Origin of the sequence: Yonghaparkia sp. Soil809, assembly GCF_001429705.1 — a bacterium.
In the GTDB taxonomy this organism is placed as follows: domain Bacteria; phylum Actinomycetota; class Actinomycetes; order Actinomycetales; family Microbacteriaceae; genus Microcella.
Genome location: NZ_LMSV01000002.1, coordinates 385 through 57,566, shown reverse-complemented (window position 1 = coordinate 57,566; position 57,182 = coordinate 385). Strand labels below are relative to the sequence as shown.

Below are 57,182 nucleotides of genomic sequence, written 5' to 3'. Positions count from 1 at the left end.
TCAGAGGCGCCTCCTCCACCGAGCGCAGGAGTCGCGATTCATCGCCCTCCACCGCATCGGCCGAGCGCCAGAACGCGAGGTTCCAGACGCGCACGAGCGCGTAGAGGGTGAGGAGGGAGACGAGGGCTCCGGCGCCGATGAGCGCGTAGGCCAGGGCATCCCCCTGCTGGGCGGCGGCCTGGAACAGGCCGAGCTTGCCGAGGAAGCCGGAGAAGGGCGGGATGCCGCCCAGATTGAGGGCGGGGATGAAGAACAGCGCCGCGACCAGCGGGGCGCTCGCCAGCAGTCCTCCGATGCGCGTGATCGAGGTGCTGCCCGCCTCGCGCTCGATGAGGCCCGCGGCGAGGAAGAGCGTCGTCTGCACGACGATGTGATGGACGATGTAGAAGATCGCCGCCGCCGTGCCCTCGACGGTGCCCAGGGCGACGCCGAGGATCATGTAGCCGATGTGGCTGACGAGCGTGAACGAGAGGATCCGCTTGATGTCGGCCTGCGCGACCGCTCCGAGCGCCCCGACGACCATCGTGAGCAGCGCGAGCACCATGAGAGCGGGGTTGAGCTCGGGGCCGGGGAAGATGACGGTCTCGACGCGGATGATCGCGTACACGCCGATCTTGGTGAGGAGGCCCGCGAAGGCCGCCGTGACCGGTGCGGGCGCCGTCGGATAGGAGTCCGGCAGCCAGAACGACAGCGGGAAGACGGCGGCCTTGATGCCGAAGGCGACGAGCAGCATGACGTGCAGGAGGATCTGGACGTCGACCGGGATCTCGCCGATGCGCTGCGCGATCTGCGCGATCGTCACGGTTCCGAGCGCGCCGTAGATCATCGCGATCGACGCGAGGAAGAGCAGCGAGGAGAGCAGGCTCACCACCACGTACGTGACGCCGGCCCGGATCCGCGACTCGGTGCCGCCGAGGGTGATGAGCACGTAGCTGGAGACGAGCAGGATCTCGAAGCCCACGTAGAGGTTGAACAGGTCGCCGGCGATGAAGGCGATCATGACGCCCGTGGTCAGGATCAGGTAGGTGGGGTTGTAGATCGAGACGGGGGTCTCCTCGTCGCCGTCGGCGAGACCCTGCCCGACCGAGAAGACGAGGACCGCGAGGAGCACGATCGCGGAGACGACGATCATCAGCGCGGCGAGTCGGTCGACGACCAGCACGATGCCGAAGGGCGCCTGCCAGCCTCCGACCTCCATGACGAGCGGCTCGACCTGGTCGACGTGGATGAGCAGGACGATGCCGATGACGAGCTCGATGACGAGCGCGCCGATCGCGATGACCCGCTGCGGTTGCGGGCGGCGACCGGCGACCAGCGTGAGGGCCGCTCCGAGCAGGGGCACGAGGACGACGAGCGGGACGAGGGCGGTCATCGCGACTCCTCGCCCTCGAGCGGGAAGTCGGTGGTCGACGACTCCGGCAGGGTCTCCTCCGCCGCGATGAGCACGGCGCCGCCGCGCAGGGCGAGGTCGTCGGCGTCGTCGCTGACGTCGTCGGCGTTGGCCAGGCGCCAGGAGCGATAGATGAGCGCGAGCAGGAAGGAGGAGACGGCGAAGGTGATCACGATCGCGGTGAGGATGAGGGCCTGAGGCAGCGGATCGGTGTACTCGGACGCCTCGATCGACTCGTCGAAGATCGGAGCGACGCCCGCCTCGCCGACCATGATGAGGATCAGCAGGTTGGTCGCGTTGCCCGCGAGCAGGAATCCGAGGAGCACGCGGGTGAGGCTCCGCTCGAGCAGCAGATACACGGCGCACGCGTACATCGCGGACATGACGATCACGAGGACGAGCGAGACGGTCATGCGCGGCCCTCCGACTGCGGGCCCGCGGCGGCCGGGGGGCTGACTGCCGCAGGAGCGGAGCCCGCGGCGGCGATGGCGCGCTCGACCGGGTCGGCCTGCCGGTCGACCTCCGCGCCGAGGCTGCGGAGGACGTCGAGCACGAGCCCGACGACGACGAGGTAGACGCCGACGTCGAAGATCGTCGAGGTGACGAACTCGACATGGCCGAGGACGGGGAGCTCGGTCTCGACGAACGCGGAGGTCAGGGCATCCGCCCCCAGCATCAGCGGCATCGCTGCCGTACTGGCCGCGAGGAGCATGCCCGTGCCGAGCACCGCGCCCGCGCCGACGGGCGCCGCGGCGCCGAGCTCGTAGCGACCTCCGGCGAGGTAGCGCCCGACGAGCGCGAGGCCGGCGACGAGCCCTCCCGCGAAGCCGCCGCCGGGCAGGTTGTGCCCGGCGAAGAGCAGGTAGATCGAGACGACGACCGTGGCGTGGAAGGTCAGGCGCACGACGACCTCGAGCAGGATCGAGCGGTTGCGGGGGTCGAGCGAGGGCCCGGCGAGGATCCACGCGTTGCGCAGCTCGCCCGGGCGGCCCTGCTCGCGCACGCGGTCGAGCCGCTGCTCGACGCGCCGACGCACGAGGCCGCGCGCCGGGCGCGGCAGGGCGTCGTCGCGGCCGCGGATGAACAGCAGGCTCGCCACGCCCGTCGCCGCCGCGATGACCACGGCGAGCTCGCCGAGGGTGTCCCACGCGCGGAGGTCGACGAGAGCCACGTTGACGGTGTTTCGGCCGTGTCCGATCTCGTAGGCGAGCTCGGGCCAGGCGAGCGAGATGGGCGCCTCGGTGCGCGCACCCGCGGCGACGAGGGCGATGACCCCCATCGTCGCGCCGACGGCGACGGCGATGAGGGCGCGAAGGCCCTTCCGGGTGCTGCCGTGCCGGTCGCCGAGCTGGGCCGGCAGACGCCGCAGGACGAGGACGAACGCGATGAGGGTCACGAGCTCGACGAGGATCTGCGTGATCGCGAGGTCGGGCGCGCCCATGATCGAGAAGAGCGCCGACATGCCGAAGCCGGTGACGCCGACGACGAGGACGGCGGTGAAGCGCTTCTGCGCGCGCGTCGCCGCGACCGCGGAGGCGACCATGATGACGGCGATCGCGACCTGGGCGGGGGTGTCCCACAGGCGCACCTCGCCGGGCCCGCTCGAGCCGATGAGCAGGGTGGCGCCCGTGCCGGCGACGAACACGACGAGGATGACGCCGAGGTAGAACGGCAGCGAGCCGCGCTGGGTGAGGCTCGTCACGCGCACGGCGAGGCGGTCGACGCCGCCCACGACGTCCCAGTAGAGCTCCGACGCGCTGACCGGGCTGTGCACGCGCGCGTGCAGTCGGGCGATCGGCTCGCGCGCCAGGAAGATCGCGACGCCGGCGAGGATCGCGAGGAGGGAGAGCCCGAGCTCGAGCGTCGGCCCGTGCCAGAGCGCGAGGTGGTAGACCTCCCCCGATCCGCTCGGGGCGCTCGGGGCGACCCCGGCCGGGAGCCCATCGGCGGAGGGGGCGACCCCGGCGTCGGCGAGCGCGGCGAGCGGGCCGAGCGCGAGCCCGGCGACCGCGAGCACGGCGGGCGCGAGGAGGAACCCCGGACCGACGTGATCGAGATCCTCCACGTCGTCGACGCCGCCCTTCGTCGCGAAGGCGCCCCAGAAGAAACGGATGCTGTAGGCCGCCGTGAGCGCGGACCCGGCGACGACGCCCGCGACCGCGATCGCGGCGAGGTCCGCGCCGCCGAGCGCGTCGACGAGCAGCGCGTGCAGGACCGCCTCCTTCGCGACGAAGCCGAACAGCGGCGGAAGGCCCGCCATCGAGGCGAGGGCGAGGGCCGCGATCGCGGCGAGCACGGGGGCGCGCCGCCCGAGCCCGGAGAGCGCGCGCAGATCGCGGGTGCCGGCGCCGTGGTCGATGATGCCGACGACGAGGAAGAGCGTCGACTTGAACAGCGCGTGGGCGACGAGCAGGGCGAGCGCGGCGAGCGCGGCGTCGCGCGTGCCCCACCCGGTGATCACGACGAGAAGGCCGAGCTGGCTGACCGTGCCGTAGGCGAGCAGGAGCTTGAGGTCGGTCTGCCGGAGGGCGACCCAGCCGCCGAGGATCATGGTGGCGAGCCCGAGCACGACGAGGATCTCGCGCCACGAGGGGGTCTCGGCGAAGGCCGGCGCGAAGCGCGCGATGAGGTAGACGCCCGCCTTCACCATCGCGGCGGCGTGAAGGTAGGCGCTCACGGGCGTCGGGGCGGCCATCGCGCCGGGCAGCCAGAAGTGGAAGGGCAGGATCGCCGACTTCGACAGCGCGCCGACGAGGACGAGGATGATCGCCGTCGTCGTGAGCGCCCCCTCGGGCGCCGTCGCGATGATGACGGGGATGCTCGCGCTGCCGGCCTGCTGGGCGAGCAGGACCAGGCCCACGAGCATGACGAGCCCGCCGAGCGTCGTCGTGATGAGCGCCTGCAGGGCCGCGCCGCGGCTCGCCCTGCGGCCCTGGTAGTGGCCGATCAGGAGGTAGGAGAGCACGCTCGTGAGCTCCCAGAAGACGAAGAGCAGGAAGACGTCCTCCGACAGCACGAGCCCGTACATGGCGCCGGCGAACGCGGTGAGCGTCGCCGCGAAGCGACCGATGCCCTCGCTGTCGCTGCGGAAGTACGCCGCGCAGTAGAGCAGCACGAGCGCGCCCACGCCCGTGACGACGAGCGTCATGACCCACGACAGCGGGTCCATGACGAGATCGAGGGTCAGCTGCAGCTGCGGGACCCACGCGGCGCGCTCGACGAGCGGGCCCCCCGAGAGGATGCCCGGGCCGACGACGAGCGCATGGCCGAAGGCCCCCAGCGGGACGAGGGCCGCCACGAGGAACACGCGGTTCGTGAGCGCTCGCGTGAGCGGGGCGAGCAGGAGGGCCGCGATTCCGAACAGCGCGAGGAGGACGAGCATGGGTCCTCCCTCGAGTGTCGGTGCGGCACGGGCGGGAGAGGGCTGGCGTCGGTTCCGGCGCTCTCGCCCCCCAGTTTACCGAGCGTCGCCTGAGAAGCTCTCACGCGATCGGAGGAGGTGCGCGAGCGCGACCGCCAGCTGCTCCGGGTCGGCCACGCGCGCCCGGGCGCTGGACGCGGCCTCGCCCACCTTGATCCCGAGGTCCCGCGGGCCGAGCACGGCGAGGGCGTCCTCGTCGGTCACGTCATCCCCCGCGAAGAGCACCGCGTCGGGCTCGAAGCGCTCGACGAGCGCGCGGAGGCCGTCGCCCTTGGTCGCGTCCCGCACGGCGAACTCGACCACGTCGCGGCCGTCGCGGACGGTGAGGGCGTCGTCGACGGCGGCCGCCTCGGCATGCACCGCCTCGACGAGGGCGCCCACGGCGTCGGGGTCGTCGACGCGGCGGGAGTGCACGGCGAGGCCGGCGGGCTTCGGCTCGATCCAGGCCCCCGGCACGGCGGCGACGAGGGGCTCGAGCCGCGATCGGAGCGCGGCCACGCGGGCGGCATCGGCGTCGTCGACGGCGGGGCGGGCATCCGCCGCCGCGAAGCGCACCTCGAGGCCGTGCGAGCCGACGAGCGGCTGGTCGTCGGGCGCCTCGGCGACGCGCGTGAGGCTCTCGAGCGACCGACCCGAGACCAGGGCGACGATCGTGCCGGGGAGCGCGCCCAGCGCGTCGAGGGCGGTGCGGGCGGCGGGGAGGGCACGGGAGTCGTCAGGGTCGTCGACGAGCGGTGCGAGCGTGCCGTCGAAGTCGAGCGCGATGAGGAGCGTCGGGGCCTCGGCGACGCGCTCGAGGGCGCTGATGAGGTCCGGATCGAGGTTCTGATCGAGGTCGCGACCGGCCGCCGAGCCGGCTACTGCGCTGCGGTCGCCCATCGCTCAGCGGTGCCCGACGTGGCGGAGCGTGTCGAGGAAGGTCTGCGACCAGCGGGCGACGTCGTTCTCGCGCACGCGGCGGCGCAGCGCCCGCATGCGGGTCGAGCGCTCGCGCTTGGGCATCTCGATCGCCTGCAGCATGGCCTCCTTGATGCCCTCGATGTCGTGGGGGTTCACCAGGAGGGCGTTGCGCAGCTCGTCGGCCGCGCCGGCGAACTCGCTGAGGATGAGCACGCCGTCCTCGTCGTGCCGGCAGGCGACGTACTCCTTCGCGACGAGGTTCATGCCGTCGCGCAGGGCCGTGACGAGCATGACGTCGGCGGCGAGGTAGAGCGCCACCATCTCCTCGCGCGGGTACCCGTGGTGGAGGTATGCGATCGCCGGGTGGCTGATGGTGGAGAAGTCGCCGTTGAGCCGGCCGACGGTGAGCTCGATCTCGTCGCGCAGCTGCATGTACGCCTCCACGCGCTCACGGCTCGGGCTCGCGACCTGCACGAGCGTGACGTCCTCCGTGCTGACGGAGCGGTCGCGCAGCAGCTCGCCGAACGCCTTGAGCCGGTGGCCGATGCCCTTGGTGTAGTCGAGGCGGTCGACGCCGAGCATGATCGTCGTCGGGTTCCCGAGGTCCTGGCGGATCTGCCGGGCCCGCTCGATGACCTCGGGGCGCCGCGCGATCTCCTCGAAGCTCTCGACGTCGATCGAGATCGGGAAGGCCTTCGCGATGACCGACCGGTGGCCGCCCGCGCCGTCGGGCACGCGGATCTCGGGGCTGCGGGTGCCGTAGCCGAACAGGCGGCGAACGGCGCTGAAGAAGTTGGCCGCGTCTGAGGAGCGCTGGAAGCCGATGACGTCGGCGCCGAGGAGGCCCTCGGCGATCGCGCGACGCCACGGCAGCTGCGAGTAGATGCCGTACGGCGGGAAGGGGATGTGGTTGAAGAAGCCGATCGTGAGATCGGGGCGCATCGCCCGCAGCAGCGCGGGCACGAGCTGCAGCTGGTAGTCCTGCACCCAGACGGTCGCGTTCGGTGCGGCGACCTCGGCGCTCGCGCGGGCGAAGCGCTCGTTGACCTCCTTGTAGGTCTCCCACCACTCGCGGTGATAGGCGGGCGGGGAGATCACGTCGTGGTAGAGCGGCCAGAGCGTGTCGTTGCTGAAGCCCTCGTAGTAGCGCTCGACCTCGCCGGAGGTGAGCGCGACCGGCACGAGATGCATGTCGTCGGCCTCGAACGGCTCTACCTCGACGTCGGGCTTGCCCGGCCAGCCCACCCAGGCGCCGTCGGCCGCGCGCATGACGGGCTCGAGGGCGGTCACGAGGCCCCCGGGAGAGCGCTGCCAGCTCGTCGTCCCGTCCGCCTCGATCACCCGGTCGACGGGGAGTCGGTTGGAGACGACGACGAAGTCGAAGCGGCCCTCTCGCTGGCTCATGTCACTCGCTTTCCGCACGCTCGTTCCGTATCGATCACGACCCCGGCGCTCGCGCGCCCGGCCGGCTCGCTACGGTATCAGCCGAATATCACCGTTCTCTCAGAATTGCGTCGACCCGACCGCCGGGATCGGGGCGGCGAGGGCCCGGCGATGGAGCTCCTCGCTCGCGGCGACGAGATCGCGCTGCCGGCGCTCGTCCGCGATGAACGGCGCGATCTCGAAGCGGCCGCGCCTGCCCGCCCATCCGGCCGTCTCGGAGCTCCAGCTCGCGTCGGTGAGCAGGGAGACGAGCTGCTCGGCGACCGCTTGCGGCTCGCGCTTCGGGAAGAGTCCTACGAGAGTGCGGAACCACCAGGGCTGAGCGCGCAGGATGCCCGTGCGCACGTTGCCGGGCCCGTACCCCATGGCCGCGACCCCGTACCGCGCGGAAGCCGCGGCGACGAGGAGGTCGTTCGCGGTCTGCGCCGCTGCGTGCCCGCGGAAACCGGTGCGAGCGGTCACCGCGTCGAGGTCGTCGAACTCCACCCGTGCGAATCCCGGCGTCGTGGGGCTCGTCGCAGCGAGCGAGAGGAGCCTCGTGCCCGGACCGATGAGCCCGCGCGTCGCGGCGCGCTCGAGGAGGACGAAGCGCGCGAGGTAGCTCACCGCGAAATCGAGCTCGACGCCCTCGGCGGTGTGCTCGACGTGCGAGAGGAAGACGCCGACGCCCTGCACGAGGATGTCGATGCGATCGATGTCGTCGGCGAGAGCGTCCACCGCCTGCTCGACCGACCGCATGAGCGAGAAGTCGACCGTGCGCGCCGTCAGCGAGCCGGAGCTCGACGCGGCATCCGACCGGTCGATGAGAGCACGGGCCTTCTCGGCCGAGCGGCCGATGACGATGACGTGCGCGCCGCGATCACGGAGCTGGAGGGCGAGCGCGGCGCCCACGCCGTCGGTGCCTCCCGTGATGAGAGCGGTCGTGCCGTCGAGGCGGGGGCCGAGGGCCGGCAGGAGGTTACGAGCGGGTGCGGTCATGGGGCTCTCTCTTCTCGATTCGGGGCAGGCGAGGCGCTCGACCCAATGTATGCGGTGCACACATCGGGCTATGTATATCATGTAAACATGATGCGGGAGCCCGGCAGGTATCACCATGGGGATCTCGCCCGAGCCCTCGCCGACACCGGCCTCGCGATCGCACGGGCCGAGGGAGCGGCCGGGCTGAGCGTTCGTGGCATCGCGAAGCAGCTCGGCGTCTCGCCCATGGCCGCCTATCGCCATTACCCTTCCGCCGATGCGCTTCTGGCCGTCGTCTCCCAGCGCGCCAGGGAGGAGTTCGCGCAGCAGATCGCCGACCGCCCCGATGTCGCGGAGGGCGCGCCCCTCGACCGACTGCGCGCGCTCGGTGCCGCGTACGTCGAGATCGCACTCGATGACCCCGAGCTCTTCTCCGCCGCCTTCCTCCCCGTCTCGATCGCGCCACCCCGGCCCGACTCCCCCTCGGGCTGGGAGCTGTACCGCGCCGTGCTGCCCGCGACGGATGCCGCGACGCTGCAGGCGCAGTTCACCTTCGCCTGGTCCACCGTTCACGGTCTCGCGGTACTGCTCGGCTCCGGCCGGTACTCCGACGACGAGCGCTCCGCCCGCCTCGCGTCGACCCTCGACCTCATCGAGTCAGCGATCGTGCACGGCCCGGGAGGCCGAGCGTTCGACGACCGGCCCTAGGCTGGCCGCGTGATCCGCGTCGGCATGGGCACCACGAGCGTGCTCCCACGGCGGCTCGAGCCCGCGTTCCGTCTGTCGCGCGAGGCCGGGTTCGACGGCCTCGAGATCATGATCACGAGCGACCCGGCCACGCAGAGCGCCCGGGCGATCGGCGCGCTGTCGTCGCGGTACGGGATGCCCGTGCTGAGCATCCACGCCCCCGTCCTGCTCTTCAGCACCCTCGTCTTCGGGCGCGACCCGCGCACGAAGCTGCAGCGCGCCGCCGCCCTCGCCGCCGAGCTGGGAGCGGCCACGGTCGTCGCCCACCCGCCCTGGCGCTGGCAGGGCCGGTGGGCCGCCGCGTTCGAGGACGCCGTCGCCGAGACCGCCACCGCGACGGGGGTGACCGTCGCGGTCGAGAACATGTTCCCCGTCGCGGCGGGCGGCCGCACGCGCGACGCGTTCGCGCCGCACTGGAACCCGGGCGAGCTCGCCGTCGACCGCCTCGTGCTCGACGTCTCGCACGCGAGCATGGCACGCGTCTCGGCGCTCGATCTCGCGCGCGCGTGGGGCGACCGGCTTCATCATGTGCACCTGTGCGACGCCGCCGCGCCCGACGCCGGGGGGCTGCTCGTCGACGCGCACCTCGTCCCGGGCCGCGGCGGACAGCCGGTCGCGGCGCTGCTGCGCCACCTCGCGGCGAGCGGGTTCGCGGGCGATGTCGTCGCCGAGCTCAACACGCGGCACTGCGGCCGCGACGACGCCGCGCGCCTGGCCGAGCTGCGCGAGACGGTCGCGTTCGCGCGCGCGCACCTCGCCTGAGCCGCGCCCGACGGACCGACGCGCCTGCCGGGGGCCGACGCGCCTGCCGCCTACGCCAGGAACCCGCGCAGCAGCGACGCCGTGCCCTCGAGGTGCTCGGTCATCGCGGCCGCGGCGCCGTCCGCGTCGCCCGACAGCACGGCCCACACGATGCGCTCGTGCTGCTCGTTGGAGTGCGCGATGTTGGGCGGCAGCAGCGGGATCCGATCGAGCAGGGTGTTGACCCGCATCCGGTTGTCGGCGAGCAGCGACACGAGCGTGGGGCTCCCGGCGAGCTCGCCGAGGGTGAGGTGCAGCCGCGAGTCGAGCCGGCGGTACTCCGCGCCCTCCGCGGCGGCGACCTCGCGCATGCGGGTCGCCAGATCGTCGCGCTGCGCCGCCGTCAGAGGCGTGGATGCCGCTGCCCTCGCCGCGCCGACCTCGAGCACGTCGCGCACGAGCAGGGCATCCCGCACCTCGTCGGCAGACACGCGCTCCCCCGGCCCGTCCTCGGGGTGCGGGAGCGGCTCGCGCACGAACGTACCGCCGTAGCGGCCCCGCCGCGACTCGACGTAGCCGGCCTCGGCGAGCGCCCGGATCGCCTCGCGCACGGTGTCGCGACTGACCTCGAGCCGCGCGGCGAGCTCGCGCTCGGGAGCGAGGGCCTCCCCCGGCGGCACGACCCCCAGCCGGATGAGCTGCAGGAGGCGGGCGAGGGTCTCCTCGAAGGCGTTGCCGCCCCGCACCGGTCGGCTGAAGGCCTCGAGCGCGAGCCCTTCGGGCGGCGGGGCGGGGTCGGTCATGATCGGCGGGCGCTACAGCGGGGTGACGTACGCGGCGCTGATGCCGCCGTCGACGAGGAAGGTCGAGCCGGTGATGAACGACGCGTCGTCGCTCGCGAGGAACGCGACGGCGGCGGCGAGCTCCTCCGCCTCGGCGAAGCGGCCCTTGGGGATGTGCACGAGGCGGCGCTGCGCCCGCTCCGGGTCCTTCGCGAAGAGCTCCTGCAGCAGGGGCGTGTTGACGGGGCCCGGGCACAGGGCGTTGACGCGGATGCCCTGGCGGGCGAACTGCACGCCGAGCTCGCGCGTCATGGCGAGCACGCCGCCCTTCGATGCGGTGTACGAGATCTGACTGGTGGCGCTGCCCATGACGGCGACGAACGACGCGGTGTTGATGATCGAGCCCGACTGCTGGGCGACCATGTGGCGCAGCGCGGCTCGCGAGCAGAGGTAGACGCTCTTGAGATTGACGTCCTGCACCCTGTCCCATGCCGGCAGCTCGGTCGTCTCGATCGAGTCGTCGTCGGGCGGCGAGATTCCCGCGTTGTTGAAGGCGATGTCGAGCGAGCCGTAGGTCGCGACCGCCGTGTCGAAGAGTGCGTTGACCTGGGCCTCGTCGGTCACGTCGACCTGCACGAAGAGCCCGTCGACCTCGGCCGCGGCGGCCTCGCCGGCCTCCGGGTTCATGTCGCCGATGACGACGCGCGCGCCCTCCGCGGCGAAGCGCCTCGCGGTCGCGAAGCCGATGCCGCTCGCGCCGCCCGTGATGACGGCGACCTTCCCGGCGAGTCGCTGGGTGAGGTCGATCGGGGTGATGGTCATGGTGCGGGCTCCGTTCCTAGCCGTGGGAGAAGAAGACGTTCTTGGTCTCGGTGAAGGCGAGCGGAGCATCCGGACCGAGCTCGCGCCCGAGCCCCGACTGCTTGAACCCGCCGAAGGGGGTCGCGTACCGCACGGAGGAGTGCGAGTTGACGCTCAGCGCGCCGCTCTCGACCCCGCGGGCGACGCGGATGCCGCGGCCGAGGTCGCGCGTCCAGATCGAGCCCGACAGACCGAAGATCGAGTCGTTCGCGAGCGCGATCGCATCGGCCTCGTCGTCGAAGGGCAGCACCGAGACGACGGGGCCGAAGATCTCCTCCGTCGCGACGCGGTCGGTGCGGTCCGGCAGCAGCACGGTCGGGGCCATCCAGTAGCCGGGGCCCCCGGGCGCGGTGCCCGTGAACGCGACGGGCGCGCTGCCGTCGAGGAAGGCCGCGACGTTCTCGAAGTGGCTCTTCGACACGAGCGGCCCCATCTCGGTCGCCTCGTCGGTGGGGTCGCCGACGCGGAAGCCTCGTACGGCGGGCTCCAGCAGCGCGAGGAACCGGTCGAGCACGCTGCGCTGCACGAGCAGGCGCGAGCGCGCGCAGCAGTCTTGCCCCGCGTTGTCGAAGACCGACCCGGGGGCGCCGGATGCCGCTGCCTCGAGGTCGGCGTCGGCGAAGACGATGTTCGCGCTCTTGCCGCCGAGCTCGAGCGTCACGGGCTTGACCTGCGCCGCGCATCCGGCCATGACGTGCTTGCCGACCTCGGTGGATCCGGTGAAGACGACCTTGCGCACGGCCGGGTGGGTGACGAAGCGGTCGCCGACGACCGAGCCGCGGCCGGGCAGCACTTGGAAGAGGTGCTCGGGCAGGCCCGACTCGAGGGCGAGCTCGCCGAGGCGGATCGCCGTCAGGGGCGTCCAGTCGGCGGGCTTCAGCAGCACCGCGTTGCCGGCGGCGAGCGCGGGCGCGAAGCCCCAGCCGGCGATCGGCATGGGGAAGTTCCAGGGCACGATGACGCCGACGACGCCGAGCGGCTCGTGGAAGGTGACGTCGAGCCCGCCGGCGACGGGGATCTGCTGGCCGATGAGCCGCTCCGGCGCGCCGCTGTAGTAGTCGAGCACGTCGCGCACGTTGCCCGCCTCCCAGCGGGCGGCGCCGATCGGGTGGCCGGAGTTGCGCACCTCGAGCTGCGCGAGCTCCTCGACGTGGGCGTCGACGGTCGCGGCGAAGCGGCGCAGGGCGCGGGCGCGGTCGACGGGCGCGAGCGCGGCCCACGCGCGCTGGGCGACGACAGCGCGCGCGACGGCCGCATCGACCTCCTCGAGCGTCGTGTGCCGGACCGTGCCGATGACGGACTCGTCGGCCGGGTTGATGAGGGTCGTCTCGCTCACGCGTGCACCCGGCGGCTCTCGGCGTAGTCGACGGCCGCGTCGACGAGGCCCGCGAACAGGCGAAGATCCTCCGGCGACATCTCGGGGTGCCACTGCACCGCGACGCCGAAGCTCATGCCGTCGACGTCGACCGCCTGGATGATGCCGTCGTCGCCGCGCGCGCTCACCGTCAGCCCCTCGCCGACCTCGTCGAGCGCCTGGTGGTGGTAGCTCTGCGCCGTCACCTGCTCGCCGACGAGCTCGGCCAGGCGCGTGCCGGGCACCGTGATCGCCGGGTTCGGGGTGAAGACACCGCCGCCGGCGTTGTACCGCTCGCTGCCGATGACCTCCGGCAGGTGCTGGATCAGCGTGCCCCCGCGCAGCACGTTGAGCACCTGCATCCCGCGGCAGATGCCGAAGAAGGGGATGTCGCGGGCGATCGCGCGCTCCAGGAGCGCGAACTCGAAGTCGTCGCGATCGGTGCGCGGCGCATCGTTCGTCGGGTGCGGGGTCTGCCCGTACCGGCTCGACTCGACGTCCTTGCCACCCGTGATGATGAGGCCGTCGAGTCCGTCGAGGATGCTGTCGGCGACGGATTCGTCGACCGGCTGGGGAGGCAGCAGGACGACGGTTCCGCCGGCGCGCGTGACCGCCTCGAAGTAGGCCTTGGGCAGGAACGCGGCGGGGACATCCCACACGCCCGTCTGCGCCTGCTCGAGGTAGGTCGTCAGCCCGATGACGGGTCGGCGGTGCCGGTCAGAATCGTTCGAAGCCACGGAATCGCTCCCAGTCGGTGACGGCCGCGTCGTGGGCCTTCTGCTCGACGCGCGCCATGTTGAGGTAGTGGTCCACGACATCCTGCCCGAACGCCGCATGAGCGATCTCCGAGCCGGCGAAGAGCTCGGCGGCCTCGCGCAGGGTCGACGGCACGCGCGGCTTGTCGGAGCCGTAGGCGTTGCCGGCGAAGGCCTCCTCGAGGGTGAGCTCGTTCTCGATGCCGTGGATGCCCGCGGCGATGATCGCGGCGGTCGCGAGGTACTGGTTGACGTCGCCGCCCGGCACGCGGTTCTCGACGCGCAGGCTCTGCCCGTGGCCGACGACGCGCAGCGCGCACGTGCGGTTGTCGAAGCCCCACGCGATCGCGGTCGGCGCGAAGCTGCCCTCGACGTAGCGCTTGTACGAGTTGATCGCGGGCGCGAAGAACAGGGTGAGCTCGCGCATCGCGGCGAGCTGGCCCGCGAGCCAGTGCTCCATGAGCGGCGAGAAGCCGTGCTCGCGGTCGCCGGCCATGACGGGCGTGCCATCGGCGCCGCGCACGCTGAGGTGGATGTGGCAGCTGTTGCCCTCGCGCTCGTTGAACTTCGCCATGAACGTCAGCGACTTGCCGTGGCGGTCGGCGATCTCCTTCGCCCCGTTCTTGTAGATCGAGTGGTTGTCGCACGTCGCGAGAGCGTGGGCGTAGCGGAAGGCGATCTCCTGCTGGCCGAGGTTGCACTCGCCCTTGACGCCCTCGCAGTACATGCCCGCGCCGTCCATGCTCAGGCGGATGTCGCGCAGCAGCGGCTCCATGCGCGTGGAGGCCATGAGCGCGTAATCGATGTTGTAGTCGCTCGCCGGGGTGAGGTCGCGGTAGCCCTTGCGCCAGGCGTCGCGGTAGCCGTCGTCGAAGACGATGAACTCGAGCTCGGTGCCGACGTAGGGCACGAGCCCGTGCTCGGCGAGGCGGTCGATCTGGCGGCGGAGGATCGCGCGCGGGCTCGGCGCGACGGGGGTGCCGTCGAGGAACAGCAGGTCGGCGAGCACCATCGCGGTGCCGGGCAGCCACGGGATGAGCCGGAGCGTGTCCATGTCGGGCTGCATGACCATGTCGCCGTAGCCGCGCTCCCAGCTGGAGATCGCGTAGCCGTCGACGGTGTTCATCTCCACGTCGACGGCGAGCAGGTAGTTGCAGCACTCGGCGCCGTGCGCGCCGACCTCCTCGCTGAACAGCCGCGCCGAGACGCGCTTGCCGACCAGACGGCCCTGCATGTCGGTGAAGGCCACGATGACGGTGTCGATCTCCCCCGCGCGGATGCTCTTCTCGAGATCGTGGGCGCTCAGGTTCCCCGAGCGGACTCCGGAGGGTGCAGCGGACATGGCTCGTCTCCTTCGACTGGCACGGTTTCGACCATTAGTACCACACACCCCGCCCAAGCCTCGGCCGTTCTGCGGGCTTCTCGCGCGTCAATGGTGGACACAGGCCACCTTTAGCGGCATGCTTCCCCACTAAGCGCACCGTGGCGCCGTGCCATCGAACGCGCATGACTGCTCCACCCCCTGTCCACCCCGGACTCGATGTCCATCCCCCCAGGAGGAATGCATGGCGGAAACGACCAAGGCGACGGGCGGTGTCACGTACACCCGCGTCGACAAGGGCTACTTCGAGAAGCGCGGCCTGCGCCGAACAGCGGGAGTGTGGGGCCTCTGGGGCCTCGCCGTCGCGGCGGTCATCTCCGGCGACTTCTCCGGCTGGAACTTCGGCATCGACTTCGCGGGCTTCGGCGGCATGCTCATCGCCTTCGTCGTGCTCGTGGTCATGTACTACGGCCTGACCTTCTCGATCAGCGAGATGTCGGCGGCCATGCCCCACACCGGAGGCGCGTACTCCTTCGCCCGCTCGGCCATGGGGCCGTGGGGCGGCCTCATCACCGGGGCCGCGGAGACGATCGAGTACGTCGCGACGACCGCCGTCATCGTCTTCTTCTCGGCGCAGTACCTCGACGGCGTCACGAGCGGCCTGCTCGGCTTCTCGCTCGCCGAGGCCGACATGATGTGGATCTGGTGGATCGTGCTGTACGTCGCGTTCGTGGCGCTCAACGCGGCCGGCGCGCACATCTCGTTCCGCTTCGCCATCGTCGTCTCGATCATCGCCATCGGCATCATCGTCGTCTTCTCGGTGATGGCCCTCGCCTCCGGCCTGTTCTCGTTCGACAAGCTGTGGGACATGGCGCCGAACCCCGACGTGGCCGGCTCGTCGGTGTTCCTCCCCGAGGGCATCGTGCCGATCCTGTTCGCACTGCCGTTCGCCATGTGGTTCTTCCTCGGCATCGAGGAGCTGCCGCTCGCGGCGGAGGAGTCGCACACCCCGGAGAAGGACATCCCGCGCGCCGGCGTCCTCGCGCGCGGCACGCTCATCGTCACGGGCGTCCTGGTCCTCTTCCTCAACACCGGCGTCCTCGGGGCGGAGGCGACGGGCACCTCGCTCGAGCCCCTGCTCGACGGGTTCCGGGCGATCGTGGGCGACGAGCTCGCCGCCGTGCTCGCGATCTTCGCGCTCATCGGCCTGCTCGCGTCGCTGCAGGGCATCATGTTCGCCTACGGGCGCAACATGTACTCGCTCTCGCGGGCCGGGTACTACCCGAAGTTCCTGTCGCTCACCGGCAGGAACCAGACCCCGTGGGTCGCGCTCACGGTCGGCGCCGTCGTCGGCTTCATCGCGATCGTGGTACTCGACCTCCTCGCGCGCCTCGACCCGGAGGGCGTCGGCGCGGTCGCCGGCGCGATCATCCTCAACATCGCGGTGTGGGGCGCAGTCGTGGCGTACTTCCTGCAGATGGTGTCGTTCCTCATCCTCCGTCGGAAGTTCCCGAACGCCAACCGCCCGTACAAGAGCCCGTGGGGTCTGTTCGGCGCCTACAGCGCCGCCGCGATCGCCGCGCTCGTCTTCATCGGGCTCCTCGTGAACCCGGCGTTCCAGGCGGCGATCGTCGCGATCATCATCGTGTACGCGCTCATCCTCATCGGGTTCGCCGTGCACTACCGCACGCAGCTCGTGCTCTCCCCCGAGGAGGAGTACGCGATGAGCGGAGGGACGCACGAGTTGACGAAGGAGTGATCGACCCGCTCACCGCGGGGTGAGCGACCGGCACCGCGCGACGGGCCGCGGGGAGCGATCTCCGCGGCCCGTTCGCGTCGACTCCCGTTCCTCCGCGCGCCGTTGTCAGGCGGATGACGGGTCCGCGGGCGCACGTCGCCGACCCGCGGTGCGCACGTCGCCGACCGGCGGTGCGCACGTTCTCCGGAGATCCGGCGAGGGACGCTCGCCCGGGCGCGCCGCGATGTGCGGTCGTCCCGCAACTCCGGAGAACGTGCACGCCGGCCGACGCCCGGCGAGGCCTGCCGGGCCGGCGGGGCGGAGACCGGGTCCGGCCCGCAGGCCCGATGAGCCGCGCTACGCCCGCGCGAGGGCGCGCGGCGCGAACCCGGCGAGCGCCGCGCGACGCCGCGCGCGGCCGACCGAGAGCCGCGCGACGACGAGCGACAGCACGCCGACGACGAGCATCGCCCCCACGGCGGCCGCGATGCGCGCCGCGTCTCCGCCGGCGAGCAGCGCCTGCAGCCCGTCGACGGCGTACGAGAGCGGGAGCACCGCGCTGAGCGTCGGGAACGGCTCGGCGAGCGCGGCGACGGGGATGAGACCGCCGACGGCGACGAGCTGCACGCCGAGCAGGAGGATCGACACCACGAGCCCCGCACGCCCCAGCCCGAGCACGAGCGCCGCATGCAGCGCCGTGAGCGCGAGGGCGATGAGCGCCGTGAGCGCGAAGACTCCGGGCGCGAGGGCGAGGTCGACGCCGCCCGCCGTGACGAGCAGCACCGTGACGAGCGCCGCCTGCCCGACCGCGACGAGGGATGCCCGCCCGAGCACCCGGCGCAGGATCGCGCCGGCCGTCGCGGCCGTGCCGATCACGGCCGGAGCCGCGGGGCGCACGACGAGCATCGTCGCGAGCGCTCCGAGCCAGAGCCCGATCGGCGCGAGGGTCGCGGCGAGCACTCCCCCGATGTCGTCGACGGCGTTGGCGCGCGTCGACTCGACGGCGACGGGCGAGCTCGCGAGCTCGGCGTCTCCGGACTCGGGCACCTGCGCGGCGCCGTCGGCGAGGCCCGCGGCGAGCTCGTCGGCGCCCGCGGCGAGGGCGTCGGCTCCGGCGGCGAGCTCACCGGCTCCGGCGCTGGCCTCGGCGGCGCCCGACCCGAGGGCTCCGAGGCCGTCGGCGAGAGCATCCGCGCCCTGCACGAGGGAGGGGCCGCCGCCCGCGAGCGAGGCCGCACCCGTCGCGCTCTCGGCGATGCCGCCCTGGATGCCGTCGATCGCTCCCTGGAGCTGCGGCGCGACGGCGCTCGTCGTGCCGGCCGCGATCTGGGCCTGCGTGAGCGCGGCGATGTAGGCCTGCTTCTCGGCGTCGGTGAGGCTCGATCCCTGGATGGCGGGGACGAGTGCGGCGAGCTGCCCGGCGGCCGAGACCGCGGCGGCATCGGCCGAGGCGACGGCGGCGGAGAGCTGGTCGAGCCCATCGGCGCCCCGGTCGAGCTGGGCGAGTCCGCTCGAGAGGCTCGAGACCCCTCCCGTGTACTGGGCGAGTCCCGCGGCGAGGTCGCGCGCTCCCGCGGCGGAGGCGTCGGCACCCGAGCCGAGCGCGGCGATGCCGTCGCCGAGCGAGGCGACGCCCGCTCCGACCTCGCCGACGCCGTCGCCGACCTGCGCGGCGCCGTCGGAGGCGTCGCCGAGCGCCGAGCCGAGCTCGCCGAGGCCCGACTGCAGGCCCGCGAGGTACTGCGCGGTCACCGTGTCGCCGAACTGCTCAGCGAGGCTCGCGCCGACGGACTCCACGATCGTGCCGGCCAGGTAGCTGTGCGCGTCGTCGGTCTCGATCGCGAGCGGGGCGAGCTCCTGGTCGGGCGAGCCGACGGTGAGCAGCGAGCGCGAGAAGCCCTCGGGGATGGTCAGCACGGCGAGCACCTCGCCCGAGGCGAGGTCGGCCTCGGCCTGCTCGGCGCTCGTGGCGCGCCAGTCGAAGCCCGTCGCGTCGGGGCCGGTGAGCTCGGTGACGAGCTGACGCCCCGCGAAGACGGGCTGCTCCTCGCCGTCCGGGCCGGTCGTCGTGACGAGCTCGTCGCTGTTGACGACGGCGGCGGGGATGCGATCGAGCGCGTCGTCCGCGTCGCCGACGGCGGCGAGGGCGGCGCCCACGAGCCCCAGCGGAACGATGACGGCGGCGATGATGCCCGCCCAGCGGCGCGGGCCGCGCCGGCGGGCGCGGGGCGCGGCGGCGGCGGCGGTCGAGGTGCTCATCGGGGGGCCTCCGAGGTCGAGAGGGCGGTGTCGAGCAGGAGCGCGAGCTCGTCCGACGGATCCAGGTCGTGCGCGGTCTCCGGTGCGACGCCCCAGATGCGGACGACGTCGGGGCCGGCGAGCGCCTGCACCACCGCGTCGATCGCATCGACGTCGGCGGGGGCGAGCGCGCCGTCCGAGCCATCGAGCACGAGCACGGGCGTGCCGTCGATGGTCGCGACCGCGGCGAGCAGCAGCGCGCGGGCGGGGACGGGCAGGGCCGAGACGGGCTCGCCGGCCGTGATCGGCGACACGGTCGAGCCGTGGCGCTCGGCGAGGGTCGCGAGGCGGTCGAGCCAGCGGCCGGAGGAGCCGCCGGAGGAGCCGCCGCGGCGCGCGGCGCGCGGCGCGAGCGCGAGGCGCTCGGCGACGAGCTCGCCCGCGGTCGCGGTGGCCGCGAGGCGGTCGCCGCCGAGGTCGACGAGGCTCACGCGGCGCGAAGCGCGCCCGGCCTCCGACGGGAGGACGGCGCCGGCGACGAGGGCGCGACCGCCGAGCGCCGGAAGGTAGCCGGCGAGCGTCGCCGCCGCGATGCGGCGCGTGACGGGATCGGCGACGAGGGCGACGCGGTCGCCGGCGTGCGCGCGCAGCGAGAGCACGGCATCCGCGCCCTGGAGCTCGAGGCGGTCGGCGACGACGACCGCGTCGCCCTGCTCGGCGGCCCAGAGGGTGTGCTCGCGATGGTGGCGCAGCCTCTCGCCCTCGACGTCGAGGTCGGGCATCGCCCGCTCGAGCGCGCGCGGGAACCACCAGGCGCGGCGCCCGAGGAGGGTCATGATCGCCGGCCCGAGCGTCATGCGCACGACGAAGGCGTCGACCGCGATGCCGACGGCGAGGCCGAGCGCGATGGGCTTGATGAGGTTCGAGCCCTCGGGCACGAACGCCGCGAAGACGAAGAACATGATGAGCGCGGCGGCCGTCACGACGCGGGCGCCGTGCGCGAAGCCGTCCTCGATGGCGGCGCGCGCGTCGCCCGTTCGCACGTACTCCTCGCGCATCCCGGAGACGAGGAAGACCTCGTAGTCCATCGCGAGACCGAAGAGCACGGCCATGAGGATGATCGGCATGAAGCTCAGGATCGGCCCCGCCTCGGTGTGCAGGAGCTCGGCCCCCCAGCCCCACTGGAAGACCGCGACCGAGACGCCGAGCCCCGTGCCGACGGTCAGCAGGAAGCCGAGCGCCGCCTTCACGGGCACGAGCACCGAGCGGAACACCGCCATGAGCAGCAGGATCGACAGGCCCATGACGATCAGGACGAACGGCACGAGCGCGTTCGTCAGCCGGGTGGAGATGTCGATGCCGACCGCGGTCGTGCCGGTGACCGACAGGGGCGTGCCGAAGTCGGCCTCGATGCCGGCCGCGGCGTCGCGCAGCTCGGCGACGACGACCTTCGTCGCGGGGTCGTCGGGCGCGGTCTCGGGCGCGACGCGGAAGATCGCGAGCTCGAGCCCCGGCGAGGGGATGCCCGGGCTGACGCTCGCGACGCCGTCGACCCGCTCGAGCTCGGAGCGGATGCCCGCGAGGTCGTCGAGGATGTCGGTCGTCTGCGTGATGTCGGCGGTCACGAGCAGCGGGCCGGCGGTGCCGGGTCCGAAGGCGTCGGCGATGAGGTCGTAGGCCTCGCGCTGGGTCGAGCCCGCGGGCTCGTTGCCGCCGTCGGGCAGGTTGAGGTCGAGCGAGAAGGTCGGGATCGACAGCGTGCCGAGGACGGCGACGACGGCGACGGTCGTGAGCACAGGGCGCTTCATGACCCCGCGCACCCAGCGGCGCCCCATCGTGCGCGCGTGCTCGGCCTCGGGCTGGGCGCGGCGCCAGGCGCGCGAGCCGGTCCGCGGCACGAGCCGCGAGCCGGCGAGGCCGAGCAGCGCGGGGAGCAGGGTGACCGCGCCCGCGATCGCGACGAGCACGGCGAAGGCCGCGCCGACGCCCATGACGGAGAGGAACGGGATGCCGACGACGAGCAGGCCCAGCAGCGCGATGATGACGGTGAGCCCGGCGAAGACGACGGCGCTGCCGGCCGTCCCGACGGCGACGGCGGCCGACTCGGCCGGGTCCATGCCGCGGCCGAGCTGGGTGCGGTGGCGCGAGACGATGAACAGCGCGTAGTCGATGCCGACGGCGAGGCCGATCATGAGCGCCAGCAGGGGCGCCGAGCTCGACACGGGCATCGCCGCGGCGAGGGCGAGGATGCCGCCCATCACGATGCCGACGCCGATGAGGGCGGTGACCAGGGGCATCCCCGCCGCGGCGAGCGAGCCGAAGGTCACCACGAGCACGAGGCCGGCGACGAGGAGGCCGACGACCTCGCTCGCGGTGATGCCGACCGTCGTGTCCTGGAACACCTGACCGGCGAACTCGACGCGCGACGCGCGGTCGTCCCCCGTGGCGATGAGCGCGTCGAGCGTGGACTCCCCGACCTCCTCCGAGGTGCCCGCGAGCTGCACCTGCACGATCGCGACGCGCTCGTCGTCGCTCACCTGCCCGTCGGCGAACTCGTCGAACGGGCCGAGCACGGCCTCGACGCCGTCGACGCGGGCGAGGTCGGCCGCGAGGTCGTCGATCTCGGCGCGGATGCCCGCATCCGTCACCGAGGACCCTTCAGGAGCGACCACGACGGCCTGCGCGCTCGCCCCCGCGACGGCCGGGAACAGCTCGTGGAGCTGGTCGAGCGCCTCCTGCGACTCGGTGCCGGGGATGGAGAACGCCTCCTCCGTCTGCCCGCCGAGTGCGAGCCCGCCGCCGAGCGCGGCGGCGAGCAGGAGCACCCAGGAGACGAGGACGAGCCAGGCGCGGCGGTAGGCGACGCGCCCGATGCGGTAGAGCAGGGTCGACACGGGTGGGCTCCTAGCGGGCGGGGTCGGCGATGGGGAGGAGGAGCTCGCTGATGACGGCGAGGAGTCCGGCGCGGAGGATCTCCGGCTCCTCCTCGACCACGTCGAGCTGACGAGCGGCGGCGAGGCAGTACGCGGCGCCGCCGAGCGCGATGCCGTACCGCAGGCGCTCGACGGGCGAGCCCGCGGCCAGGTCGAAGAGGTCGGCGACGCGGCGCATCTGCACGAGCGCGCTCTGCATGACGGGGACGTCCTCGAGCGTGGCTCCCTGGTTGATCACGAGGTGGACGACCTGGCGGTGCTCGAGCAGGTAGTCGACGAAGCGCTCGACGAACGCCGCGCGATGCGCGAGGTCGAGGCCGCTGGCGGCCGTGGCGTCGATGAGCGCGGAGAGGTCGTCCAGGGCCGGGGCGAGGGCCGCTTCGAGCAGCTGCTCCTTCGAGTCGTAGTGGTAGAGGACGCTCGCCTTGGAGGCGCCGGCGAGGTCGGCGATGCGCTGCAGCGAGGTCGCGGCGTACCCGGCGCTCGCGAACTCGGCGAGCGCGATGAGGCGCAGATCTTCGGATCGGGACACCGCACGACCATACCTGACCGATCGGTCAGGTTGCTGGGCGGATCCTGAGCACCGGCCGCACCGGGTGGAGGCCACCCGGTAGCGTGGGCGACCGAGCCAATGGAGGTGCATTCGTGCGCAAGTACCTGTTCAACGGAGCCATCATCAGCGCCGCGGTGTCGGCCGTGAGCGTCATCAACGCCACCCGCAAGGGCCCCCACGACTGGCGCCTCGCGCTCATGTGGGCGAGCTGGGGCATCAGCGTCGCGATCGCCGTCGGCACGATCATCGAGGACCAGAAGACGCCGGGCGACCCGGCCTTCCAGCTCGTCGACAGCTAGGTCGTCGATCGGGCGCGCACCGCGAGCCGTCGACCCCAGCGGGGAAGGCGGAGCGCTCTGCGCCAGAGAGCCCACACGAGCATCCCCGCCGCGAACGACACCGCGGTCGCCGCGAGCGGGGCGTCGTCCTCCAGCAGCGGGTACAGCTCCCAGTGCACGAGGTAGACGAACAGCGACGCCGAGGCGACCGCGGTGACCATCGGCATCAGGATGCGCGGCAGACGCACCGCGCGCACCCAGACGAGCGCGAGCAGGCCCGCGATCACGGCGGCCTCGCGCTGCGCGTCGCCGAAGAAGCCGACGGTGCCGACGACGGCGACGACGGAGGAGACGACCCTCTGCGACCGGGACCCGGCACGCGCGACGAGCCAGCCGAGAGCGAGCAGCCAGAGCACCCCGGGTGGGGCGTACCGCTCGACCGCGCCCGACGTGATGCCGCCGGTCGCCACGACCCGCGCGGCGAGGGCGAGGCCGACGGCGCCGAGCGCGAGCGCGAACGGCCGCCGACGCTCGAGCCGGTCGAGCGCGGGCACGGCGACGAGCAGCGCGAGCAGGAGCGCTCCGGCGACGGCCGCCTCGATGAACCAGAACCGCCACTGCTCCGACCACGTCGCGCTCGCCCAGCCGGCGGGCTCGCCGAGCCAGGAGTTCACCAGCAGGGCGGTCGTCGGCTCGTACGCTCCCGTCGTGAGGCCTACGGCTCCGATCCACAGAGTCGCGGGAACGGCGATCATCGCGGTCGCGCGCAGGAGGCTGCGCACGCGCGCGGCGCGGTCGATGCCCGCGAGCTGGAACCGCGCGAGGTTGTAGCCGAGCACGGCGAGCAGCACGTGCGCACCGCCCTGCAGCCCGAGCAGGTTCGCGTGCGTGCCGACGATGAGGATGATCGCGAGCGCGCGCAGCGCGACGGGGGCCTCGAGCGTCGCGGTCGACCAGCGCGACGCGCGCGCGGGTGCGGCCGGGCCGCCGCCGCGATCGGCCTCGCGATGGGCGGCGCGGCGCTCGCCCGATGAGGCGGATGCCCGGCGCTCGCTCGCGATCGCGCCGAGCTCGACCGCCGTGAGCGACGGCCAGTCGCGCGGCAGCTCGCCGACGAGCCGCTCGAGCCGCACGACCGCCTCGACGTACGCGAGAGAGTCCCCCTCGAGCGCGACGAAGCTGTCCTCGACGGCGGCGTCCGGTCGGTCGAGGACGACCGCGTACAGACTCCGGACGGCCTCGGCGAGCGCCGCCGACCCGTCGGTCGCGGCCCGCTCGAGGGTCCTCACCGCGCCGACGGGCGCCGGCTCGGTGACGAGGGCGCTCTCGACGGCGCTCTCGACGGCGCGCTCGGCGATGGCCCGCAACGCCGCCCGGTCGGGCTTCCCGCTCGAGGTCACGGCGAGCTCCTGGACCATGGCGACGCGGAAGCTGCGGGTCGGCAGCCCGGTCGCCGAGGCGAGCAGCCCGGGCACGCACTCGAGCTCGTCGAACGACGGCGACCCGATGAGCACGGCGTCGTCGGCGTCGACGGCGTAGGCGGGGATTCCCTTCTCGGCGAGCAGCGACTCGATCCGGTCGAGGTCGACGCGCAGGCCGAAGAGCTTCACGAAGCGGCTCGAGCGGCCGACGATCTCGACGAGGCCGTCCGGGGCGAGCCGCGCGAGATCGCCCGTCCGCAGCTCGTCGAGCTCGGGCCCGCGAGCGAGGTCGGCCGCGGTCGAGGCGTAGCCCATCATGACGTTCGGTCCGGAGTAGACGAGCTCGCCGCATCCCTCGTCATCGGGCGCGTCGATGCGCAGCGCGCCGCCGGGGATCGCGATGCCGATCGCCTCGGGGCGCTCCTCGGCGAGCGCGGGAGGCAGGTACGCCATGCGCGCGGTCGCCTCGGTCGCGCCGTACATGACGACGAAGTCGACGCCGTGCGCGGCCGACGCGCGCGCCCAGCGCCGCACGCGCTCGGGTCCGAGCCTCCCGCCCGCCTGCGTGAGGCAGCGCAGCGCCGGCAGCTCGAGCGGGCGCGCTCCCGAGGCCTCGATGAGGTCGAACGAGTGCGGCACGCCCGCGATCGAGGTCACGCCGGCCGCCTCGACCTCGCTCCAGAAGGCGGGCTCGACGACCGAGCGGTCGGTGAGCAGCACGCTCGCGCCGGCGGCGAGGTGGCTCGTGATGATCGAGAGGCCGTAGCAGTAGTGCGGCGGCAGGGTCGTGGCGCCGCGGTCGGCGGGGGTGAGCGCGAGGTACTCGGCGATGCTGCGCGCGTTGCTCACGAGATTGCCGCGCGAGAGGCGCACGAGCTTCGGCGAGCCCGTCGAGCCCGAGGTGCTGAGAAGGAGCGCGAGGTCGGGGTGCAGCTCGTGGGCGCTCGCGTCGCGGCGATGCTCGAGGCGCGCCTCGCCGTCGACCGACGAGACGATCGTGTCGGGGTCGTACTCGGCGAGGATGCCCGCGCGCAGCGTCTCGGCGGCGCCCGCGTCGCTCTCGCCGTCGATCATGATGACCGGATGCCCGCCCGCGAGCGCGGCGAGCAGGCTCACGATCGTCTCCTCGTCCCGACGGGCCGCGAGCATGACGAGCCGGCGGTCGGCGCCGAGCAGCGCGGAGCGCTGTGCGACGCGGTCGCGGAGCTCCCCGTACGAGGTCGCCCCGCGCTCCCCCACGAGCGCGACCTGCTCGTCTCCCCCACCGAGGAACGGGTGCGCGACCGGGGTCGCCCGCGAGCGCGCGATCGAGGCGGGGAGAACGGAGGCCATGGCGCAGGTAAGGCTAGCCTAAGTGAGGCGGTCCCGCGAGAGCGGAGGGCCGGTGGGCCGCTCGACCGATCAGGAGCGCGCCGCGAAGGCCATGACGATGCCGAGCACGATGAGCGCCACTCCCCCCGCCGCGCGCACCGCGGCGATGCGGCTGCGATTGGAGGCGAACCACTCGCGCGCCGTGCCGGCCGCGATGCCGTAGAGCCCGTCGCTCACGATGCCGATGACGAGGAAGATCGCGCCGAGGAGCAGCATCTGCACCGCCGGCTCGGCACCGCCCGGCACGACGGCCTGCGGCAGCGCGGCCACGAAGAAGACGATCGTCTTCGGATTCGTGATGCCGACCACGACGCTCTCGCGCACGATCGTCGTCGTGCGCGGCGTCACGGGGTCGAGCTCCTGCTCGCCGAACTCGTTCCTGTGCCGGATCGACTGCACGCCCAGCCAGACGAGGACGAGTGCGCCGGCGATCTTCAGGATCGTGAACAGGAGCTCCGACTGCGCGATCACGACCCCGACGCCGAGCGCGACCGACACGATCTGGAGGCCGACGCCGAGCGCGCCGCCGAGGACGCTCAGGAGGGCCGCGCGCGTGCCGAGCGCGAGAGCGCGCCCGATGACGAACAGCACGCCGGGGCCGGGCACGACGATGATGACGATCGACGTCAGGAGGAACGCCGCGAACTCGGGACCGAACACCACGCTCCCGATGCTAGGGCCGCGCGATGGAGCCGCTGAGCACGAGAAAACCCCGGCAGCTGGCGAGAGCGAACCGGGGTTTCGTACACCCCCCGGGACTTGAACCCGGAACCCACTGATTAAGAGTCAGTTGCTCTGCCAATTGAGCTAGAGGTGCGCAGTTCGACGAGCGAACCGAGAGGCAACGATAGCAGAGATCGAAGGGGGCGTTCTACACGGCGGGCGTCCAGGCGACCCGGGGCGCGCATCCATACACTGACCAGGAAGCGACGGCGCCCGGAGGGCGACGCGCGCGCTGACCCCCTCACTCCCAAGGAGCCCCCATGACCGAGGCCCGCCTCGAGGCCGGCACGCCGGCCCCCGCCTTCACCCTGCCCGATAAGGACGGCAACCACGTCTCTCTCGCCGACTACGCCGGGAAGAAGGTCGTCCTGTACTTCTACCCGGCCGCCTCGACGCCCGGCTGCACGACGCAGGCGTGCGACTTCCGCGACAGCCTGAACTCGCTCGCCTCCGCCGGCTACCAGGTGCTCGGCGTCTCGAAGGATCACGGGGCGGCCCTGCAGAAGTTCGCCGAGGAGGAGAACCTCTCCTTCCCGCTGCTGAGCGACCCGGACCTCGCCGTGCACCAGGCGTACGGCGCGTACGGCGAGAAGTCGATGTACGGGAAGACCGTGACGGGCGTGATCCGCTCGACGTTCGTCATCGACGAGAACGGCGTCGTCACGCACCCGCTCTACAACGTCAAGGCGACCGGCCACGTCGCGAGCCTGCGCAAGAAGCTCGGCATCGACGCGTAGGCCTCCCCCTCATCGTCGACGGGCTCGGGTCGCTACGACTCGGGCCCGTCGTCATGACGCGCGAGGTGCTCGCTCACCGAGGGGGTGAGCAGCAGCACGATCGCGACGATCGCGGGAACGAGCAGCCACGTCGCGATGTCGGGGCGCGGAACGAGGCCCTGGATGCTGCCGACGCCCACGGCGACCTGGAGGAACTGCCACACGAGGGCGCCGCCGCGCGTCCACGATCGACCGCGCCAGGCGGCGATCGTGATGACCACGAGCCAGATGGCCGCGATGGCGCACGCGACGAGGAGCGCGACGGCCGTGGCGATCGAGGTCGCGGGAACGGTGACGAGCTCGACCAGGAGGACGAGCGAGACCCCGATCATGAGGGCCGCCTCCGCCCCCAGGATCACGACCAGAAGGATGACGAGAGGTGGCCGGCCGGTGTCCTGCACGCAAACCCCTCTCGCGGAAACCCTTGATTTCGATCGTGTTACGTGCGAGCCTAGTTGCGGTTGAAGTGCCGCCTACAACGCTGTGGGCCGTCCTGAAGATCCCTCTTCACTCCCCACTCAGAGACCTCGTTCGCACGAGGTCGCGGTGCGCCAATCAAAGCACTTCTCGGCACTTCTCTGGCGCCCGACCCCAACCCTAGGAGCACTGTCCCATGGACTGGCGTGACAAGGCAGCCTGCCTCACCGCTGACCCCGAGCTGTTCTTCCCGGTCGGCAACACCGGCCCCGCGGTCGACCAGATCGAGAAGGCGAAGACGGTGTGCGGTCGCTGCTCGGTGACGGAGACCTGCCTGCAGTACGCCCTCGAGACCAACCAGGACTCGGGCGTCTGGGGCGGACTCAGCGAGGATGAGCGCCGCGCGCTCAAGCGCCGCGCCGCTCGCGCCCGCCGCGCCTCGTAGCTCCCCTCGACCGCCCCGTCGTCGCTGCGAGCATCGCGCGGAGGCGGGGCGTTCCTCTGCCCTCCGTGCGGTGCTCGCGGGCGCCGACCGGGCGCTCCGGCCGCTAGGCGCGACGCTTGAGGTAGAGCAGCGGGACCTCGATCGTGACCTCGGTGCCCTCGCCCTCGAGCGTGTGCCAGTCGATCGTGCCGCCGAGCTCGCCCTGGATCAGCGTGCGCACGATCTGCGTGCCGAGCCCGGACCCGACCTTGCCCTCGGGCAGCCCTCCGCCGTTGTCGCGCACCTTCACCGCGAGGCTGTCGTCGGTGCGGCTCGCGACGATCTCCACCTCGCCGTCCGAGCGGCCGACCAGCCCGTGCTCGACCGCGTTGGTGACCAGCTCCGTCAGAGCGAGCGCGAGGGGCGTCGCGTACTCGCTCGGCAGCGTGCCGAAGCTGCCCGTCGACTTCGGACGGACCACCGTGTTGTGGCTCGAGGCGACCTCGGCGATGAGCATGAGCACGCGCGAGAACACGACGTCGAAGTCGACGTTCTGGTTGAGCCCCTCCGAGAGTGTGTCGTGCACGACCGCGATGGCGGCGACGCGGCGCATGGCCTGCGTCAGGGCATCCCTCGCCCCTTCGCTGTGGGTTCGGCGGGCCTGGATGCGCAGCAGCGAGGCGACCGTCTGCAGGTTGTTCTTCACGCGGTGGTGGATCTCGCGGATCGTCGCGTCCTTGGTGATGAGCTCGCGCTCCTGGTGCCGCACCTCGGTGACGTCGCGCACGAGCACGATCGCGCCGATCCGCACGCCGCCGAGCCGCAGCGGGATCGCCCGCAGGCTCACCGTCACGCCGCGCGCGTCGATGTCGGTGCGCCACGGCGCGCGGCCGGTGACGACGAGCGGCAGCGACTCGTCGACGACGAGCTTGCCGTGCAGCAGTCGCGTCGTGACGTCGGCGAGCGACTCGCCCTCGAGCTCGCCGGCGAAGCCCATGCGGTTGAAGGCGCTCAGTCCGTTGGGGCTCGCGAAGGTCACCGTGCCGTCGACGTCGAGACGGATCAGCCCGTCGGAGGCGCGCGGGGCACCGCGGCGGGGGCCGCTCGGCGCGGCCATGTCGGGGAAGTCGGCGCTCGCGATCATCTCGAACAGGTCGTTCGCGCACTCGTTGAAGGTCAGCTCCTGGCGGCTCGGCATGCGCGCCTCGCTCAGGTTGGTGTGGCGCGTCATCACCGCGATGGGATGCTCGCTCACCGCCTTGCCGCCCGGCGACAGCCGCCGCACGACGGGCACGGCCCGCACGCGCGTGGGCGTCTCCTCGTACCAGTCGGGCGCGCTGGAGTCGACGATACGGGCGGTCTCGAAGGCCTGGGTCACCTGGCGGCGCCACTCGGGCTTGATCTCCTGGCCGACGAAGTCGCGGTAGAACAGCGTCGCCGAGCTCGACGGGCGCGCGTGCGCGACGGCGACGAAGCCGCCCCCGGTGGTCGGAACCCACAGCACGATGTCCGCGAACGCGAGGTCGGCGAGCAGCTGGCCCTCCGCGATCAGCAGGTGGAGCCACTCGATGTCGGCGTCGCTCAGAGCCGCGTGCTCGTGGACGAGATCGGAGAGGGTCGACACCCCGAAAGGCTACCCCGTCCGCCGGAGCATCCCTCGACCGCGCGATGACGCCGCCCCGCGGCCGCGCGACGCGGCGGCGCCGTACCCGAGGCGGTCGGCGAGAGCGGCGGCTCCCTGCCGCAGAGCGGAGCGCGGCGCGACATCGAGCACGGTGCGGGCGCTCAGCAGCGCGGCGTCGGCGGCGCTCGGATCATCGGCGATGAGGATCGGGTCGGCGATGCCGCCGAAGCGATCGAGCGTCTGTCGCACCTGACCGCCCGGATCGATGCCGAGCACGCTCGCGCGGATCCGGTTGGCCACGACGTGGACGCGGTCGGTCGTCACGGTCTCCAGGAGGTCGGCGTGCGTGCGCAGCAGGCGCGCGAGACCGACCGGGTCGGCGGCGCCGACCGCCACCACCTCGTCCGCCGCGCGCAGGGCGGCGATCGTCGCGGCGTTGCGACGAGGCGCGAGCATGTCGCTCGAGACCTCCTCGTCGGTCTCGAGATTGAAGCCGGTGTCCACGACCACGACGTCGCTCCACCCGCGCGCGGCCTCGAGAGCCCGGGCGACCCGGTCGCGCGAGAGCTCGGGCCAGCGATGCGGGCGGCCGATGCCGGTGAGCACGCGGAAGGGTGCCGCCGTGCCGCCGTAGGTCAGCGCGATCCGGTCGAGCTCGCCCTCGGTGAGCGCGCCGGACCCCGCGAGGCGGCACGCGGCGGCGAAGCCCGGTGCCTCGTCGAGGAGCCCGAGCGCGGGGGCGACCGTGCCGCCGTAGGTGTCGGCGTCGACGAGGCAAACCCGCAGGCCCCGGGCGGCGAGCTCGGCGGCGAGTGCGATCGCGAGAGTCGTCCGGCCGGGGGCGCCCGCCGGGCCCCAGACCGCGACGATGCGCTGCGCGGGCGGGGTGGCGAGGGGAACGGCCCGCTCCGCCGCGGGCTTCTCGCTCGGTGCCGATGAGTCGGGTGGCGACAGGGTAGAGGCCGACGAGGAGGGTGCGGCGGGCGGGGTCGAGGCGTGCGCGCCGGCGGGCTCCGCCGCTGCGGGGGTCGCGTCGGCTCGCGTATCGCGGTCGCGGGACCACGGCCAGCGACGTGACGCGCCCGGCTGGCGCGGGGTCCGGCGGGGGCGCCCATCGGCCTCGGTCGGCGAGGCCGATGGGTCGATGCGGTGCGGCGGGAGGAGGGCGGGCGGCGGGGCCGAGCCCGTCGCAGGGGGCGCGGCGGGAGGCGGAGCATCCGTCGCCGCAGCGATCGGAGCGGCGGGTGCGGAGGACGGGGGCGCACCGGCGAAGCCGGGGTGGGCTCCGGCGGCGTCGGCGATGCCGCCATCGAGGGCGTCGAACGGAGGGGCGAGCACCCTCAGGTCGATCGGTAGGCCCGGGAGGACCCGGAGGATGTCGTGCACGCCGAGCAGCCGGGCCGTCGCCGAGACCGCGTCGTCGGCGCGCACGAGACAGGTGCGGACCCCGAGGAGGTCGCACGCCCCCACGACCTCGGTGGTGGCGACGGCGGGGTCGTCGGCGACGAGGACGACGTCGGGGACCACCTCCGCGAGCTGGGCGAGCAGCGACTCGCGGTCGTCGGCCCGCCACGCGATGCGGTGGCCGGCGCGCAGCAGCTCCAGCTCGACCGCATCGGAGAGCGAGCCGGGAAGCGCGAGCGCGACCCGCACGTCAGCGACCCACCGCGAGCGACACGGGGACGGCCGCGAGCGCGTCGCCGTTCGCCAGAGCGTCGAGGATGCGCGCGACGTCGCGACGAGGGACGAGCAGCTCCACGCGCGCGGCGTCCGCACCCGCCACCAGGCCCTCCTCGGCGACCTCCCGCACGAGCTGGGCCCCCGAGCTGATGACGACGGGGGCGCCGAACCGACCGGCCTCCTCCTGCGGCGACGCCCAGACATCGAGCTGATCGCCGGCGCGCACCGTCTCCCCGAGCGGGGTCGTGAGCGCCACGACGATCGTCGTGGTCGAGGGGCCGCGCTCGTCGCCGACCGCGGCCGAGGGCACCAGCTCCCCCTCCCCGATCGTGCGCGCGACGATGACGCCGGAGGCGGGGAGGGAGTCGACGGCCAGGTAGGCGGAGGAATCGGCGCCGAGAGAGACGCGGCGCACGTCCAGATCGTCGGCGGTGATGCGCTCGCCGGCGGTCAGCAGGCGCGGTGCGGCGTACACCTCGATGCCGTCGTCGTTGGCCGCGACGATGCCGACGACGCCCGCGATCGAGGCCGCGACGAGCGCGAGGCCGATGAGCAGACGCGGATCCGGGGCACGGCGTCGGGCGGGACGGTCGTCGCGATCGCGCTGGCTCATGGGGCTCCTCGGCAGGGGGCGGCGGGGGCGTCCCGACGTCGCGGAGCGCGGCAGGACGCGAACGATGATGAGCAATGCCCGCGGTCGCCGAGCGCAGTTATCCACACGCTCGTGCGTGCCAGGGGCGTGGTGCGAAGATCGGAGCATGGCCGACCCGACCTCCGACGCGATGGGGCGATTCCTCACCCTCACCGACGTCGCCGAGGTGCTCAGTCTCACCGCGGCGGAGGTCCTCGCCCTCGTCCGCTCGGGCGAGCTCCCGGCCATCCGACTCGGGTCGATCGGCCAGTGGCGCGTCGAGCACGCCGTGCTCGAGTCGTTCATCGCCGACAAGTACGACGAGAGCCGCCGCCTCGCGCTCTGGCACGAGGCCGAGTACGCCGACGTGGCCGAGATCTTCCCCGATCAGAGGCGCAGCACGAGCACCTGATCGAGCGCGATCACGCGGATGTGATCGACGGCGCTCTCGCGGCGCGGGGTGTCGAGCTCGTGCACGGCCACGTCCAGGTGATCGCGGCCCACGCGGTCGATCGTCCCGGTGACGCGCGTGGTGCTCGTCTCCACCGTGAGCGGGGTGCGACGTCGGCAGAGGTCGCGGAGCAGGAATGCGATGCCGAGCCGGGCGGCGAGCACGGGACCCTCCGGGCTCGCGGTGAGCGAGTCCGCGACCTGCCCGCGATCGATCAGAAGCGCCTCGATCGCGGAGAACGGCACGACGCCCTGTGCTCCCGGTCGATCATCGAGGTCGCCCGCCATCCAGTCCCGGCCGACCGTCAGGGGTCGCAGGGTGTGGACCTCGCCCGCGCGCGAGCGGTAGCGGACCCGACGCGCCTCCGGATCGCCCGAGCGCTGCAGCGCCGCGATGCGATCGCGGATCGTGAGCCGGCCGAGCCGCAGTCGCTCCTCCTCGTGCTGGAGATCGGCCTCCTCCGCCCGGAGCTCGTGCTCGAGCTGCCCGGCGAGGTCGTCGAAGAGGTGGTCCCAGCGCATGCGGGCGACGCTAGCCAGGGCCTCCGACGGTCCCGGCACGGTTCTCCACAGTTCGCGCCACCCCCTGGACACTGAGGAATCATTCTGGTTGAGTGATCCAGCCCCCCGAACGGGGGTGAACGCGACGGTCTGCCACCCGCCCCGCGAGCGGCGCCGCCTGGATCCCTCGGAGAAGAGGAGTGGGAATGAGCTCTGCCGCCGCACCCGCGGAGTCCCCCGTCGTCGAGTCGAGCACCGAGGGTGCCGCCGCGCCTCGAGCGCGCACACGTTCCGGCCGCACCATCCACGCCCGGATCGCGCACGAGGAGTTCTTCGACTACCAGCCGACCTCCACGGCCGACCTGCCGGACCCTCGACCCCTCGTCGAGAACCTCACCCGCTGCGTCATCGAGATCCTCGCCGGTGCGCGCGAGCTCGAGCAGATCGCCCGCTGGGTCACCGACGACGTGTACTCCACGCTCTTGAAGCGCCAGGTCATCTCGGCCCGCGCCCGCGCCGCTCGCGGTCGCCCGGCTGTGCGACCCGCCTTCGCCCTCGGCTCCACCATCATCTGCGAGCCCCGCGACGGCATCATCGAGGCTGTCGTCGTCGTGAACTCCCGCGCACGGTCGCGCGCCGTCGCCGTGCGTCTCGAAGGGCTCGACCGCCGCTGGCGGGCGAGCGCCATCCACGTGCTCTGACTCTCACCCCGCGCCGCGCCCCTTGACGCACGGCCGCGTCCCCTGCTTGACTGCTGATCGAGACGCTGTCTCAATCATTCGGCCAGGCCGTCGCCTCGGCCCCGAGTCGGCGAGAGGACGCAATGGCCGCGGCGCGCCCGACGCTCCTGCTCGCCCTCGCCGTCGCCCTCCTGGTGCAGTTCGCCCAGCACGCGACCCGCCCGATGGCCTCCTATCGCGCACTCGGGCTCGACGCGTCGGTCGAGCAGCTCGGGCTCCTCGCCCTGGCCTTCGGGGCGCTCTCCATCCTCATCGCCATCCCGATCGGGCGGCACGTCGATCGCCGAGGCGCGCGGCCGACGACGATCGGCGGCATCGCCCTCATGGGCGGGGCCGCGGCCGCCCATGCGGGATCCGGCTCGATCACCGGCCTCATCGTCGCGCACGCCGCTCTGGGCCTCGGCCTCATCTTCGCGGTCGTCGGCCTGCAGGCGATCGTGGCCCACGCGGGGCCCTCCGAGGGGGCGGATGCGCGATTCGGGCTCTTCGGAGCCACCATCTCGCTCGGCCAGATGCTGGGGCCGCTCGTCGCCGGCGGTCTCGCCGAGGCCGCCGTCGCCTTCGACCTGACCGCCGCCGACGACCGCTACGGCACAGCACCGACCTTCGTCCTCGCCGCGGCCCTGTGCCTCATCGCCGCCGTCGCCGCCGCCCGTCTGCCGCGCCACCCGGGCGGTGCGCGCACCGCCCGCGTGGCGGAGACGGAGACGGATGCGGCTCGGTCGGAGGGTCTCGGCACCGTGCTCCGCGCCCCGCACATGGGCAAGGCGCTGTGGGCGAGCGCCATCGTGCTCACGGCGACCGACGTCCTCACGGTCTACCTGCCCGCGATCGGGGCCGAGCGCGGCTGGTCGGTCGCGCTCGTGAGCATCCTGCTCGCCGTGCGGGCGGGGATGTCGTTCGCCGTGCGCGTCGGGATCGCGCCGCTGGTCCGTCGGGTCGGGCGCAGGACGCTCCTCGTGGCGGCGTGCGCCATCGGGGCGGCCGCCCTGCTGCTCATGGCTCCGCCGTCCCCCACGTGGTCGGCGGTGATCCTGATGGCCGTGATCGGGCTCGTCCTCGGCCTCGGGCAGCCGGTGACGATGGCGTGGGTCTCGCGGTCCGCGCCGGAGCGGCTGCGCGCCACCGCGCTCGCCGCGCGCCTGACCGGCAATCGGCTCGGCCAGTCGGTCATCCCCGTGGCGGTGGGCGCGGCGACGGCCGTCGCCGGCTCCGGCGCGGTATTCGTGGTGCTGGCGGCGCTGCTCGTCAGCACATCGGTCGCGGTCGCGCGCTCCGACCTCCGCTGACGGCGGAGTCGGAGCGCGCGGCCGGGCGGACTACTTGCCCTTGCCCTGCGAGCGGCGCTGAGCGCGATTGGCGGGCGCCGGGGCGTCGCCCTCGGTCCGCTGGCCGAAGGCGCCGACGCCGCCGGCGGCCGGGCGCGCGGGCGCGGCGCCCGGAGCGGCCGGCGCGGCAGCGGTCGCCGCGGGAGCCGCCTGCCGCGCCTTCGCGGTCTCCGCCTGCTGGAGCTGACCGCGCTGGTTCCGGACCTCCACCTCGCCATCCGCGCTGGGCGCGGTGTAGCTGAGGTTCTGCGGGGCCTGCGGCGCGTTGAGGCCCTTCGCCGTGACCTGCGCCGTGCCCTTGCCGCCGGTGACCTCGACCTCGAGGTTGAACAGGAAGCCCACGGCGTCCTCGCGGATCTGGCCCATCATCGACTGGAACAGCGCGAAGCCCTCGCGCTGGTACTCCACGAGCGGGTCGCGCTGGGCCATGGCCCGGAGGCCGATGCCGTCCTTCAGGTAGTCCATCTCGTAGAGGTGGTCGCGCCAGCGGCGGTCGATCACGCTCAGCACCACGCGACGCTCGAGCTCGCGCGTCGCGGTGCGGCCGAGGCTCTCCTCGCGGTTCGCGTAGGCGAGCTTGGCGTCGGAGACGAGCTCGCGCACGAGGAAGCCGCTCGTGAGCTTCGCGCCGGCCTCGCTGATGACCTCGTCGATCGTCAGGGAGACAGGGTAGAGGGTCTTGAGCTCCGTCCAGAGCTGATCGAGATCCCACTCGTCCGAGTGCCCGGACGCGGTGTGCGAATCGACGACCTCGGTGATCACCGACTCGATGAAGGTCTGCACGCGCTCCTGCAGGTCGTCGCCCTCGAGGATGTGGCGGCGGTCGGCGTAGATGGCCTCGCGCTGCCGGTTCAGGACGTCGTCGTACTTGAGGACGTTCTTGCGGATCTCGGCGTTGCGCGACTCCACCTGCGACTGCGCGGAGCGGATGGCGCGGCTGACGACCTTCGACTCGATCGCGAGGTCGTCGGGGACGTTCGACCGTCCCATGAGCGCCTCGGCGGCGCCCGCGTTGAACAGGCGCATCAGGTCGTCCTGCAGCGAGAGGTAGAAGCGGCTCTCGCCCGGGTCGCCCTGGCGGCCCGAGCGGCCGCGGAGCTGGTTGTCGATGCGGCGCGATTCGTGGCGCTCGGTGCCGAGGACGTAGAGGCCGCCGGCGGCGATGACCTTCTCGGCCTCGACGGCGACCTGCTCCTTGACGCGGTCGAACACCGCGTCCCACTCCGCCTCGTACTCGTCCGGGGTCTCGATCGGGCTGAGCCCGCGGCCGTTCATCTCGGAGACGGCGAGGAACTCGGCGTTGCCGCCGAGCATGATGTCGGTCCCGCGGCCCGCCATGTTGGTGGCGACCGTGACGGCGCCGACGCGGCCGGCCTGCGCGATGATCGCGGCCTCGCGAGCGTGGTTCTTCGCGTTGAGGACCTCGTGGCGGACGCCGCGCTTGGCGAGCATGCGCGACAGCAGCTCGCTCTTCTCGACGCTCGTCGTGCCGACGAGGACGGGCTGGCCCTTCTCGTGGCGGCGCACGATGTCCTCCACCACCTGCTCGAACTTCGCCTGCTCGTTCTTGTAGACGAGGTCGGGCTGGTCGATGCGCTGCATGGGGCGATTGGTCGGGATGGGGACGACGCCGAGCTTGTAGGTGCTCATGAACTCGGCGGCCTCGGTCTCGGCCGTGCCTGTCATGCCCGAGAGCTTGGAGTAGAGGCGGAAGTAGTTCTGCAGCGTGACGGTCGCGAGGGTCTGGTTCTCGGCCTTGACCGTCACGCCCTCCTTGGCCTCGATCGCCTGGTGGATGCCCTCGTTGTAGCGGCGCCCGACGAGGATGCGGCCGGTGTGCTCGTCGACGATCAGCACCTCGCCGTTCATGACGACGTAGTCCTTGTCGCGCTTGAACAGCGCCGCGGCCTTGATCGAATTGTTGAGGAAGGAGATGAGCGGGGTGTTGGCCGACTCGTAGAGATTGTCGATGCCGAGGTAGTCCTCTACCTTCTCGATGCCGGGCTCGAGGACGCCGACCGTCCGCTTCTTCTCGTCGACCTCGAAGTCCTCGCCGGGCACGAGCCGGGTGGCGATGCGCGCGAACTCCTGGAACCACCGGTTCGCCTCGCCCGAGGAGGGCCCGGAGATGATGAGCGGCGTGCGGGCCTCGTCGATCAGGATCGAGTCGACCTCGTCGACGATCGCGAAGAAGTGGCCGCGCTGCACCATGTCGCTCGACTGCCAGGCCATGTTGTCGCGCAGGTAGTCGAAGCCGAACTCGTTGTTGGTGCCGTAGGTGATGTCGGCCGAGTACTGCTGGCGGCGGACCTCGGGCGTCTGCCCGGAGAGGATGCAGCCGGTCGTCATGCCGAGGGCACGGAAGATGCGGCCCATGAGCTCGGACTGGTAGCTCGCGAGGTAGTCGTTGACGGTGATGACGTGAACGCCGCGCGCGGGGATCGCGTTGAGGTAGGCGGCGAGGGTCGCCACGAGGGTCTTGCCCTCACCGGTCTTCATCTCAGCGATGTTGCCCAGGTGGAGGGCCGCGCCGCCCATGAGCTGGACGTCGAAGTGGCGCATGCCGAGGGTGCGCTTCGCCGCCTCTCGCACGGCCGCGAAGGCCTCGGGCAGCAGATCGTCGAGCGACTCGCCGTTGCCGTAGCGCTCGCGCAGCTCGGCGGTCTCGTTCTTCAGCTCGTCGTCGGTGAGGTCGGTGAAGTCGTCCTCGAGCTGGTTGATCGCGTCGGCGTAGGCCTTCAGTCGACGGAGGATGCGGCCTTCGCCGACCCGGAGGACACGCTCGAGAACATTCGCCACTTCGGTAACTCCACTCATCGAGCCCGCGTGATCCGGGCCCTCAGGTCTCGGGGTCGCCGCGAGGGATCGTTCCCGGGCATGCGGCGGCCCACCGCGAGGTGCGGCGGGCCCATGCTAGCAAGGTGCGCTCGGCGGGTGCCGGGCGGCGGACGCGAGAGCGCCGGGTGCGCGACGTGAGCGCACCCGGCGCTCCGGGCATCCCGCCTCAGGGGCGGACGCGGCGCTCAGCCGCGACGACGGCTCTTCGCCGGGGCCTCCTCCTCCGTCTCGAGGCCGATGACGCCGTAGTTCCAGCCGGTGCGCCGGTAGACGACGCTCGGGCGGTCGGAGGCCGCGTCGATGAAGAGGAAGAAGTCGTGGCCGACGAGCTCGAGCTGGTCGACCGCCTCGTCGACGGTCATCGACGCGGCGGGGAACACCTTCTCGCGGACGACGACGGGCGAGTAAGCCTCCTCGCCCTCGGCGGCGGGCTCCTCGACGATCGGGTTCGCGCCCGTGGCGACCTTCTCGATCATCTCGGCGTCGGCCGGCGTGATGTCGACGACGCTGAATCCGTCGGCCGAGGCCTCCCGCAGCGAGACCGGCCGATGCTGGCCGCGATGCACCTTCTTCTTGTCCTTGGCCCGCCTGAGCCGCTCCAGGAGCTTGTCGATCGCGAGGTCGAAGGCCACGTACTTGTCGCTTCCGGCCGATTCGGCCCGCACCACCGGGCCCGGCCCCACGAGGGTCATCTCCACACGGTCGTCTCCTGCGTGCCCGCCGGCCTTCTCGTGGTGGCGCGAGACCTTGATCTCGAGCACGAGCGCTCGATCGGCGAGGTGGGAGACCTTCTCCGCCTTCTCGGTGGCGTAGTCCCGGAACCTGTCGGTGATCCCGATGTTCCGACCCGTGATGCTGATGTCCACGTCGACCTCCTTGACCGTTGAGCGTGCCGCCTGCGGTCAGGCGGTGATCACGCCTTCCATGACGACACGCTAGTCCTCCCCGCGCGCAAAGTCACCGGCGCGCCGATAGCGGTCGACCCTGCGTCACCTATGCAGGTGCTGACCGTCGCCGGCGACGCCGCGGCGACGGTCCACGGGATGGCCGACTCCCCGTCCCGACGCGGCGTCGCGGCGATCGCGGCGCAGCCCACGACCGCGGCTCCCGCTCGCGCGAGGGCGCGCGCCGCGGCGCGCAGGGTCGCCCCGCTGGTCACGACGTCGTCGAGCAGCACGACGGAGCGCCCGTGGAGCCGCCGCACGACTCGGGGCTCGGCGCGCTCCCGTGTGCGCGCGGCGAGAGTGCGGTGCTTCTGGGCCCCCGAGCCGGCCTCCGGGACGACCGCGAGCGCCCGCGTGGTCGCGAGCCCGGCCCGCCGAGCGAGCAGCTCGACGGGCTGGAAGCCTCGACGGCCGAGGCCGGCGGGCGAGCCGGGGACGGGGACGAGCAGAGCGCCGCGGGCCGCCGGGGGCGTGAAGGCGAGATCGAGCGCGGCGAGCAGCGGGGCGCGGAGGGGCCGGGCGAGCTCGGTCCGGCCGTCCTCCTTCAGGGCGAGGATCACGGCGCGGGCGACGCCCTCGTAGGGGATCCCCGCCGTGAGCGGGACCGACCACCCGGGTGCGACGTCGAGCAGCGCGGTGCGGGGCGCGGGGGCCAGCCCCGCGGCGCACGCGGGGCACAGCGCGCGGTCGGGGGCACCGCATCCCGCGCAGTCGACGGGCGCGACGAGCGCGGCCGCGTCGAGGAGGGAGCCGAGGAGTGCGGTGCGCAGGGGGCTGGTCACGCCAAAAGTGTGGGGCGCCCGGGCGACGCGCGAGCCGCTCCCCCGGCGCGTTCGGGGTGACAGCGTCGGCGCGCGCGGCGGGGGACGAGCGGCGCTACTGCTGCACGCCGAGGAACACCGCGCGCGTCCCGGTGCTCTGCCAGCCCGAGCCGCGGGGCTCGAGCACGACGCCGTCGATCGTGAGCGCGCGGAGCCCCTCGACGCCGCCGTTGCCGCCGACGAGCTGGAGGGCGTCGGCCGGGCGGCCCAGCGAGCGCGAGCGCCCGCCGATCTCGAGCAGCTGGGCGAGGGCGCCGTCGATGTCGGAGGTGAGCACGGCGACGCGGACCTCGTCGACCCAGGCCGCGTCGATCGGCGTGCCGTCGTCGACCGGGAGCTCCTGGAACTGCCCGAGCCGCACCGGCACGTTGGATGCGGGATCGCGGATGACCGCCGCGACCACGAGCCTCGGCCCGCTGCCGCCGTCGAGCAGCAGGAGGACTCGGGCGTCGTCGCGCGAGACGTCGAGGGAGACGACGCGGTCGCCCTCGGCGATGGGGGCCTCGACGGCGTGGATGGTGCCGTCGAGCTCGGTCGCTCGGATGCCGCCCGCGCCGCTCGCGGTGGCCGTCCAGAGGAAGCTGTAGCCGTCGACGCTCGGCGCCACGAGTCCCGGGCGGGCGTCGAGCAGCCCGGGCGGCATGTCGCCCGTGCGCACCGACCAGACGCCCGCCTCGGTGAGGGCCGCGGCGAGGGTCCCGCTGGGGCCGAGGGTCACCGCGGTGGCGCCCAGCTCGATCACGCGATCGGTCAGGTCGCCGAGCGGCTCGACGCCCGACGCGCCGGCGAAGCCGAAGGTCTCCTCCGTGCGGAGGAGGAGTCGCGCATCCACCTGCGGCGGCACGTCGAGCCCGAGCGGCCCGTCGGCGACCTGGACGGGGTTCTGGTCGACGGTGAGCTGCACGCTCGCGACGTTGCTGACGTTGCGCAGGCTCGCCTCGAGCTGCCGCTTGAGCGCGCGCCGCTGGGCGTCGTCGATGAGCAGGACCTCGTCGGTGAGATCGACCTGCGCGACGCCGCCGACGACGGTGACGGGGACCGCGAGCGCGGTCCCCTCCGGAACGGCCGAGACGACGGCGCCCTCGAGCCAGCTCGTCGGAGGCTCGAGGACGGCGCGCACGATCCGCGAGGCGACCTCCGCCCGCGTGGGGAACCATCGCAGGTCGGGCACGAGGTTCTGGAAGGCGGGGTCGTAGTAGTAGACGGAGTGCTGGTTGAAGGCCGAGGGGAAGGCCTGCTGCGAGATCAGGATGCCGTCCTGCAGCTCGGCGATGCGCCACTCGCCGTCCTCCTCGACGAAGCGGAACGGCGCGAGCTCCTGCGGGCCCTCGCCCGCCGTGCTGTAGCGTCCGAGGCCGTCGACCTCCGCGCTGACGGCGGCGGTGTACGAGAGCGTCGTGTCGTCGACGCGCGCGACGACGCCCTCGCGGCTGCGGACGAGCGTGCCGGCGTAGGGGTTCCAGACCTGCTGCGCCCCCTCGGCCAGGTACTGGCGGGCGATGCGGTAGTTGTTCTGCGAGGCGGTCGTGGCGGCGAGGAATCCGGCGAGGATCTCCTCCTGGCTCGCCCCCTCCGCGGGGCCCGACGGCAGGAAGTCGAACTCGGCGGCGATGTCCTCCTCGACCTCCCCGCCCGGCTGGACGGGGCCGCTGAAGGGGACCTGCACGCACGCCGCGAGCAGCAGTGCGGGGATGACGGCGGCGAGCGCCGCCCAGCGGCGCCGGCGGCCTCCGCGGACTCGCGCCTCAGTCATCGGCTCCCCCTCCCGCCTCGGCGAGCGCCGCGTCGAGGGGGTCGACGGGCGGGAGCTCGATCGGCGACCCCGTGACGGGGTGGCCGGGGCGGCGGGGCAGGGTGAGACGGAAGCACGAGCCCTCCCCCTCCGCCGACCACACGTCGATCGTGCCGCCGTGCAGGTGCGCGTCCTCCGTGGCGATGGCGAGGCCGAGCCCCGTGCCGCCGGTCGAGCGCTGACGCGAGGGGTCGGCGCGCCAGAAGCGGTCGAACACGCGCTCGAGCTCCTCGGCGCTCATCCCGATCCCGTAGTCGCGCACGGCGATGGCCACCGCATCGGCGTCGGAGTCGACGTAGACCACCACAGGGCGGCCCTCGCCGTGATCGACGGCGTTGCCGAGCAGATTCTGAAGGATGCGGCGCAGACGCCGCGCGTCGACATCCGCCTCGAAGTATCCGCCCGGCGCCACGAGCCGCAGCTCGCTGCCCTTCTCGTCGGCGAGCGGCCGGATGCCCTCGAGCGAGTCCTCCACGAGCCGGACGAGGTTCGTCGGCTCGGTGTCGAGCGATGCCGCGCCGGCGTCGAACCGGCTCATCTCGAGCAGGTCGCCGAGCATCGACTCGAAGCGCTCGACCTGGGTGTGCAGGAGCTCGGCGGTGCGCGCGGTGGCGGGCGCGAACTGGTCGCGCTGGTCGTACAGGACGTCGCCGGCGAGGCGGATCGTCGTGAGCGGGGTGCGCAGCTCGTGCGAGACGTCGGAGACGAAGCGCTGCTGCACCCGCGAGAGGTCGGCGAGCTGGGTGATCTGGCGCTGGAGACTGTCCGCCATGCGGTTGAACGATCGGGCGAGCGTCGCGATGACGTCCTCGCCCTTCTCGGGGATGCGCTCCTCGAGCTGCCCCGCGGCGAGCTTCTCCGCGGTGTCCGCGGCCACTCTGACCGGGGCGATCGCGAGACGGACGACGAAGAAGGTCACGAGCCCGATCGTCAGCACGAGCAGGAGGGAGCCGATCACCAGGGTCTGCTGCACGAAGTCGAGGGTCTGCTGCACGTCGCGGACGTTGTAGACGAGGTAGACCTCGTACTGGCCGGCCGTCGGCACCTCGATCGCGCCCCCGACCACGATCCCGGGGTCGACGCCGGACGGCGTCGTGAGCGAGACGGCCTGCGCGTAGACCGAGCCGTCGCCCTGCGCCACCTGCGCCTCGAGCTCGGGCGAGATGACGGAGGTGTCGAGCTCGCGACTCGTCACCGAGAGCATGATCTGGGCCGTCGACTGCCCGTCGCTGCGGAGGATGGCGTACTGGGTGCCGCCCGGGTTCGACGAGGCCGCGCGGATCGTCGTCTGCGCGGCCGAGTTCGCGGTCTCGAGGTCGATCGTGCCGGTCTGCGTCACCGAGGAGTCGAAGAGCTGCTGCGCGCTCGCCGTCGCCTGCCTCGCCTCGGCGAGCACCTGCTGCTTGCGCGCCTCGTAGAGGTTCGTGGCGATGCTCAGCGACATGTAGCCGGAGATGATCGTCACCGCGACCGTCGACAGCGCGACGGTGATCGCGACGGTGCGCAGCTGGAGGGAGGTGCGCCACAGCCGCCTGGCCCGGGCGAGCCAGTCGCGCCAGTCGAAGGGCGGCATCGGATCAGAGCGTCGCGCCGGCCCGGTAGCCCACGCCGCGCACGGTCATGACGATGCGCGGCTCGTCGGGGTCGAGCTCGACCTTCGCGCGCAGCCGCTGCACGTGGACGTTGACCAGGCGCGTGTCCGCCTTGTACTGATAGCCCCAGACCTGCTCGAGCAGCATCTCGCGCGTGAACACCTGGTTGGGCTTCATGGCGAGAGCGAGGAGGAGGTCGAACTCCAGCGGCGTGAGCGAGATCGCCTTCTCGCCGCGCTTGACCTCGTGGGCGGTGACGTCGATGACGAGGTCGCCGATCGGCAGGGTCGAGACCGCGGCCTCGGGCGAGGGCCGCAGGCGCGTCTTGATGCGGGCCACGAGCTCCTTGGGATTGAAGGGCTTCACGACGTAGTCGTCGGCTCCGCTCTCCAGGCCCTGCACGACATCCGCCGTATCGGACTTCGCGGTCAGCATGATGATGGGCGTCCCGCTCTGCTCGCGGATCGCGCGGCACACCTGGATGCCGTCCATGCCCGGCAGCATGAGGTCGAGAAGGACGAGGTCGGGCTTGACCTGCTCGAACGCGCCGACCGCTTCGCCTCCGTCGTGGGAGAAGAAGGTGTCGTAGCCCTCGCCGCGGAGCACGATCCCGATCATCTCGGCGAGCGCCGTGTCGTCATCGACGACGAGGATGCGCGGGGTCATGGTGCTCTCGGGCCCTCCTTGGCCGATCCGGGGCGCCTGTCGAGCGAACCCGAGGGGTGTTCGCTCCAGCCTAGACGAGTGTGACAGCATACCTTCGTCAGGGAACGACCACGGCGCAGAGGACGCGAGACGATGACCGACAGCCCCACGTGGCAGTCCCCCGGAGCCTCGGCGGCTCCGACACCGCCGGGCGGCGACTCGCCGTGGCACGCGGCGGGGGCTGCCCCCGCCGCCGCGCCGCCCTCCGCGGGCTGGGCCCCGCCGCCCCGCCCCGGGCTCATCCCGCTGCGGCCCCTCGACTTCGGCACCGTCTTCGGCACCACCTTCCGGGTGCTGCGCCGGAACCCGCGACCCGTGTTCGGCGTCGCGATCGGCCTGACGACTCTCGTCACCTTCCTCGCGGGCGCCGCCGTCACCGCCGTCGTCCTCCTCGGCACCGATCGGATCGCACGCGCCGCGCCGGAGGACATGGAGGCCATCGCGTTCGGCACGGGCGCCGTCGTTCTGCTCTCGGCCCTGCTCACCGCCGCGCTCACGGTCGTCGCCGGCGCTCTGCTGCAGGGAGTCATCGCGACCGAGGTCGCGAGCGCGACCCTCGGCGAGCGACTGACCTTCCGGCAGCTGTGGGCCCGCGGCCGGGGGCGATGGGGTGCCCTGGTCGGCTGGTCGCTCCTGCTCAGCGCGGCGCTCACCGCGGCGATCGCCATACTCGTGGCGATCATCGTCCTCATGGTCTCGATCGGCGATGTCGCCGGCATCGTCGCGGGCGTCCTCATCGGCATCCTCGGCGGGCTCGGAATGGCCGTGCTCGCATCCTGGCTGTGGATCGTGCTCCTCTTCGTGCCGCCCGCGATCGTGCTCGAGCGCCGATCCCTCCGCGACGCGGTCGCCCGATCCCGGCGGCTCATCGCCGGTCGCTTCTGGCGCACCTTCGGCGTCATGCTCCTGCTCTCCGTCGCGATCCAGACCGCCGCGAGCGTCGTCACCGCACCGTTCAGCCTCGCCTCCGGCTTCGCGGGAGCGCTCGTGAACCCGACCGGCGACATCACCGCCGACCTGGGCTTCCTCATCGGCATCAACACGATCGCGATCGCGCTCAGCGCCGTCGTGGGCGCAGTCGGCGCCGTGCTCCTCGCGGCGGGCTCGACCCTGCTCTACGTCGACGCCCGCATGCGCGACGAGGGGCTCGACCTCGACCTGCAGCGCACGGTCGAGGCCCGGGCGGCCGGCGCGAGCACCGACGACCCGTTCCTTCCCGCTCGGTCGTGACACCCCGCCTCACCGCTGCCGTGCTCGCCGCGCCCCTCGAGCCCGACGCCGACGAGGCGCGCGAGCTGCTGCTCGACGAGCTCGCGAAGCTCGAGTACGCGCAGGCGCAGCCGACCTGGTTCGACCTGCTGACGCAGTCGATCGTCGAGTGGTTCGCGGGGCTCCGCTTCGGCGGAACGGGCGGGCTCCCCATCGGCGTCCTCATCGTCGGCGCCGTCCTGATCGCGCTCGCCGTCATCGCCGCTCTCCTCATCTACGGCCTCCCCCGCTGGCGCCGCCGCTCGACCGTGCTCGCCGACCTGTTCGGCGAGAGCGACGCGCGCACGGCGCGCGAGCTGAGACGGGATGCCGCGGCGGCGGCCGCGCGCGACGACTGGCGCACGGCCATCGCCGACCGCTACCGGGCGATCGCGCGCTCCCTCGACGAGCGGACGCTCGTCGCGCTCCTCCCCGGCACGACCGCGCACGCCGTGGCCCGGCAGGCCGCGCGAGAGTTCCCCGACGCCGCCGCCGAGCTCGAGGCCGCCGCCGATCTGTTCGACGGGGTGCGGTACCTCGACCACGAGGGCGACCGCGCCGGCTACGAGCGCGTCCGGGCGCTCGACGACCGCCTCGTCCGCTCCTCTCCGCTGCTCGAGCGGCCGACGGTGCCCTCCGAGCTCGTCGAGGCTCCCCGATGACGAGCAGCGAGGTCGTGACGCCCACGGTGCGCCGCACCCTTCGCCGCGCGCTGTTCTGGATCGTCCTCGCCGCCCTCCTCCTCGCCTTCGCCGCCGTCTACGGGCTCACCACCCGATCGACGACCGAGGCGGAGCGGTTCTCCGCCGACGAAGCCGCCCCGGCCGGATCCCGCGCGCTCGTCCAGGTGCTCGGCGACGCGGGCATCGACGTCGTCGCCGCTGAGACGCTCGACGACGCCCTCGCCGCGATCGACGACCCTGCCACCACGACGCTCGTCGCCGCCGACCCTCGCACCGTCCTGACCGCCGAGCAGTGGCGGGAGCTCGACGGCGCGGCGGCCTCGCTCGTCCTCGTCGAGCCGCCCGCCCCCGCGGTCGGCGCTCTCGCCCCGGCGATCGCGCCCGGCGTCCCCTCCCTGGGCGGCGTCCGCGACGAGGCCGGATGCTCTCTCCCGGCCGCGCTGCGCGCCGGCTCGATCACCGCCGACGGGCTGGGGCTCGACGCCTCGGGTGCGACAGCGGCCGACCTCGGCGCAGCCGGCGTGCAGGTCTGCTTCCCCGGCGGGGAGGGCGAGGGCGGCGCTGCGCTCGTGTCGCTCGACCAGCCGGCGGGCGGAGCACTCCACCTGCTCGGCGCGGGCGGCGTCGTGCAGAACGGCCTCATCGGTCGGGAGGGCAACGCCGCTCTCGCGCTCGGGCTCACGGGAGAGCATCCGCGCCTCGTCTGGTACGTGGCGTCGACCGCCGACATCGCGGGCGGCGCGACCGCGCTGTCGGAGCTCTACCCCGGCTGGGTGAATCCCGTCGCGTGGCTCGCCCTGACCGTGGGGCTCGCCGCCGCCGTGTGGCGCGGCCGCCGGCTCGGGCCCGTCGTGATCGAGAACCTTCCCGTCGTCGTGCGCACGACCGAGACGATGGAGGGCCGCGCGCGCCTGTACGCCCGCGAAGGATCGCGACTGCGCGCCCTCGACGCGCTGCGGGTCGGCACGCTGCGGCGCCTCGCCGAGGGGCTCGCGCTCGGCAGCGCGGCCGGGCTCGACGACATCGTGACCGCCGTCTCGGGCATCACCGGTCGCGATCGCGCCGGCCTGCGCGCGCTGCTCGTCGACCGCGAGCCCCGCGACGACGGGGAGCTCGTCGCCCTCTCGGACGAGCTGCTCGAGCTCGAGCGCCTCGTCCAGCGCCGCGTCGCCCTCGCCGACGACGGACCCGGCGAGCGCCCCGCCGACCGACCCGACCCGACCACCCGATAAGAGGAGAACACCATGGACAGCGACCTGCGGGCATCCTTCGCGAACGTGCGGAGCGAGGTGGGCAAGGCCGTCGTCGGTCAGGATGCGGCCGTGAGCGGCCTCATGGTCGCGCTGCTCGCGAACGGGCACGTGCTGCTCGAGGGCGTCCCGGGCGTCGCGAAGACGCTGCTGGTGCGCTCGCTCAGCCACGCGCTCAGCCTCACCACCACGCGCGTGCAGTTCACCCCCGACCTCATGCCGGGCGACGTCACGGGCTCGGTCGTCTACGACGCGAAGAACGGCGACTTCGAGTTCCGGCGCGGGCCGGTGTTCACGAACATCCTGCTCGCCGACGAGATCAACCGAACTCCGCCGAAGACGCAGTCCTCGCTGCTCGAGGCCATGGAGGAGCGCCAGGTCACCGTCGACGGCACGACCCACCCCCTGCCCGAGCCGTTCGTCGTCGCCGCCACGCAGAACCCCGTCGAGTACGAGGGCACCTACACGCTGCCCGAGGCGCAGCTCGACCGCTTCCTGCTCAAGCTCGTGCTCGACCTGCCCGCGCGCGACTCCGAGATCGAGGTGCTGCAGCGCCTCGCCGACGGCTTCAGCGCCCGCGACCTCACCGCGGCGGGCCTGCGGCCCGTGCTCGGCGCAGAGCAGATCGTCGCCGCGCGGGCGGCCGTCGCGCGGGTGGGCGCGACGCCCGAGCTGCTCGCCTACCTCGTCGACCTCGCACGCGGCACCCGCCAGAGCCCGTCGGTGCGCCTCGGCGTGAGCCCCCGCGGCACGACGGCCCTGCTCGCCGCGACGAAGGCGTGGGCGTGGCTCTCGGGAGCCGAGGCGATCACGCCCGACCACGTGCAGCAGATGATCCTTCCCGTGTGGCGCCACCGCATCGGCCTTCGCCCGGAGGCGGAGCTCGAGGGCGTCTCGGCCGACACCATCCTGCGCTCGGTCGTGCAGCAGACCCAGGTCCCGCTGTAGCCATGGCCGTGACGGGGTGGTTCGTCGCGCTCGTCGCCCTCGGCGTCGTGCCCGTCGTGCTGCTGTCGAACGGATGGGCGTACGTCGGCTGGGTCGGTCTCTGCCTCGTGCTCCTGGCGGTGGATGCCGCGCTCGCGGCCTCCCCGCGCGCCGCGTCGCTCGCGCGGTCGGGCCCCGATCGCGTGCGTCTGACCGAGCAGGCCGAGGTGACCCTGCTCGTGACGAACGGCTCGCGGCGACGCCTGCGCGGCGTGATCCGCGACGCCTGGGAGCCCTCGGCGGGCGCGACCCCCCGGCGTCAGCGGATCGACGTGCCCGCCGGCGAGCGCCGCGCGGTGCGCAGCGTGCTGAGGCCGTGGCGACGCGGTGAGCGGAGGGCTGCGATGGTGACCATTCGCGCGATCGGGCCGATGCGGCTCGCGGGGCGTCAGGCGAGCATCCTCGTGCCCGGAGGCATTCGCGTGCTGCCCGAGTTCGCGGCGCGGCGCCACCTGCCCTCGCGGCTCGCCCGCCTGCGCGAGCTCGACGGTCGCACCTCCCTCATGGTGCGCGGGCAGGGCACCGAGTTCGACAGCCTGCGCGAGTACGTGCGCGGCGACGATGTGCGCTCGATCGACTGGCGCGCGACGGCGCGACGCGCTGGCGGACCGGGGCCCGCGGGGTCGCCCGCGCCGACGCTCATGGTGCGCACGTGGAGGCCCGAGCGCGACCGGCACGTCGTCGTCATCGTCGACTCGGGGCGCACCGCCGCGGCGCGCATCGCCGACGAGACGCGCATCGACACGGCCTTCGAGTCGACGCTGCTGCTCGCGGCCCTCGCCGATCGCGCGGGCGACCGCGTCGACGTCGCCGTGTTCGACCGGCGCGTGCGCGGGCGGGTGCAGGGCGCGCGCGGCGCCGACCTGCTCGCGAAGCTCGTCGACACGATGGCGCCCATCGACCCCGAGCTGCTCGAGACCGACTGGACGGCCGTGCCCGGCCTCGTGCGCTCGATGACCTCGCAGCGCTCGCTCGTCGTGCTGTGCACGCCGCTGGAGTCGCCCGGCTCGACGCGCCAGCTGCTCGCGATGCTGCCGCAGCTGACGCGCACGCACCTCGTGCTCGTCGCGGCGGTCACCGACCCGGCGCTGCTGTCAGCGGCGGAGGACCGCTCGGACCGGGCATCCGTCTACCGCGCCGCGGCCGCCGAGCGAGCGATGCTGGATGCTCAGCGCGTCGCCGCGGCGGTGCAGCGCCTCGGCGCCGACGTCGTGACGGCCGCGCCGCTCGAGCTGCCGCCCGCCGTCGCCGACCGGTACCTCGCGTACAAGGCCGCCGGGCGGCTGTAGGGCCCGCTCTTCGACGGCTCCTCTCTTCGGAGAGGTGGTCGGGCGGCCGGGCCGGTCGTCGAAAAACGGCCGGCCGCCCGACGGTCAGGCGATCGCTGAGCGATCGGTCGGGAGGGCCGTGGCGCGGCCCGCGAGCAGCCAGGCGCCGACGGCGATGACCAGGGGAACGCCGAGGGCGGCGATCGCGAGCTGGAGGAGCGGCGGCGCGAACAGCATCGGGCCGCCCGGCAGCGCGAGTGCGCCCGCCGCAAGAAGGCCGAGGCTCGCACCGACGACGGCGCCGATGCCCGCGAGAAGCACCGCCTGCCAGAAGCTGACCGCGCGGCGCAGTCGACGCGTCGCGCCCATCGCGCCGAGGATCGCCTCGTCGCGCCGGCCGTCGATGCGCGCGAGACCGATCGCGATCGCCGAGGCCGTGAGGGCGATCGCGCCGCTCACGCCGACGAGCACCCAGGCGGCGATGCCGACGATGTCGTCGGGCCCAGATTCCACCGCGGTAGGGAGGCCCCAGGGGTCGCCCGTGAGGTCGCGCGAGAGGTCGAGGAGGGCATCACGTTCGGCGGCACCCGGAGCGAAGACGGTCTGTGCGATGACGGCGGTGGGTGTCACCTCGAGGTCGAGAGCCCGCGCGGTCTCCGGGAGCATGAGGAGTGCGCCGGGAACCGGGATAGGGGGAACCTGCACCGCGGCCGGCAGCGTCACCTCCCTCAGAGAATCGAGCCGGTGGATGCTCCCGGCAAGCCCCTCGGCGAGCTCGACCGAGTCGACCCAGCGCAACAGCGCCTCACCGTCGACCACGTACTCGGGGTGGATCGCGACGACTCCGCCGCCGTCGAGCACACGTCGCGATTCCGCAGTGAGCGTCATTCCGGTCGCCGCCTCGAGCACCTCTGGATCGCCTACGCGGATGCTGTCCGCGAAGAACGGGTTGTCCACGAAAAGGATCTGCCCGGCTCCCGGCGCGCAGCGAGGGTCATCGCCCGCGGCCGCATCGAACGCACCAAGTTCTTCGGGGCTCGCATCGACGGGAGGACCAAGGAACGACAGGCAGACCTGGTCTACGTCGAGAGCGACCGTGAGCGTCTCGGTGCCTTCAGGGGGAAGGATCGGCGCGCCCGACCTCTCGTCAAAGCCCCAGTAATTGCGGATGTAGACGCCCTCGACGAGTGTCGCCTCGCTGTCGGCGATCTCGGCGACCCCAGCGAGCACAGCGTCGACGTCGTCAATCGGCCGGAACTCGCTCGTGGTCGGGTCAGCCGTGCGCACCGACATGACGACAGCGTTCATGGGTGCCTGCGGCGTGTACCACTTCTCGCTCTCGAGCTGGACAGCGCCGAACACGCTCATGAGGAAGCTCGCGAGAAAGACCGTGGTCATGACGGCGGCGGCGACGGGCACCGTGCGACCCGAGTTGCGGGCGGAATCGCGTGCGGCGAGACGCACCGAGGTGCGCGCGGAGGAGGTCGCGCGCGCGACAGACCGCAGCACCATCGGGAGCGCGAGCACCGCCCCGAGCTGCAGGATCACGGCCCCGAGCGCGATCGCCGCGACCGCGATGCCGTCAGCGATCGGCGGGTACTCCTCGAGGGTGCGCAGCACGACGAGGAGCGCACCACCGCTCACGAGCACGGCAGCACCGATCACGAGTACAGCAATCGCGGCTCGCCGGGCACCGGCGCCGACGACGGGCGGACGGCGCGCCCCGCGGAGCGCCGCGACGATGTCCACGCGCGTCGCCACTCGAGAAGGCACGACGGCCGCGAGCCATCCCGCACCGGTAGCCACAACGATGGTCGCCGCGATCACGACGAGGTCGACATGGAAGCCGGCGTACTGGAGGGCGCTGCCGGAGCGCGTGAGCTCCATGAAGACGGCCGCAGCTCCGACGCCGAGGGCTACTCCGAGCGCTGAGCCGACGAGGCCGAGCACGAGCCCGCCGGTGGTGACCACCGTTCGCATGAGCCGCCGGTCAGCGCCGACGCTCGCGAGCACCGCGAGCGAGCGCTGCTGCTGGCGAGCCCCGACCATGAACGCGGCGCCGGCGAGCAGCACGACCTGCAGCAGCAGGAATGCCCCGATCATCGCGGCGAGCGCGAGAAACTGGCCCTGGAATCCGAAGAAGGAAGCGAGAGGGTCCTGCGGTATCGCTCCCGGGTACGGGCCGCCGCCGAGAATGATCTCGCGTGATGTCGCGATGAGCCCCTGATCGTTGAGCGCCAGCACGTCATACCACGAAAGATCCGCATCGAGCGCGAAGTAGGTCGCTCCGAACGTGCGGTCACCGACGGCCTCGGCGTCGAGCCCGCTGACGGTGCCGAACACGCGCAGGGCATCGTCGGGGTCGTGGGCGCTGCGCCCGATGCCGACGATCATGCGCTCGACGCCGTCGGGCTGCGTCGAGACGGCGTCGCCGATGGCGAGGCCGAGCTCGTCGGCGAGAGACGGTGACACGACGAGCTCGCGGTCGCGTTCGGGCGCGTGGCCCTCAACCAGGTCGAAGCGCCCGGCGAGCTCGTCGACGAACACGTCGCCGGCCGTCGCCTGCACCTGCCGCAGCCGCTCCCCCGTGTCGAGGGTCGCGACGGTGCCGATGACCGCGACGACGCGCCCGTCGATCACGGACGCGGGGTCGACGAGACCCTCGAACTCGTCGATCGACGCGGTCGGATCGGTCTGATCCCAGTAGCCCTGAAGAGGCGCGAACGCAGCCTGTCGGGCGACGGTGCCGGGCGCACCGACGACCTGGATGATCGACCCAGCGTCAGCGAGATGCAGCTCGGCGAGCTCGCTCGGCGTCGGGTTCGAGCTCGCGACGACGACGGCCGTCGCCGACATGCCCGCGACGGGCACGGCGATCATGAGCGCGATGAGAATGCTGCGCCCCACCGAACGGCGCGCGTTGCGGGCGGCGAGGAGCAGCGCCAATCGCAGCGGGGGCCGCGCGGTGCGCGACTCGCTCACGCGCCCGCCGCCAGGAGCTCGCTCGGGTCGTCGCGGCGGCTCTCGTCGACCACGCGACCGTCGCGGAGGAACACGATGCGGTCGGCCCAGGCGGCGTGCCGCGCGTCATGGGTGACCAGGATGCCGCCCGCGCCCTCGTCGATGCGCGAGCGCAGCATCCGCAGCACGAGCTCGCCGGTCTGCGAGTCGAGGGCTCCCGTGGGCTCGTCGGCGAGGATGAGGGCACGGCCGCCGACGACGGCGCGGGCGATCGCGACGCGCTGCTGCTGGCCGCCCGACAGGTCGTCGGGGAAATGGTCGGCGCGGTCGTCGAGCTCGACGAGGTGCAGGGCGTCGAGGGCGGCGCGGCGGGCCTTCGAGCGCTTCCAGCCGTCGAGCTCGAGCGGGAGGCTCACGTTCTCGAGGGCGGTGAGCGCAGGCACGAGGTTGAAGTCCTGGAAGACGAAGCCGAGCGTGCGGCGGCGGATCGCCGCGAGCTGCGCCGGCTTCGCGTCGCGCAGGTACTGCCCGTCGATGACGACCTCGCCGCTCGTGGGGGTCACGAGCCCTCCGGCGATCGTCAGCAGCGTCGACTTCCCCGAGCCGGAGGCGCCCATGATCGCGACGAGCTCGCCGCGCCTGACCGACAGGTCGACGCCCGCGAGGGCCGTGACCGAGTTCTCGCCGGATCCGTAGTGCATCGCGACGGCGTCGAGGCGGAGCAGCTCGCTCGCGCCGATCCGCTCGCGGCTCATCGGGCGCTCGCCGTCGACGTGGCCGCAGGGAGGCCGGCGGGCAGCTCGGCAGGGGCTGTGCGCGGGGTCGACATCGTGGTCCCACCGGCCGCGCCTCCCGCGACGGCTCGCGCCCTCAGCCGCCGGATCCTCGCCTCCGAGTGCTCGAGCCATCGCACCTCGGCCTCCGCCTGGAAGATGAGCGCGTCGACGACGAGCTGCCACGCGAACTCCTCCGGCGAGTCCGGGTCGCCGCCGGCCGCCTTCGATCGGGTGAGCTCCTGCAGCGACCGGATCGTCGCGACCCTCTGAGCGTGGATGATCGCCTCGGGGTCGACGTCCGGCAGGGTCACGGCGAGCGCGAGCTTGACCGCGAGCTCGTCGCGCGCGGCCGCGCTGCGCACCACGGGCCCCTCGAGCCAGGATCGCGCCTCCGCGCGACCGGCATCGGTGATCGCGTAGAAGACGTGACCGTCGCCGTCGGTCTCGCCCTTCGCCACGAGCCCGTCGCGCTCGAGCCGGTCGAGGGTGTTGTAGACCTGGCCGACGTTGACGGGCCAGGAGTCGCCCGTGCGGCGCTCGAACTCGATCTTCAGCTGGTAGCCGTAGCTCGGCGCCTGCGAGAGCAGGGCGAGCAGGCCGTGGCGCACCGACATGGCGACTCCTTCGAGACCCGGCCGGAGCATCCGACCGATGGTTGCATGTCGAGCATATGCATTCCCGGCATGTGTGTCGAGATGTTCTCGTGATCGGCGTGTCGCGGCCAAGCGGAACGGGCCGCCCCTCCGTGAGGAGGGACGGCCCGTCAGCGGCAGATGCCCGCTACTTCGCCGCGGTCGGCTCCGGCACGAGGGTCGACTGCGGGTCGGAGATCTCGGGCAGGCCCGCCGCGACGCGCGCGCCGATGCCGGGCTCGATGCTCGTCCAGTACTGGATGACGCGCTCCCGCAGCTCGGGGATCGTCACGCCCGAGACGTGCCCGATGATCGTCGAGACGAGGCGGTCGCGCTGGGCGTCGTCCATGACGCGGGTGATGAGCTCGCGCGCCTGGCCGTAGTCGTCGTCGTCCGCGTGCACGGTCGCCGAGGTGCGGATGAGCTCGCCGTCCATCTCCCAGCCGCGGTCGGGGCCGTGGGCCTCGGCGTCGGCGTGCGGGCCGCCGAAGGAGTTGGGCGCGTAGACGGGCTGGGTCGCGGGCGGGAAGGAGTACGTCATCGCGCCCTCCTTCGAGTACGCGTGCGCCTCGGTCTTCGGAGCGTTGACCGGCAGCTGCGCGTGGTTCGTGCCCACGCGGTAGCGGTGCGCGTCGGCGTAGCTGAAGATGCGCGCCTGCAGCATGCGGTCGGGGCTCGCGGCGATGCCGGGCACGAAGTTCGACGGCGCGAAGGTCGCCTGCTCGATCTGCGCGAAGAAGTTCTCCGGGTTGCGGTTGAGCGTCAGACGGCCGACCGGGATCAGCGGGTAGTCGGCCGTCGGCCACACCTTCGTGAGATCGAAGGGGTTGAAGCGGTAGGTCTTCGCCTCCTCGTACGGCATGACCTGCACCGACAGCTGCCACGAGGGGTGCTCGCCGCGCTCGATCGCCTCGAACAGGTCACGGCGGTGCAGGTCCGCGTCCTCGCCGGCGATGCGGTCGGCCTGCTCCTGCGTGAGCGTCTCGTGCCCCTGCTCGGTGCGGAAGTGGTACTTCACCCAGAAGCGCTCGCCCGCGGCGTTGATCCACTGGTAGGTGTGCGAGCCGAAGCCATCCATGTGGCGCCATGACGTCGGGATGCCCCGGTCGCCCATGAGCCACGTCACCTGGTGCGACGACTCGGGCTGCAGGGTCCAGAAGTCCCACTGCATGTTGTGGTCGCGCAGCCCCGATCCCGGCCGACGCTTCTGCGAGCGGATGAAGTCGGGGAACGTGATGCCGTCCTTGATGAAGAAGACGGGGGTGTTGTTCCCCACGAGGTCGTAGTTGCCCTCGGAGGTGTAGAACTTCAGCGCGAAGCCGCGCGGGTCGCGCCACGTGTCGGGGCTGCCCTGCTCGCCGGCGACCGACGAGAAGCGCGCGAGGGTCTCGGTCGTGACCCCGGGCTGGAAGAGCGCGGCGCGCGTGTACGCCGACACGTCGTGGGTCGTCTCGAAGACGCCGAAGGCGCCGCCTCCCTTGGCGTGGACGACGCGCTCCGGCACGCGCTCGCGGTTGAACTGGGCGAGCTTCTCGACCAGGTAGTGGTCGGTGAGGGGGATGACGCCGTCGGCGCCGACGGTCTGCGAGTGCTGGTCGCTCGCGACGGGCGCGCCGGAGGTGGTCGTGGTGTGGCTGGTCACGCGGAGGAGCTCCTTCTGGGATGGGGGAACGAATCGTGCTCGGCGCACGCACGAGCGCCCGCTCGCCACGGGCATCCGCGCTGGATTCAGGCTGCGCAGGCGGGGCACAGGCCCCAGAACGTCACCTCGGCGGTCGTCACCGTGAACCCGCCCGTGCTCGAGGGCACGAGGCAGGGCGCGTCGCCGACCACGCAGTCGACGTCGCCCACGGCGCCGCACTGCGTGCAGACGACGTGGTGGTGGTTGTCGCCGATGCGGCGCTCGTAGCGCGCGGGGCTCCGCGCGGGTTCGATGCGCCGCAGGACGCCGGCTGCCGTGAGGTCGCCGAGCACGTTGTGCACCGCTTGCAGCGTGAGCCTCGCGCCGTCCGCCGCGAGGGCAGCGTGGATGCGATCGGCCTCGCTGTGCGGCATCCGCTCGAGAGCGCGCAGCACCGCCAGTCGACCGGCGGTCACCCGCAGGCCGGCCTCGCGGAGCAGCGTCTCATCGGTCACGGGCACCTCTCGACCGTACTCGTTTTCATGAACAGGTCAAAAATACGATCGATTCAGGATGCCCGCTCAGCCGGCGACGACGACGCGAGCCCCCCGGCTGATCGGGTCCAGGTCGCCCGTCTCGCCGTCGCGCGCCGCGGCGCGGCCGACGATCCACTGCAGCCACAGGAACCAGGCGAGCGCGAGGCTGCCGATCCCGATGCGGATCACGTCGGGCCACTCCTGCCGCGTGACGAAGCCCTCGACGATGCCGCTCACGAGGAGCCCGACGACGAGTCCGCCGATCACGGCGAACAGGGCGCGGCCATCCTCGGCGAGGGCCTGCAGCCGCGTGCGCGAGCCCGGGGCGACCCAGGACCAGAAGATCATGAGGCCCGCGGCCGCGGCGACGAAGATGCAGTAGAGCTCGAGCTGGCCGTGCGGGGCGATGTTGAGGAAGAAGACGTCGAGGCGCCCGAACTCGGCCATGATCGCGGCGCTCTGGCCGACGCCCTGGGCGTTCTGCAGCACCACGACCGGCACCCAGAAGCCCGAGATGCCGAAGGCGACGCACTGCGCCGCGATCCAGGCGTTGTTGACCCAGACCTGCCCGGCGAACGAGGCCTCCGACGACTCGGAGTAGTAGTTGACGAAGTCCTGCTCGGCGTACCGCCGCAGCGACTCGTAGTCGCCGAGGCTCGCGAGAACCTCGGGGGTCGACCCGATCCACAGCGCGTAGAGGGTCGCGACGACCGAGAAGACGACGGCGATCACGAGCGTCAGATATCGGATGCGGTGCAGCGCCGCCGGGACCTCCCGCGTCGCGTACCGCGCCAGCTGCGCGAGCGGCTCCGCCTGCGCGCCGGTGAACCGCAGGCGCGCCCGCGACAGCGCCACGGAGAGGCGCTCGCGCTGCGGAACATCGCCCGCGGTCGTCGAGATCGCGGACAGGTGCGTCGCCGCGGCCTGGTAGTGGTCGATGAGGTCATCGGCGTCGCGGCCGGCGAAGCGACGGCGACGTGCGAGCGCGTCGAGGCGATCCCACTCGTCGGCGTGGGCGGCGGAGTACGCGTCGAGGTCCATCTGTTTAGATGATGACATGTCCGGTTCCGCGGCGGCTCCGATCCCGAACGGGACGGACTACGACGCCGAGCGGGAGCTGCTCACGGGCGAGGCCGTGGCCCTCCAGATCCGTGCGACGAGCGTCATCCTCCGCGCGGCGGGGGCCGCGATCGACTACCTCGTCTACGGGATCGGCACGGGGCTGCTCATCTGGCTTCTGCTCGAGACGGCGCCGACGCTCGGACTCCCCGAGAATCTCTACGGCGCCGTCGCGATCTCCAGCGCAGTGCTCGGGCTCGTCATCGTCCCCGCCGTGGTGGAGACGGCCTCCCAGGGGAAGTCCCTCGGCCGCTGGGCACTCGGCGATCGGGTCGTGCGCGATGACGGAGGCGCCGTGTCGTTCCGTCACGCCGCCATCCGGTCGTTCGTCGGTCTCTTCGAGATCGTCCTCACCGCCGGCGGCCTCGCCGTCATGGTGGCGATGCTCAACACCCGCGCGAAGCGCCTGGGCGATCTGATCGCCGGCACCTACAGCCAGTACGAGCGACTGGCGCGACCGCAGCAGCGGACCTTCGGGGTGCCCCCGGAGCTCGCCGAGTGGGCGTCGACGGCCGACGTCGCCCGCCTGCCCGACGCGCTCTCGCGTCGGATCGCCCAGTTCCTCGCCCAGGCCGGCGGGCACACACCCGCCACCCGCCAGCGGCTCGCCGCCGCGCTCGCCCGCGATGCGGCCCTGTCTGTCTCCCCCGTGCCCGACGTCGATCCCGAGCTCTTCCTCGCCGCCGTCGCCGTCCTCCGGCGCGAGCGCGAGGCCACGGCGCTCGAGCGGGAGCGCGCACGGCTCGAGCAGCTCGCGCCGACGCTCGCGGCGCTCCCGCACGGGTTCCCCGACCGCGGCTGACGCGCCGGCACAGCCGGCACGGGCGAGGGGGGTGAACTCGTCGACGGCCGCTGCCGCCCCGGCCCGTTAACGACGAGAAGCCCCTCCACGAATGGAGGGGCTTCTCTCG

At 72.8% G+C, this 57,182-nt stretch carries 47 protein-coding genes, 1 tRNA gene, 1 rRNA gene and 1 pseudogene (2 of these 50 only partly in view); 15 read left to right on the top strand and 35 right to left on the bottom strand.

Features of this window, described 5'->3' with window-relative positions:
• From ASG83_RS07855 to ASG83_RS07830, 6 genes are all read right to left on the bottom strand, one after another.
• A protein-coding gene (locus tag ASG83_RS07855; protein WP_055859630.1) for a Na+/H+ antiporter subunit D crosses the window boundary here: on the bottom strand, window positions 1-1,372 show its 5' portion. Its footprint begins 206 nt before the window's first position; only the first 1,372 of its 1,578 coding nucleotides appear in the window; its start codon is at window positions 1,370-1,372; its stop codon lies off the left edge, out of view.
• Window positions 1,369-1,803 carry a Na(+)/H(+) antiporter subunit C gene (locus ASG83_RS07850; protein WP_055859627.1) on the bottom strand — a complete coding sequence of 145 codons (435 nt, stop codon included), beginning with the start codon at window positions 1,801-1,803 and terminating at the stop codon, window positions 1,369-1,371. Before ASG83_RS07850 ends, ASG83_RS07855 begins: the two co-directional genes overlap by 4 nt.
• The gene (locus tag ASG83_RS07845; RefSeq protein WP_082599164.1) at window positions 1,800-4,772 is read right to left on the bottom strand and encodes a Na+/H+ antiporter subunit A; all 2,973 of its coding nucleotides are present in this window, start codon (window positions 4,770-4,772) and stop codon (window positions 1,800-1,802) included. The genes ASG83_RS07850 and ASG83_RS07845 overlap by 4 nt, the downstream gene beginning before the upstream one ends.
• Window positions 4,773-4,847: 75 nt before the next feature.
• Window positions 4,848-5,690: a trehalose-phosphatase gene (gene otsB / locus ASG83_RS07840; protein ID WP_082599163.1), complete on the bottom strand. Its 843-nt coding sequence runs from the start codon at window positions 5,688-5,690 to the stop codon at window positions 4,848-4,850.
• Window positions 5,691-5,693: 3 nt separating this feature from the next.
• The gene (otsA, locus tag ASG83_RS07835; protein WP_055859625.1) at window positions 5,694-7,115 is read right to left on the bottom strand and encodes an alpha,alpha-trehalose-phosphate synthase (UDP-forming); all 1,422 of its coding nucleotides are present in this window, start codon (window positions 7,113-7,115) and stop codon (window positions 5,694-5,696) included.
• A gap of 99 nt (window positions 7,116-7,214) precedes the next feature.
• Window positions 7,215-8,132: an SDR family NAD(P)-dependent oxidoreductase gene (locus ASG83_RS07830; protein ID WP_055859622.1), complete on the bottom strand. Its 918-nt coding sequence runs from the start codon at window positions 8,130-8,132 to the stop codon at window positions 7,215-7,217.
• An 87-nt stretch (window positions 8,133-8,219) separates the two neighbouring features.
• Between ASG83_RS07830 and ASG83_RS07825 the strand changes: the two genes are divergently transcribed.
• Window positions 8,220-8,819 carry a TetR/AcrR family transcriptional regulator gene (locus tag ASG83_RS07825; protein ID WP_055859619.1) on the top strand — a complete coding sequence of 200 codons (600 nt, stop codon included), beginning with the start codon at window positions 8,220-8,222 and terminating at the stop codon, window positions 8,817-8,819.
• A 9-nt stretch (window positions 8,820-8,828) separates the two neighbouring features.
• Window positions 8,829-9,620 carry a sugar phosphate isomerase/epimerase gene (locus ASG83_RS07820; protein WP_082514978.1) on the top strand — a complete coding sequence of 264 codons (792 nt, stop codon included), beginning with the start codon at window positions 8,829-8,831 and terminating at the stop codon, window positions 9,618-9,620.
• A gap of 50 nt (window positions 9,621-9,670) precedes the next feature.
• Here the strand turns inward: ASG83_RS07820 and ASG83_RS07815 are convergent, their stop codons facing one another.
• From ASG83_RS07815 to ASG83_RS07795, 5 genes are read right to left on the bottom strand one after another with little or no spacing between them, the layout of a single operon-like run.
• Window positions 9,671-10,402: a FadR/GntR family transcriptional regulator gene (locus ASG83_RS07815; RefSeq protein ID WP_055859616.1), complete on the bottom strand. Its 732-nt coding sequence runs from the start codon at window positions 10,400-10,402 to the stop codon at window positions 9,671-9,673.
• Window positions 10,403-10,414: 12 nt separating this feature from the next.
• Complete coding sequence (locus ASG83_RS07810; protein WP_055859613.1) at window positions 10,415-11,203, bottom strand: 3-oxoacyl-ACP reductase; 789 nt, start codon at window positions 11,201-11,203, stop codon at window positions 10,415-10,417.
• Window positions 11,204-11,219: 16 nt separating this feature from the next.
• On the bottom strand, window positions 11,220-12,578 hold the full coding sequence (locus ASG83_RS07805) for an aldehyde dehydrogenase (protein WP_055859612.1): 1,359 nt from the start codon (window positions 12,576-12,578) through the stop codon (window positions 11,220-11,222).
• Entirely contained in the window at window positions 12,575-13,333 is a 759-nt protein-coding gene (locus ASG83_RS07800; protein WP_055859609.1) for a gamma-glutamyl-gamma-aminobutyrate hydrolase family protein, read from the bottom strand. The genes ASG83_RS07805 and ASG83_RS07800 overlap by 4 nt, the downstream gene beginning before the upstream one ends.
• Window positions 13,314-14,693 carry a glutamine synthetase family protein gene (locus tag ASG83_RS07795; RefSeq protein ID WP_055859606.1) on the bottom strand — a complete coding sequence of 460 codons (1,380 nt, stop codon included), beginning with the start codon at window positions 14,691-14,693 and terminating at the stop codon, window positions 13,314-13,316. The genes ASG83_RS07800 and ASG83_RS07795 overlap by 20 nt, the downstream gene beginning before the upstream one ends.
• Before the next feature lie 223 nt (window positions 14,694-14,916).
• Between ASG83_RS07795 and ASG83_RS07790 the strand changes: the two genes are divergently transcribed.
• Window positions 14,917-16,431, top strand: a complete 1,515-nt coding sequence (locus ASG83_RS07790) for an amino acid permease (protein ID WP_055859603.1) — start codon at window positions 14,917-14,919, stop codon at window positions 16,429-16,431.
• A 336-nt stretch (window positions 16,432-16,767) separates the two neighbouring features.
• Here ASG83_RS07790 and ASG83_RS07785 read toward each other — a convergent pair whose 3' ends face one another.
• Genes ASG83_RS07785 through ASG83_RS07775 form a run of 3 tightly spaced genes read right to left on the bottom strand, consistent with a single transcriptional unit; the run spans window position 16,768 to window position 22,113 of the window.
• Entirely contained in the window at window positions 16,768-18,669 is a 1,902-nt protein-coding gene (locus tag ASG83_RS07785; RefSeq protein WP_055859599.1) for a YhgE/Pip domain-containing protein, read from the bottom strand.
• The gene (locus ASG83_RS07780) at window positions 18,666-21,542 is read right to left on the bottom strand and encodes an MMPL family transporter (protein ID WP_055859596.1); all 2,877 of its coding nucleotides are present in this window, start codon (window positions 21,540-21,542) and stop codon (window positions 18,666-18,668) included. Before ASG83_RS07780 ends, ASG83_RS07785 begins: the two co-directional genes overlap by 4 nt.
• 10 nt (window positions 21,543-21,552) lie before the next feature.
• On the bottom strand, window positions 21,553-22,113 hold the full coding sequence (locus ASG83_RS07775; RefSeq protein WP_055859593.1) for a TetR/AcrR family transcriptional regulator: 561 nt from the start codon (window positions 22,111-22,113) through the stop codon (window positions 21,553-21,555).
• Window positions 22,114-22,226: 113 nt separating this feature from the next.
• On the opposite strand from ASG83_RS07775, the gene ASG83_RS07770 reads away from it, so the two are divergent.
• Entirely contained in the window at window positions 22,227-22,433 is a 207-nt protein-coding gene (locus ASG83_RS07770) for a hypothetical protein (RefSeq protein WP_055859590.1), read from the top strand.
• Here the strand turns inward: ASG83_RS07770 and ASG83_RS07765 are convergent.
• The 3 genes from ASG83_RS07765 to ASG83_RS07755 form a co-directional block, all read right to left on the bottom strand.
• Window positions 22,430-25,165 (bottom strand): AMP-binding protein, encoded by a 2,736-nt coding sequence (locus ASG83_RS07765; RefSeq protein ID WP_055859587.1) that lies wholly within the window; start codon window positions 25,163-25,165, stop codon window positions 22,430-22,432. The two genes, ASG83_RS07770 and ASG83_RS07765, sit on opposite strands and share 4 nt — an antisense overlap.
• Window positions 25,166-25,234: 69 nt before the next feature.
• Entirely contained in the window at window positions 25,235-25,867 is a 633-nt protein-coding gene (locus tag ASG83_RS07760; RefSeq protein WP_055859583.1) for a LysE family translocator, read from the bottom strand.
• An 81-nt stretch (window positions 25,868-25,948) separates the two neighbouring features.
• A tRNA-Lys gene (locus tag ASG83_RS07755) sits at window positions 25,949-26,021 on the bottom strand.
• A 166-nt stretch (window positions 26,022-26,187) separates the two neighbouring features.
• Between ASG83_RS07755 and bcp the strand changes: the two genes are divergently transcribed.
• On the top strand, window positions 26,188-26,664 hold the full coding sequence (bcp, locus tag ASG83_RS07750) for a thioredoxin-dependent thiol peroxidase (protein ID WP_055859580.1): 477 nt from the start codon (window positions 26,188-26,190) through the stop codon (window positions 26,662-26,664).
• 32 nt (window positions 26,665-26,696) lie between these two features.
• Here bcp and ASG83_RS07745 read toward each other — a convergent pair whose 3' ends face one another.
• Entirely contained in the window at window positions 26,697-27,104 is a 408-nt protein-coding gene (locus ASG83_RS07745; RefSeq protein WP_055859577.1) for a hypothetical protein, read from the bottom strand.
• Window positions 27,105-27,316: 212 nt separating this feature from the next.
• Here ASG83_RS07745 and ASG83_RS07740 point away from each other — a divergent pair, with 212 nt between their 5' ends.
• Window positions 27,317-27,565, top strand: a complete 249-nt coding sequence (locus tag ASG83_RS07740; RefSeq protein ID WP_055859575.1) for a WhiB family transcriptional regulator — start codon at window positions 27,317-27,319, stop codon at window positions 27,563-27,565.
• Between the two features lie 103 nt (window positions 27,566-27,668).
• Here the strand turns inward: ASG83_RS07740 and ASG83_RS07735 are convergent, their stop codons facing one another.
• Genes ASG83_RS07735 through ASG83_RS07725 form a run of 3 tightly spaced genes read right to left on the bottom strand, consistent with a single transcriptional unit; the run spans window position 27,669 to window position 31,461 of the window.
• Complete coding sequence (locus ASG83_RS07735; protein ID WP_055859572.1) at window positions 27,669-29,168, bottom strand: sensor histidine kinase; 1,500 nt, start codon at window positions 29,166-29,168, stop codon at window positions 27,669-27,671.
• A 9-nt stretch (window positions 29,169-29,177) separates the two neighbouring features.
• Entirely contained in the window at window positions 29,178-30,821 is a 1,644-nt protein-coding gene (locus tag ASG83_RS07730) for a hypothetical protein (protein WP_055859569.1), read from the bottom strand.
• Window position 30,822: 1 nt separating this feature from the next.
• Window positions 30,823-31,461 carry a hypothetical protein gene (locus ASG83_RS07725; RefSeq protein ID WP_055859564.1) on the bottom strand — a complete coding sequence of 213 codons (639 nt, stop codon included), beginning with the start codon at window positions 31,459-31,461 and terminating at the stop codon, window positions 30,823-30,825.
• 145 nt (window positions 31,462-31,606) lie between these two features.
• Between ASG83_RS07725 and ASG83_RS07720 the strand changes: the two genes are divergently transcribed.
• On the top strand, window positions 31,607-31,891 hold the full coding sequence (locus ASG83_RS07720) for a helix-turn-helix domain-containing protein (protein ID WP_055859561.1): 285 nt from the start codon (window positions 31,607-31,609) through the stop codon (window positions 31,889-31,891).
• On the opposite strand, the gene ASG83_RS07715 is transcribed toward ASG83_RS07720, so the two are convergent.
• A complete protein-coding gene (locus ASG83_RS07715; RefSeq protein WP_055859557.1) occupies window positions 31,867-32,451 on the bottom strand; it encodes a hypothetical protein in 585 nt (194 codons plus the stop codon). The two genes, ASG83_RS07720 and ASG83_RS07715, sit on opposite strands and share 25 nt — an antisense overlap.
• A 185-nt stretch (window positions 32,452-32,636) precedes the next feature.
• On the opposite strand from ASG83_RS07715, the gene ASG83_RS07710 reads away from it, so the two are divergent.
• Window positions 32,637-33,131, top strand: coding sequence for an Rv3235 family protein (locus tag ASG83_RS07710; protein WP_055859553.1), 495 nt, complete (start codon window positions 32,637-32,639; stop codon window positions 33,129-33,131).
• 122 nt (window positions 33,132-33,253) lie between these two features.
• On the top strand, window positions 33,254-34,459 hold the full coding sequence (locus tag ASG83_RS07705) for an MFS transporter (RefSeq protein WP_055859550.1): 1,206 nt from the start codon (window positions 33,254-33,256) through the stop codon (window positions 34,457-34,459).
• A gap of 30 nt (window positions 34,460-34,489) precedes the next feature.
• Here the strand turns inward: ASG83_RS07705 and secA are convergent, their stop codons facing one another.
• The 6 genes from secA to mtrA all read right to left on the bottom strand — a co-directional run bounded on the left by secA (window position 34,490) and on the right by mtrA (window position 43,151).
• Complete coding sequence (secA, locus tag ASG83_RS07700; protein ID WP_055859547.1) at window positions 34,490-37,297, bottom strand: preprotein translocase subunit SecA; 2,808 nt, start codon at window positions 37,295-37,297, stop codon at window positions 34,490-34,492.
• 224 nt (window positions 37,298-37,521) lie between these two features.
• Window positions 37,522-38,202 (bottom strand): ribosome hibernation-promoting factor, HPF/YfiA family, encoded by a 681-nt coding sequence (gene hpf / locus ASG83_RS07695; protein WP_055859544.1) that lies wholly within the window; start codon window positions 38,200-38,202, stop codon window positions 37,522-37,524.
• Between the two features lie 47 nt (window positions 38,203-38,249).
• Entirely contained in the window at window positions 38,250-39,062 is an 813-nt protein-coding gene (locus ASG83_RS07690) for a ComF family protein (protein WP_055859541.1), read from the bottom strand.
• 94 nt (window positions 39,063-39,156) lie between these two features.
• Entirely contained in the window at window positions 39,157-40,854 is a 1,698-nt protein-coding gene (locus ASG83_RS07685) for a GerMN domain-containing protein (RefSeq protein ID WP_055859538.1), read from the bottom strand.
• Entirely contained in the window at window positions 40,847-42,466 is a 1,620-nt protein-coding gene (gene mtrB, locus ASG83_RS07680) for an MtrAB system histidine kinase MtrB (protein ID WP_055859535.1), read from the bottom strand. The genes ASG83_RS07685 and mtrB overlap by 8 nt, the downstream gene beginning before the upstream one ends.
• Window positions 42,467-42,470: 4 nt before the next feature.
• A complete protein-coding gene (gene mtrA, locus ASG83_RS07675) occupies window positions 42,471-43,151 on the bottom strand; it encodes an MtrAB system response regulator MtrA (protein ID WP_055859532.1) in 681 nt (226 codons plus the stop codon).
• Window positions 43,152-43,283: 132 nt separating this feature from the next.
• Here mtrA and ASG83_RS07670 point away from each other — a divergent pair, with 132 nt between their 5' ends.
• From ASG83_RS07670 to ASG83_RS07650, 5 genes are read left to right on the top strand one after another with little or no spacing between them, the layout of a single operon-like run.
• Window positions 43,284-44,420: a hypothetical protein gene (locus tag ASG83_RS07670; protein ID WP_055859527.1), complete on the top strand. Its 1,137-nt coding sequence runs from the start codon at window positions 43,284-43,286 to the stop codon at window positions 44,418-44,420.
• The gene (locus ASG83_RS07665; protein WP_055859524.1) at window positions 44,417-45,100 is read left to right on the top strand and encodes a DUF4129 domain-containing protein; all 684 of its coding nucleotides are present in this window, start codon (window positions 44,417-44,419) and stop codon (window positions 45,098-45,100) included. The genes ASG83_RS07670 and ASG83_RS07665 overlap by 4 nt, the downstream gene beginning before the upstream one ends.
• Complete coding sequence (locus ASG83_RS07660; protein ID WP_055859520.1) at window positions 45,097-46,353, top strand: DUF4350 domain-containing protein; 1,257 nt, start codon at window positions 45,097-45,099, stop codon at window positions 46,351-46,353. Before ASG83_RS07665 ends, ASG83_RS07660 begins: the two co-directional genes overlap by 4 nt.
• Before the next feature lie 12 nt (window positions 46,354-46,365).
• A complete protein-coding gene (locus tag ASG83_RS07655) occupies window positions 46,366-47,319 on the top strand; it encodes a MoxR family ATPase (protein ID WP_055859517.1) in 954 nt (317 codons plus the stop codon).
• A gap of 2 nt (window positions 47,320-47,321) precedes the next feature.
• Window positions 47,322-48,647 carry a DUF58 domain-containing protein gene (locus ASG83_RS07650; protein ID WP_055859513.1) on the top strand — a complete coding sequence of 442 codons (1,326 nt, stop codon included), beginning with the start codon at window positions 47,322-47,324 and terminating at the stop codon, window positions 48,645-48,647.
• Between the two features lie 84 nt (window positions 48,648-48,731).
• Here ASG83_RS07650 and ASG83_RS07645 read toward each other — a convergent pair whose 3' ends face one another.
• The 6 genes from ASG83_RS07645 to ASG83_RS07620 all read right to left on the bottom strand — a co-directional run bounded on the left by ASG83_RS07645 (window position 48,732) and on the right by ASG83_RS07620 (window position 56,193).
• Window positions 48,732-51,608, bottom strand: coding sequence for an ABC transporter permease (locus tag ASG83_RS07645; protein ID WP_055859511.1), 2,877 nt, complete (start codon window positions 51,606-51,608; stop codon window positions 48,732-48,734).
• On the bottom strand, window positions 51,605-52,342 hold the full coding sequence (locus ASG83_RS07640; protein WP_055859509.1) for an ABC transporter ATP-binding protein: 738 nt from the start codon (window positions 52,340-52,342) through the stop codon (window positions 51,605-51,607). Before ASG83_RS07640 ends, ASG83_RS07645 begins: the two co-directional genes overlap by 4 nt.
• Entirely contained in the window at window positions 52,339-52,977 is a 639-nt protein-coding gene (locus ASG83_RS07635) for a PadR family transcriptional regulator (RefSeq protein ID WP_055859504.1), read from the bottom strand. Before ASG83_RS07635 ends, ASG83_RS07640 begins: the two co-directional genes overlap by 4 nt.
• Before the next feature lie 166 nt (window positions 52,978-53,143).
• Window positions 53,144-54,637, bottom strand: a complete 1,494-nt coding sequence (locus ASG83_RS07630; protein ID WP_055859501.1) for a catalase — start codon at window positions 54,635-54,637, stop codon at window positions 53,144-53,146.
• An 86-nt stretch (window positions 54,638-54,723) separates the two neighbouring features.
• Window positions 54,724-55,131 carry a Fur family transcriptional regulator gene (locus ASG83_RS07625; RefSeq protein WP_082515094.1) on the bottom strand — a complete coding sequence of 136 codons (408 nt, stop codon included), beginning with the start codon at window positions 55,129-55,131 and terminating at the stop codon, window positions 54,724-54,726.
• 66 nt (window positions 55,132-55,197) lie between these two features.
• Window positions 55,198-56,193 carry a stage II sporulation protein M gene (locus tag ASG83_RS07620; protein ID WP_055859493.1) on the bottom strand — a complete coding sequence of 332 codons (996 nt, stop codon included), beginning with the start codon at window positions 56,191-56,193 and terminating at the stop codon, window positions 55,198-55,200.
• Between ASG83_RS07620 and ASG83_RS13435 the strand changes: the two are divergent.
• Window positions 56,090-56,638 (top strand): annotated as a pseudogene (locus tag ASG83_RS13435) (RDD family protein); the annotation flags it as partial. The gene ASG83_RS07620 and the pseudogene ASG83_RS13435 sit on opposite strands and share 104 nt — an antisense overlap.
• 403 nt (window positions 56,639-57,041) lie before the next feature.
• Here the strand turns inward: ASG83_RS13435 and ASG83_RS12900 are convergent.
• Window positions 57,042-57,182, bottom strand: a 23S ribosomal RNA gene (locus ASG83_RS12900); its annotated part runs 384 nt beyond the window's last position; the annotation flags it as partial.

Excerpts from the sequence above, each read along its gene's own strand:
- ASG83_RS07830 (WP_055859622.1), bottom strand. The coding sequence starts at position 8,132 with ATGACCGCACCCGCTCGTAACCTCCTGCCGGCCCTCGGCCCCCGCCTC.
- mtrA (WP_055859532.1), bottom strand. The coding sequence starts at position 43,151 with ATGACCCCGCGCATCCTCGTCGTCGATGACGACACGGCGCTCGCCGAG.
- ASG83_RS07710 (WP_055859553.1), top strand. The coding sequence starts at position 32,637 with ATGAGCTCTGCCGCCGCACCCGCGGAGTCCCCCGTCGTCGAGTCGAGC.
- ASG83_RS07655 (WP_055859517.1), top strand. The coding sequence starts at position 46,366 with ATGGACAGCGACCTGCGGGCATCCTTCGCGAACGTGCGGAGCGAGGTG.
- ASG83_RS07715 (WP_055859557.1), bottom strand. The coding sequence starts at position 32,451 with ATGCGCTGGGACCACCTCTTCGACGACCTCGCCGGGCAGCTCGAGCAC.
- ASG83_RS07725 (WP_055859564.1), bottom strand. The coding sequence starts at position 31,461 with ATGAGCCAGCGCGATCGCGACGACCGTCCCGCCCGACGCCGTGCCCCG.
- ASG83_RS07620 (WP_055859493.1), bottom strand. The coding sequence starts at position 56,193 with ATGGACCTCGACGCGTACTCCGCCGCCCACGCCGACGAGTGGGATCGC.
- ASG83_RS07670 (WP_055859527.1), top strand. The coding sequence starts at position 43,284 with ATGACCGACAGCCCCACGTGGCAGTCCCCCGGAGCCTCGGCGGCTCCG.
- ASG83_RS07720 (WP_055859561.1), top strand. The coding sequence starts at position 31,607 with ATGGCCGACCCGACCTCCGACGCGATGGGGCGATTCCTCACCCTCACC.
- ASG83_RS07785 (WP_055859599.1), bottom strand. The coding sequence starts at position 18,669 with ATGAGCACCTCGACCGCCGCCGCCGCCGCGCCCCGCGCCCGCCGGCGC.
- ASG83_RS07740 (WP_055859575.1), top strand. The coding sequence starts at position 27,317 with ATGGACTGGCGTGACAAGGCAGCCTGCCTCACCGCTGACCCCGAGCTG.
- ASG83_RS07790 (WP_055859603.1), top strand. The coding sequence starts at position 14,917 with ATGGCGGAAACGACCAAGGCGACGGGCGGTGTCACGTACACCCGCGTC.
- ASG83_RS07810 (WP_055859613.1), bottom strand. The coding sequence starts at position 11,203 with ATGACCATCACCCCGATCGACCTCACCCAGCGACTCGCCGGGAAGGTC.
- ASG83_RS07650 (WP_055859513.1), top strand. The coding sequence starts at position 47,322 with ATGGCCGTGACGGGGTGGTTCGTCGCGCTCGTCGCCCTCGGCGTCGTG.
- mtrB (WP_055859535.1), bottom strand. The coding sequence starts at position 42,466 with ATGCCGCCCTTCGACTGGCGCGACTGGCTCGCCCGGGCCAGGCGGCTG.
- ASG83_RS07765 (WP_055859587.1), bottom strand. The coding sequence starts at position 25,165 with ATGGCCTCCGTTCTCCCCGCCTCGATCGCGCGCTCGCGGGCGACCCCG.
- ASG83_RS07825 (WP_055859619.1), top strand. The coding sequence starts at position 8,220 with ATGATGCGGGAGCCCGGCAGGTATCACCATGGGGATCTCGCCCGAGCC.
- ASG83_RS07705 (WP_055859550.1), top strand. The coding sequence starts at position 33,254 with ATGGCCGCGGCGCGCCCGACGCTCCTGCTCGCCCTCGCCGTCGCCCTC.
- ASG83_RS07635 (WP_055859504.1), bottom strand. The coding sequence starts at position 52,977 with ATGTCGGTGCGCCACGGCCTGCTCGCCCTGCTCTCGCAGGCGCCGAGC.
- bcp (WP_055859580.1), top strand. The coding sequence starts at position 26,188 with ATGACCGAGGCCCGCCTCGAGGCCGGCACGCCGGCCCCCGCCTTCACC.
- otsA (WP_055859625.1), bottom strand. The coding sequence starts at position 7,115 with ATGAGCCAGCGAGAGGGCCGCTTCGACTTCGTCGTCGTCTCCAACCGA.
- otsB (WP_082599163.1), bottom strand. The coding sequence starts at position 5,690 with ATGGGCGACCGCAGCGCAGTAGCCGGCTCGGCGGCCGGTCGCGACCTC.
- ASG83_RS07845 (WP_082599164.1), bottom strand. The coding sequence starts at position 4,772 with ATGCTCGTCCTCCTCGCGCTGTTCGGAATCGCGGCCCTCCTGCTCGCC.
- ASG83_RS07640 (WP_055859509.1), bottom strand. The coding sequence starts at position 52,342 with ATGAGCCGCGAGCGGATCGGCGCGAGCGAGCTGCTCCGCCTCGACGCC.
- ASG83_RS07685 (WP_055859538.1), bottom strand. The coding sequence starts at position 40,854 with ATGACTGAGGCGCGAGTCCGCGGAGGCCGCCGGCGCCGCTGGGCGGCG.
- ASG83_RS07795 (WP_055859606.1), bottom strand. The coding sequence starts at position 14,693 with ATGTCCGCTGCACCCTCCGGAGTCCGCTCGGGGAACCTGAGCGCCCAC.
- ASG83_RS07660 (WP_055859520.1), top strand. The coding sequence starts at position 45,097 with ATGACGAGCAGCGAGGTCGTGACGCCCACGGTGCGCCGCACCCTTCGC.
- ASG83_RS07850 (WP_055859627.1), bottom strand. The coding sequence starts at position 1,803 with ATGACCGTCTCGCTCGTCCTCGTGATCGTCATGTCCGCGATGTACGCG.
- ASG83_RS07815 (WP_055859616.1), bottom strand. The coding sequence starts at position 10,402 with ATGACCGACCCCGCCCCGCCGCCCGAAGGGCTCGCGCTCGAGGCCTTC.